Annotated in this window: 59 protein-coding genes (1 of these 59 running past the window's edge); 28 read left to right on the top strand and 31 right to left on the bottom strand. The window is 37.8% G+C overall.

All coding sequences use genetic code 11. The annotated features are described in order from the left end of the window. From panB to VKY50_RS01150, 3 genes are all read left to right on the top strand, one after another. A protein-coding gene (gene panB, locus VKY50_RS01160) for a 3-methyl-2-oxobutanoate hydroxymethyltransferase (protein ID WP_324297997.1) crosses the window boundary here: on the top strand, nt 1-277 show its end. It extends 542 nt beyond the left edge of the window; the window shows 277 of its 819 coding nt (coding positions 543-819); the start codon falls outside the window, past its left edge; its stop codon occupies nt 275-277. A 6-nt stretch (nt 278-283) separates the two neighbouring features. Continuing rightward, on the top strand, nt 284-979 hold the full coding sequence (locus VKY50_RS01155) for an RluA family pseudouridine synthase (protein WP_324297995.1): 696 nt from the start codon (nt 284-286) through the stop codon (nt 977-979). An 89-nt stretch (nt 980-1,068) separates the two neighbouring features. Next, nucleotides 1,069-1,491 carry a thiol-disulfide oxidoreductase DCC family protein gene (locus VKY50_RS01150; RefSeq protein WP_324297993.1) on the top strand — a complete coding sequence of 141 codons (423 nt, stop codon included), beginning with the start codon at nt 1,069-1,071 and terminating at the stop codon, nt 1,489-1,491. On the opposite strand, the gene VKY50_RS01145 is transcribed toward VKY50_RS01150, so the two are convergent. After that, on the bottom strand, nt 1,488-2,675 hold the full coding sequence (locus tag VKY50_RS01145; protein ID WP_324297992.1) for an acetate/propionate family kinase: 1,188 nt from the start codon (nt 2,673-2,675) through the stop codon (nt 1,488-1,490). The genes VKY50_RS01150 and VKY50_RS01145 overlap by 4 nt on opposite strands. Nucleotides 2,676-2,720: 45 nt before the next feature. Beyond that, nucleotides 2,721-4,811: a phosphate acetyltransferase gene (pta, locus tag VKY50_RS01140; RefSeq protein ID WP_324297991.1), complete on the bottom strand. Its 2,091-nt coding sequence runs from the start codon at nt 4,809-4,811 to the stop codon at nt 2,721-2,723. Nucleotides 4,812-5,178: 367 nt separating this feature from the next. On the opposite strand from pta, the gene hutI reads away from it, so the two are divergent. Then, nucleotides 5,179-6,417 (top strand): imidazolonepropionase, encoded by a 1,239-nt coding sequence (hutI, locus tag VKY50_RS01135; protein ID WP_324297989.1) that lies wholly within the window; start codon nt 5,179-5,181, stop codon nt 6,415-6,417. Here the strand turns inward: hutI and VKY50_RS01130 are convergent. Together VKY50_RS01130 and VKY50_RS01125 are read right to left on the bottom strand one after the other, a co-directional pair. Next, nucleotides 6,414-7,214 carry a TIGR00266 family protein gene (locus VKY50_RS01130; protein ID WP_324297987.1) on the bottom strand — a complete coding sequence of 267 codons (801 nt, stop codon included), beginning with the start codon at nt 7,212-7,214 and terminating at the stop codon, nt 6,414-6,416. The genes hutI and VKY50_RS01130 overlap by 4 nt on opposite strands. 67 nt (nt 7,215-7,281) lie before the next feature. After that, nucleotides 7,282-7,743 (bottom strand): DUF4442 domain-containing protein, encoded by a 462-nt coding sequence (locus VKY50_RS01125; protein WP_324297985.1) that lies wholly within the window; start codon nt 7,741-7,743, stop codon nt 7,282-7,284. A 183-nt stretch (nt 7,744-7,926) separates the two neighbouring features. Here VKY50_RS01125 and VKY50_RS01120 point away from each other — a divergent pair, with 183 nt between their 5' ends. The 6 genes from VKY50_RS01120 (at nt 7,927) to VKY50_RS01095 (ending at nt 13,351) form a co-directional block, all read left to right on the top strand. Then, a complete protein-coding gene (locus VKY50_RS01120; RefSeq protein WP_324297982.1) occupies nt 7,927-8,397 on the top strand; it encodes a DUF4870 domain-containing protein in 471 nt (156 codons plus the stop codon). Nucleotides 8,398-8,475: 78 nt separating this feature from the next. Beyond that, entirely contained in the window at nt 8,476-8,799 is a 324-nt protein-coding gene (locus tag VKY50_RS01115) for a PadR family transcriptional regulator (protein ID WP_324297980.1), read from the top strand. A gap of 10 nt (nt 8,800-8,809) precedes the next feature. After that, nucleotides 8,810-10,465, top strand: coding sequence for a PspC domain-containing protein (locus tag VKY50_RS01110; RefSeq protein ID WP_324297978.1), 1,656 nt, complete (start codon nt 8,810-8,812; stop codon nt 10,463-10,465). A 29-nt stretch (nt 10,466-10,494) separates the two neighbouring features. Continuing rightward, nucleotides 10,495-11,160, top strand: coding sequence for a head GIN domain-containing protein (locus VKY50_RS01105; protein ID WP_324297976.1), 666 nt, complete (start codon nt 10,495-10,497; stop codon nt 11,158-11,160). Nucleotides 11,161-11,273: 113 nt separating this feature from the next. Further along, nucleotides 11,274-12,287: a dipeptide epimerase gene (locus tag VKY50_RS01100; RefSeq protein ID WP_324297974.1), complete on the top strand. Its 1,014-nt coding sequence runs from the start codon at nt 11,274-11,276 to the stop codon at nt 12,285-12,287. Between the two features lie 5 nt (nt 12,288-12,292). Then, nucleotides 12,293-13,351 (top strand): aminotransferase class I/II-fold pyridoxal phosphate-dependent enzyme, encoded by a 1,059-nt coding sequence (locus VKY50_RS01095; protein WP_324297973.1) that lies wholly within the window; start codon nt 12,293-12,295, stop codon nt 13,349-13,351. Nucleotides 13,352-13,429: 78 nt separating this feature from the next. Here the strand turns inward: VKY50_RS01095 and VKY50_RS01090 are convergent, their stop codons facing one another. From VKY50_RS01090 to VKY50_RS01040, 11 genes are all read right to left on the bottom strand, one after another. Beyond that, a complete protein-coding gene (locus tag VKY50_RS01090) occupies nt 13,430-14,146 on the bottom strand; it encodes a response regulator transcription factor (RefSeq protein WP_008990789.1) in 717 nt (238 codons plus the stop codon). Between the two features lie 4 nt (nt 14,147-14,150). After that, nucleotides 14,151-15,722: a sensor histidine kinase gene (locus tag VKY50_RS01085; RefSeq protein WP_324297968.1), complete on the bottom strand. Its 1,572-nt coding sequence runs from the start codon at nt 15,720-15,722 to the stop codon at nt 14,151-14,153. Between the two features lie 78 nt (nt 15,723-15,800). Continuing rightward, nucleotides 15,801-16,385, bottom strand: a complete 585-nt coding sequence (gene coaE / locus VKY50_RS01080) for a dephospho-CoA kinase (protein WP_324297965.1) — start codon at nt 16,383-16,385, stop codon at nt 15,801-15,803. After that, nucleotides 16,382-17,350 carry a YbbR-like domain-containing protein gene (locus tag VKY50_RS01075; protein ID WP_324297963.1) on the bottom strand — a complete coding sequence of 323 codons (969 nt, stop codon included), beginning with the start codon at nt 17,348-17,350 and terminating at the stop codon, nt 16,382-16,384. Before VKY50_RS01075 ends, coaE begins: the two co-directional genes overlap by 4 nt. After that, entirely contained in the window at nt 17,350-18,351 is a 1,002-nt protein-coding gene (locus tag VKY50_RS01070) for a glycosyltransferase family 2 protein (protein ID WP_324297961.1), read from the bottom strand. Before VKY50_RS01070 ends, VKY50_RS01075 begins: the two co-directional genes overlap by 1 nt. An 89-nt stretch (nt 18,352-18,440) precedes the next feature. Further along, nucleotides 18,441-19,259: an enoyl-ACP reductase FabI gene (locus VKY50_RS01065; RefSeq protein WP_324297959.1), complete on the bottom strand. Its 819-nt coding sequence runs from the start codon at nt 19,257-19,259 to the stop codon at nt 18,441-18,443. A gap of 224 nt (nt 19,260-19,483) precedes the next feature. Further along, nucleotides 19,484-20,329: a 5-oxoprolinase subunit C family protein gene (locus VKY50_RS01060; RefSeq protein ID WP_324297958.1), complete on the bottom strand. Its 846-nt coding sequence runs from the start codon at nt 20,327-20,329 to the stop codon at nt 19,484-19,486. After that, complete coding sequence (gene pxpB / locus VKY50_RS01055; protein WP_324297956.1) at nt 20,322-21,047, bottom strand: 5-oxoprolinase subunit PxpB; 726 nt, start codon at nt 21,045-21,047, stop codon at nt 20,322-20,324. The genes VKY50_RS01060 and pxpB overlap by 8 nt, the downstream gene beginning before the upstream one ends. After that, nucleotides 21,040-21,768, bottom strand: a complete 729-nt coding sequence (locus VKY50_RS01050; RefSeq protein ID WP_324297954.1) for a LamB/YcsF family protein — start codon at nt 21,766-21,768, stop codon at nt 21,040-21,042. Before VKY50_RS01050 ends, pxpB begins: the two co-directional genes overlap by 8 nt. 135 nt (nt 21,769-21,903) lie before the next feature. Beyond that, complete coding sequence (locus tag VKY50_RS01045; RefSeq protein WP_324297952.1) at nt 21,904-23,553, bottom strand: solute:sodium symporter family transporter; 1,650 nt, start codon at nt 23,551-23,553, stop codon at nt 21,904-21,906. A gap of 215 nt (nt 23,554-23,768) precedes the next feature. After that, nucleotides 23,769-24,647 carry a PPK2 family polyphosphate kinase gene (locus VKY50_RS01040; protein WP_324297950.1) on the bottom strand — a complete coding sequence of 293 codons (879 nt, stop codon included), beginning with the start codon at nt 24,645-24,647 and terminating at the stop codon, nt 23,769-23,771. Between the two features lie 181 nt (nt 24,648-24,828). Here VKY50_RS01040 and VKY50_RS01035 point away from each other — a divergent pair, with 181 nt between their 5' ends. After that, nucleotides 24,829-25,647, top strand: a complete 819-nt coding sequence (locus tag VKY50_RS01035; protein WP_324297948.1) for a hypothetical protein — start codon at nt 24,829-24,831, stop codon at nt 25,645-25,647. Between the two features lie 675 nt (nt 25,648-26,322). Here VKY50_RS01035 and VKY50_RS01030 read toward each other — a convergent pair. The 5 genes from VKY50_RS01030 to VKY50_RS01010 all read right to left on the bottom strand — a co-directional run bounded on the left by VKY50_RS01030 (nt 26,323) and on the right by VKY50_RS01010 (nt 31,774). Beyond that, the gene (locus VKY50_RS01030; RefSeq protein ID WP_324297946.1) at nt 26,323-27,486 is read right to left on the bottom strand and encodes a sigma-54-dependent transcriptional regulator; all 1,164 of its coding nucleotides are present in this window, start codon (nt 27,484-27,486) and stop codon (nt 26,323-26,325) included. Between the two features lie 95 nt (nt 27,487-27,581). Then, nucleotides 27,582-28,916: an ABC transporter permease gene (locus VKY50_RS01025; protein ID WP_324297943.1), complete on the bottom strand. Its 1,335-nt coding sequence runs from the start codon at nt 28,914-28,916 to the stop codon at nt 27,582-27,584. Beyond that, on the bottom strand, nt 28,909-29,844 hold the full coding sequence (locus VKY50_RS01020; RefSeq protein WP_324297941.1) for an ABC transporter ATP-binding protein: 936 nt from the start codon (nt 29,842-29,844) through the stop codon (nt 28,909-28,911). Before VKY50_RS01020 ends, VKY50_RS01025 begins: the two co-directional genes overlap by 8 nt. Before the next feature lie 162 nt (nt 29,845-30,006). Continuing rightward, on the bottom strand, nt 30,007-31,131 hold the full coding sequence (gene dnaJ / locus VKY50_RS01015; RefSeq protein WP_324297939.1) for a molecular chaperone DnaJ: 1,125 nt from the start codon (nt 31,129-31,131) through the stop codon (nt 30,007-30,009). 70 nt (nt 31,132-31,201) lie between these two features. Further along, complete coding sequence (locus VKY50_RS01010; RefSeq protein WP_324297937.1) at nt 31,202-31,774, bottom strand: nucleotide exchange factor GrpE; 573 nt, start codon at nt 31,772-31,774, stop codon at nt 31,202-31,204. A gap of 159 nt (nt 31,775-31,933) precedes the next feature. Between VKY50_RS01010 and VKY50_RS01005 the strand changes: the two genes are divergently transcribed. Beyond that, nucleotides 31,934-32,605 (top strand): YceI family protein, encoded by a 672-nt coding sequence (locus VKY50_RS01005; RefSeq protein WP_324297935.1) that lies wholly within the window; start codon nt 31,934-31,936, stop codon nt 32,603-32,605. A 24-nt stretch (nt 32,606-32,629) separates the two neighbouring features. Here the strand turns inward: VKY50_RS01005 and VKY50_RS01000 are convergent, their stop codons facing one another. The 3 genes from VKY50_RS01000 to VKY50_RS00990 form a co-directional block, all read right to left on the bottom strand. Continuing rightward, a complete protein-coding gene (locus VKY50_RS01000; protein ID WP_324297933.1) occupies nt 32,630-33,568 on the bottom strand; it encodes a TIGR01777 family oxidoreductase in 939 nt (312 codons plus the stop codon). A 121-nt stretch (nt 33,569-33,689) separates the two neighbouring features. Beyond that, nucleotides 33,690-34,364, bottom strand: coding sequence for a tRNA (5-methylaminomethyl-2-thiouridine)(34)-methyltransferase MnmC2 (gene mnmC2 / locus VKY50_RS00995; protein WP_324297931.1), 675 nt, complete (start codon nt 34,362-34,364; stop codon nt 33,690-33,692). Nucleotides 34,365-34,380: 16 nt separating this feature from the next. After that, nucleotides 34,381-34,872 carry a DUF4920 domain-containing protein gene (locus VKY50_RS00990; protein ID WP_324297929.1) on the bottom strand — a complete coding sequence of 164 codons (492 nt, stop codon included), beginning with the start codon at nt 34,870-34,872 and terminating at the stop codon, nt 34,381-34,383. Between the two features lie 115 nt (nt 34,873-34,987). Between VKY50_RS00990 and VKY50_RS00985 the strand changes: the two genes are divergently transcribed. Next, nucleotides 34,988-36,058: a branched-chain amino acid aminotransferase gene (locus tag VKY50_RS00985; RefSeq protein WP_324297927.1), complete on the top strand. Its 1,071-nt coding sequence runs from the start codon at nt 34,988-34,990 to the stop codon at nt 36,056-36,058. A gap of 97 nt (nt 36,059-36,155) precedes the next feature. Here the strand turns inward: VKY50_RS00985 and VKY50_RS00980 are convergent, their stop codons facing one another. Continuing rightward, complete coding sequence (locus tag VKY50_RS00980; RefSeq protein ID WP_324297925.1) at nt 36,156-36,548, bottom strand: nucleoside triphosphate pyrophosphohydrolase family protein; 393 nt, start codon at nt 36,546-36,548, stop codon at nt 36,156-36,158. A gap of 665 nt (nt 36,549-37,213) precedes the next feature. On the opposite strand from VKY50_RS00980, the gene VKY50_RS00975 reads away from it, so the two are divergent. The 6 genes from VKY50_RS00975 (at nt 37,214) to VKY50_RS00950 (ending at nt 42,485) form a co-directional block, all read left to right on the top strand. Then, nucleotides 37,214-38,251 (top strand): GyrI-like domain-containing protein, encoded by a 1,038-nt coding sequence (locus VKY50_RS00975; RefSeq protein ID WP_324297924.1) that lies wholly within the window; start codon nt 37,214-37,216, stop codon nt 38,249-38,251. Between the two features lie 26 nt (nt 38,252-38,277). Further along, complete coding sequence (crcB, locus tag VKY50_RS00970; protein ID WP_324297922.1) at nt 38,278-38,649, top strand: fluoride efflux transporter CrcB; 372 nt, start codon at nt 38,278-38,280, stop codon at nt 38,647-38,649. Between the two features lie 306 nt (nt 38,650-38,955). After that, nucleotides 38,956-39,294: a P-II family nitrogen regulator gene (locus VKY50_RS00965; RefSeq protein WP_324297920.1), complete on the top strand. Its 339-nt coding sequence runs from the start codon at nt 38,956-38,958 to the stop codon at nt 39,292-39,294. 27 nt (nt 39,295-39,321) lie between these two features. Continuing rightward, nucleotides 39,322-40,551 carry an ammonium transporter gene (locus VKY50_RS00960; RefSeq protein WP_324297918.1) on the top strand — a complete coding sequence of 410 codons (1,230 nt, stop codon included), beginning with the start codon at nt 39,322-39,324 and terminating at the stop codon, nt 40,549-40,551. A 130-nt stretch (nt 40,552-40,681) separates the two neighbouring features. Then, nucleotides 40,682-41,752, top strand: a complete 1,071-nt coding sequence (locus tag VKY50_RS00955; protein WP_324297916.1) for an outer membrane beta-barrel protein — start codon at nt 40,682-40,684, stop codon at nt 41,750-41,752. A 151-nt stretch (nt 41,753-41,903) separates the two neighbouring features. Continuing rightward, on the top strand, nt 41,904-42,485 hold the full coding sequence (locus VKY50_RS00950) for a YdeI/OmpD-associated family protein (RefSeq protein ID WP_324297914.1): 582 nt from the start codon (nt 41,904-41,906) through the stop codon (nt 42,483-42,485). An 84-nt stretch (nt 42,486-42,569) separates the two neighbouring features. On the opposite strand, the gene VKY50_RS00945 is transcribed toward VKY50_RS00950, so the two are convergent. Genes VKY50_RS00945 through VKY50_RS00935 form a run of 3 tightly spaced genes read right to left on the bottom strand, consistent with a single transcriptional unit; the run spans nt 42,570 to nt 46,113 of the window. Then, the gene (locus VKY50_RS00945) at nt 42,570-42,899 is read right to left on the bottom strand and encodes a hypothetical protein (protein WP_324297912.1); all 330 of its coding nucleotides are present in this window, start codon (nt 42,897-42,899) and stop codon (nt 42,570-42,572) included. A gap of 2 nt (nt 42,900-42,901) precedes the next feature. Next, on the bottom strand, nt 42,902-44,287 hold the full coding sequence (locus tag VKY50_RS00940) for a tyrosinase family protein (protein WP_324297911.1): 1,386 nt from the start codon (nt 44,285-44,287) through the stop codon (nt 42,902-42,904). Further along, on the bottom strand, nt 44,284-46,113 hold the full coding sequence (locus VKY50_RS00935; RefSeq protein ID WP_324297909.1) for a fibronectin type III domain-containing protein: 1,830 nt from the start codon (nt 46,111-46,113) through the stop codon (nt 44,284-44,286). Before VKY50_RS00935 ends, VKY50_RS00940 begins: the two co-directional genes overlap by 4 nt. A 369-nt stretch (nt 46,114-46,482) precedes the next feature. On the opposite strand from VKY50_RS00935, the gene VKY50_RS00930 reads away from it, so the two are divergent. The 7 genes from VKY50_RS00930 (at nt 46,483) to VKY50_RS00900 (ending at nt 52,418) form a co-directional block, all read left to right on the top strand. Then, nucleotides 46,483-47,091 carry a sugar transferase gene (locus VKY50_RS00930; RefSeq protein ID WP_324297908.1) on the top strand — a complete coding sequence of 203 codons (609 nt, stop codon included), beginning with the start codon at nt 46,483-46,485 and terminating at the stop codon, nt 47,089-47,091. Continuing rightward, nucleotides 47,088-47,759 carry a NeuD/PglB/VioB family sugar acetyltransferase gene (locus VKY50_RS00925; RefSeq protein ID WP_324297906.1) on the top strand — a complete coding sequence of 224 codons (672 nt, stop codon included), beginning with the start codon at nt 47,088-47,090 and terminating at the stop codon, nt 47,757-47,759. Before VKY50_RS00930 ends, VKY50_RS00925 begins: the two co-directional genes overlap by 4 nt. Then, nucleotides 47,740-49,323, top strand: coding sequence for an FAD/NAD(P)-binding protein (locus VKY50_RS00920; RefSeq protein WP_324297904.1), 1,584 nt, complete (start codon nt 47,740-47,742; stop codon nt 49,321-49,323). Before VKY50_RS00925 ends, VKY50_RS00920 begins: the two co-directional genes overlap by 20 nt. 148 nt (nt 49,324-49,471) lie before the next feature. Continuing rightward, nucleotides 49,472-50,041 (top strand): RNA polymerase sigma factor, encoded by a 570-nt coding sequence (locus VKY50_RS00915; protein ID WP_324297902.1) that lies wholly within the window; start codon nt 49,472-49,474, stop codon nt 50,039-50,041. Next, nucleotides 50,025-50,606, top strand: coding sequence for a hypothetical protein (locus VKY50_RS00910; RefSeq protein ID WP_324297900.1), 582 nt, complete (start codon nt 50,025-50,027; stop codon nt 50,604-50,606). Before VKY50_RS00915 ends, VKY50_RS00910 begins: the two co-directional genes overlap by 17 nt. Beyond that, a complete protein-coding gene (locus VKY50_RS00905; protein WP_324297898.1) occupies nt 50,587-51,660 on the top strand; it encodes a hypothetical protein in 1,074 nt (357 codons plus the stop codon). The genes VKY50_RS00910 and VKY50_RS00905 overlap by 20 nt, the downstream gene beginning before the upstream one ends. Before the next feature lie 29 nt (nt 51,661-51,689). Continuing rightward, complete coding sequence (locus VKY50_RS00900) at nt 51,690-52,418, top strand: head GIN domain-containing protein (protein WP_324297896.1); 729 nt, start codon at nt 51,690-51,692, stop codon at nt 52,416-52,418. An 85-nt stretch (nt 52,419-52,503) separates the two neighbouring features. Here VKY50_RS00900 and trxB read toward each other — a convergent pair whose 3' ends face one another. Beyond that, nucleotides 52,504-53,472: a thioredoxin-disulfide reductase gene (trxB, locus tag VKY50_RS00895; protein ID WP_324297895.1), complete on the bottom strand. Its 969-nt coding sequence runs from the start codon at nt 53,470-53,472 to the stop codon at nt 52,504-52,506. A gap of 209 nt (nt 53,473-53,681) precedes the next feature. Between trxB and VKY50_RS00890 the strand changes: the two genes are divergently transcribed. Continuing rightward, the gene (locus VKY50_RS00890; protein ID WP_324297893.1) at nt 53,682-54,125 is read left to right on the top strand and encodes a hypothetical protein; all 444 of its coding nucleotides are present in this window, start codon (nt 53,682-53,684) and stop codon (nt 54,123-54,125) included. A gap of 3 nt (nt 54,126-54,128) precedes the next feature. On the opposite strand, the gene VKY50_RS00885 is transcribed toward VKY50_RS00890, so the two are convergent. Further along, nucleotides 54,129-55,160 (bottom strand): UDP-glucose--hexose-1-phosphate uridylyltransferase, encoded by a 1,032-nt coding sequence (locus VKY50_RS00885; RefSeq protein ID WP_324297891.1) that lies wholly within the window; start codon nt 55,158-55,160, stop codon nt 54,129-54,131. A gap of 24 nt (nt 55,161-55,184) precedes the next feature. Continuing rightward, nucleotides 55,185-56,354: a galactokinase gene (gene galK / locus VKY50_RS00880; RefSeq protein WP_324297890.1), complete on the bottom strand. Its 1,170-nt coding sequence runs from the start codon at nt 56,352-56,354 to the stop codon at nt 55,185-55,187. 71 nt (nt 56,355-56,425) lie between these two features. On the opposite strand from galK, the gene VKY50_RS00875 reads away from it, so the two are divergent. Next, nucleotides 56,426-57,130 carry an NUDIX hydrolase gene (locus VKY50_RS00875; protein ID WP_324297888.1) on the top strand — a complete coding sequence of 235 codons (705 nt, stop codon included), beginning with the start codon at nt 56,426-56,428 and terminating at the stop codon, nt 57,128-57,130. Nucleotides 57,131-57,167: 37 nt separating this feature from the next. Here the strand turns inward: VKY50_RS00875 and VKY50_RS00870 are convergent. Then, nucleotides 57,168-57,671 (bottom strand): glycosyltransferase (locus tag VKY50_RS00870; RefSeq protein ID WP_324297886.1); only part of this gene is annotated, 504 nt, incomplete at its 5' end.

Below are 57,671 nucleotides of genomic sequence, written 5' to 3'. Positions count from 1 at the left end.
GGCTGGTTGCTTTGCAATTGTACTGGAAAAAATTCCCGCTAAATTAGCAAAGGAAGTGGCCGAGACTGTTTCAATCCCCGTCATAGGAATTGGAGCTGGGAATGGTGTTGATGGTCAGGTGCTGGTGCTACATGATCTTTTAGGGATGACCCATGAATTTAATCCTCGCTTTTTGCGTCGTTATATGAACTTATATCAAGAGATGACAGCGGCTATATCTAGCTATGTATCTGATGTTAAGTCTAGAGATTTCCCTAGTGATCAAGAGCAGTATTAGTGATTTATGATAAAGCGTTTATCAACTAAGGATAATCTCCAAGTAATATACGAGGACAATCATATTATTGTCATCAATAAACGTGCAGGAGATCTGGTTCAAGGAGATAAAACAGGTGATGCACCCTTAGCGGATATTGTTAAATCGTATATCAAAGAAAAGTATCAGAAGCCTGGAAATGTATTTCTCGGGGTGGTACATCGTCTTGATAGGCCTACCACTGGTGTTGTGTTGTTCGCAAAAACTTCGAAAGCCTTGCCAAGATTAAACAAGCTTTTTAAAGAAAAAAAAGCTCATAAAACCTATTTAGCTATCACAAAAGCCAAACCTCCTTTGCCTACGGACACCTTGGTGCATTGGATGAAAAGAAATCCGAAACAAAATAAGTCGTATGCTTATGAAAAGCAGGTAAATGATAGCAAAAAAGCCATTTTACACTATGAGCTACAAAAGGAGTTGAATAATTATTACCTATTAAAGGTTGATCTAGAAACAGGTAGACACCACCAAATACGATCACAACTATCGGCTATTGGCTGTCCAATTAAAGGTGACCTAAAATACGGATTTGATCGTAGTAATAAAGACGGTAGCATCCATTTACATGCACATAAGTTAACATTAATCCATCCCGTAAAAAAGGAAGAATTCACCTTTACTGCACCATTACCAGAGGATCCCTTATGGAATGCCTGCCGTTAAGCACGGTAGAGTTCATGTCCTTGTATTAGATTTAAATGGTGCCACAAACTCGTTCAATTACAAACTGACCATGGCTTAAAAAACTGAAAATGGAAGATTTAGCGAATAAAAAAATAGTACTTTTTGACGGGATCTGCAACCTTTGCACAGGAACCGTTACTTTTATAATCAAACGCGATGGTAAAGATAAATTTCGTTTTGCATCACTGCAAAGTGAGGTCGGAAAACAATTAATGGAAGAACGTCATATTGACCCATCTAGTAACAACTCCATAATAGTCATTGAACCACAAGTGGCTTACTATGTAAAATCTACCGCTGCTATTGAAATTGCAAAAGAACTTGGCGGATTATGGCCTGTATTACAGGTGTTTTCTTATTTATTACCCGAAGGTATAAGAGACTCTATATACGAATTTATCGCAAAAAACCGATATAAATGGTTTGGAAAAAAGGACAGTTGCATGATTCCCACCCCTGCCCTTAAATCAAAATTCCTTGACACCGTTTAGCTGATCATCTCAAAACAATCCTTGGCAATTTCTAGTTCTTCGTTGGTCGGAACCACTAGAACTAATACTTTGGAAGACTCCTTACTTATAATTCTATTTTCGGTGGATCGTACGTTGTTTTTGTAATCTTCTAGCTCAATTCCTAAATAATCCATATCATCACAAATCATACGTCGAAGCACACTACTATTCTCCCCTATTCCAGCGGTAAATACAATAACATCAACACCATTCATTGCTGCAGCATAAGAGCCGATATACTTTTTAATTCGGTAAGCATTCATCTCTAATGCGAGCTGACATCTTCGATCGCCTTTCTCCGCTTTATCTTCAATTTCTCGTAAATCACTAAATCCGGTCATTCCGATCATTCCACTCTTTTTGTGGAGTATTTCTGAAACCTCCTCTAAAGTATATCCTAGGGTTTTTACCATATAGAATATCACAGATTGATCAATATCCCCACTTCTGGTCCCCATAATAAGGCCATTCACTGGACCAAATCCCATGGAATGGTCAACACTTTTTCCATTTTGAACCGCTGTAATACTACAACCATTTCCTAAGTGAATGGAAATAAGCTTAGATTTCTTCTTACTAATAAAATCTTTCGCCTTATTACTTACATACTTATGACTAGTCCCATGAAAACCGTATAATCGTATGTGATTTTCCTTTAGAAAGGAATCAGGGATGGCATATTTATAGGCACGCTCTGGAATGGTTTGATGAAAAGCCGTATCAAAAACTGCTACCTTCTTCGCATTGGGAAAGACCTTTTCCGCTACCTCGATTCCAGTATAATTATGTGGATTATGAAGTGGCGCGAGACTAAATAATTGTTTTATGGTTGCCTTCACATTATCGTCAATAAATACAGTACTCGAAAAGTCCTTACCGCCATGAACGACCCTATGCCCAACCACATCGATCTCATCGACACTCTTAATCGCTCCTCTATCAGGATCCATCAACAAGGATGCAATGCGCTCTAAACCAATTTGATGATTTTCAATCGCCACAGTTTCAGAAATATTCATCTTCTTAGATTTATAGTGAATGGCGGCATTTGGAAGACCAATACTTTCAACCAGTCCAGAGGCTATCACAATTTCCCCTGGCATACGAATTAATTGAAATTTGATGGAAGAACTACCTGCATTGATGACTAATATTTTTTTCATAACTAACTAAAACTTTTAACTTCTAATTTTTGTCTTTACACTCTTTTATAATCCTTGTGCTTGAATTGCGGTAATGATAACCGTATTAAAAATATCATCTACCGTACATCCTCTACTGAGATCATTAACAGGTTTGTTTAACCCTTGTAGCATAGGTCCAATGGCAAGGGCTCCTGTTTCTCTTTGTACGGCTTTATAGGTGTTATTACCGGTATTTAAATCGGGGAATATTAATACACTAGCCTGCCCAGCCACTTCAGAATCTGGAAGTTTACTCTGTGCTACTGTGATATCCACGGCGGCATCATACTGAATCGGGCCTTCTACTTTTAAATCAGGCCTTTTGGACTTGACAATTGCTGTAGCCTCTCGTACCACATCCACATCCTCTCCTTTACCCGAACTTCCTGATGAATAGGAAAGCATGGCCACTCTCGGCTCAATACCAAAAGATTGGCTACTATCTGCAGAAGATATTGCAATTTCTGCTAGCTCTTGCGCATTTGGATTTGGGTTAATGGCACAGTCTCCAAAGACCGAAACCCGATCCTCCAAACACATAAAGAATACTGAAGAAACCACTGAAACACCAGGCTTAGTTTTGATAAATTGCAATGCTGGTCGAATAGTATGTTGTGTAGTATGTGCTGCTCCAGATACCATACCATCAGCATCACCTTTGTAAATCATCATGGTGCCATAATAGGACACATCACTCATCCAGTCTTTTGCAATATCCATATTGACATTCTTGTGTTTACGTAATTCATAAAATGTTTCTACGTAATCAAGAAACTTTTCTGAAGTAGTTGGATCGATGATCTCAATATCATTCAAGTCTATTTGTAGACCTAAATTATTGATCTTTTCAATGATCTTTGCCCGATCACCTAAAAGGGTTATATCCACAATGTCAATCGCCCTAAGATGAGCTGTGGCCTGAAGAATTCTCTCATCAGTACCTTCTGGTAATACGATTCGCTTTTTATGCTCTTTGGCACGAGTAATTAAATCGTATTGAAACATTCTAGGGGTAATTCCTTTTGGTTTGAAACTAATAAGACGCTCGGCAAGGGAATCAAACTTAACATGATTCTGGAAGGTACTTATGGAGGTTTCAATTTTTGAGATACTCTCCTTATATATATTAGCTTTAATACTCCCTACTTTATTAGCCACATTAAAAGTACCTTGCTTTACAGAGACAATTGGCACTACTTGACTCAGACCTTCGATGAGTTTCAATATAGAAACCTCTGGGATTAATCCACCAGTGAGTATAATTCCAGAGATACGAGGATAGTTACTAGAGGTATTGGCCACAAGTGCCCCTAATATAATATCGCCTCGATCCCCAGGAGTAATAACCAAACTATTCTCTTTTAGATTGGTGATGTAATTTCTAAGTTGCATGGCTCCTACGCCAAAGCTAGCCGTTTGATTGTCCAAGAAATCCTCGCCAAATAATACCTTGCCATCTAAATTGGCAACAATTTCTTTCATGGTTGGATGGGCCAAAGACTCTATTCTTGGAATAGTAAAAACATCTACTTCCTCAGGCAAAAAATCCCGTAAGACACTCTCTGCAATTTCTAAGTTTTGTACATTGATCTTATTGGCCACAATAGCCATCACATTGACATCCTTATGGCGATATGTGTTGTAAGCCATGCGAAGGCTTAATGCCAAATCTTCCTTGGTCTTACCAACACCCGTGGAAACTAATATTGTCGGGAGTCCAAGATTTTTAGCAATCATCACATTGAGATCAAACTCAAACACACTACTCTCTCCTGCAAAATCCGAACCTTCGACTAATACAAAATCAAAGCGTTGTTCTAAGGCCTTGTATTTTTGAATAATTAAATCGAAGACCTGACCAACCTTATTGTTGTTTTGCATTTCAATCACCTGATGGGAGGTAAAAGCATAAGCATCCTCATAGTTCATCTCCACATTAAAATAAGAAAGCACAGTTTCTATATGATTATCTTTCTTCCTCTTTGTAGCATTGATAATAGGTCTAAAATAACCCACCTTAGCAGTTTTCCCTAAAAAGGTTCGCATTAAACCTAAGGTTATTAATGATTTTCCGCTATCTGATTCTAGTGTAGCAATATATATTCCTTTATTCATCCTAATTAAAGTCAAATTTTTAGAGCCATTACTCTTATGGCGCTAATTGCTATCAAAAATACTAGATATTACCCTGCTATCCTAAATGTTTAAGGTCTTTATCTAGGAATTATTTTTCAAATTTAAACGCCGTATTCCTTTACTGAATTATAAAAGTCATTCCTTTAAAAACAGTGGTAAAAAATCATCAATCCATCCATTGAGAGCTATTTCATTAACGCGCTATTTTTTGTATAATAATTTGTTAATTTGCCATTATATAATAATATAATCCGAAGTTACGTTCGAAAAGTTATAGAAATAAAGTATAATTTTGTTTTAAATTTCACCCGTATTTCAATTAAGAACCGTTAAACCAGATGTCAAAATGAAAGTACTATTTACCAACATAAAAGAACTTCTACAAACAAGAGACTCCCCTACAGCTGTTCTTAAAGCAGGAGCTATGAAAGAGCTTCCAACTATTAAAAACGCCTATCTACTTATAGAAGATCAGAAGATATCTCAATACGGCCCCATGGAGGAGCTCCCTACACTGCAAGTTGATAATACGGTTGATCTAAGCGGCAAGATGGTTCTTCCCTCTTGGTGTGATAGTCATACACATTTGGTATATGCCGGCAACCGTGAACAGGAATTCATAGATCGCATTAATGGATTGAGTTATGAAGAAATTGCTGCTAAAGGCGGTGGAATCCTCAATTCGGCAAAAACATTAGAGAACACCTCCGAGGATGACTTATATCAACAATCTTTAAAACGATTGGAGGCCATAGCCCGTTTAGGCACAGGAGCAGTAGAAATTAAAAGTGGTTATGGACTTTCCCTGGAAGGTGAGCTAAAAATGCTTCGCGTGATAAAACGACTGAAAGAATCTAGTAGTCTCACCATAAAAAGTACATTTTTAGGCGCTCATGCAGTTCCTTTAGCATACAAGAGTAACCAACAAGCCTATATAGATTACATCATCCAAACCGTATTACCTCAAGTGGTTTCACAAGGACTTGCTCAGTACATCGATGTGTTCTGTGAAAAAGGATATTTTTCCACATCTGATATGGAAAGAATCCTAGATGCTGCTACAGCTTACGGACTCATTCCAAAGGTGCATGTCAATCAATTTAATTCCATTGGGGGCATTAAGGCCGCATTAAAATACAATGCCTTAACTGTAGACCACTTAGAGGTCATAAAAGAAGAAGATATTACCGCGCTGCAAAATTCAAATACCATTGCAGTAGCACTACCGCTTTGTTCCTTTTTCCTCGGCATTCCTTATAGCCCTGCAAAGCAGCTCATCAGAGCTGGCATACCCTTTGCAATAGCAAGTGATTATAATCCAGGTTCCTCCCCAAGTGGAAACATGAATCAGGTTGTATCAACCGCATGCATCAAAATGAAATTAAATCCAGAGGAGGCCATAAACGCCGCTACTATAAATGCAGCTCATGCCATGGGAATTGGCGCAACCCATGGAAGTATCACTCCCGGAAAGATGGCTAATTTCATCATAACCAAGGCTTTGCCCTCTTATGGTTATTTAATGTATGACTTTGGTAACAATAACATTGATACTGTGTATGTCAATGGAAAGTCTTTAGATTAGAACCGATTATCACCATCGAGAAGATTTCCTAATCCGCCTAGAACACTTCCTTCTCCTTTACTTTTTCCTCCTTGTTGTGGAATGGCGGCAAATACGCGACTTGCAAGACGGCTAAAAGGCAGCGACTGAATGTATACCACACCAGGCCCTCTTAAGGTAGCATAGAATAATCCTTCGCCACCAAAGACGGTATTTTTAATTCCTCCAACAAATTCAATATTGTAATCTACATCCTTTGTAAAGCCTACTATACAACCTGTATCTACCTTTAAGACCTCCCCTTGAGCCAGTTCTTTTCTAGCCAAGGTCCCTCCAGCGTGAACAAAAGCCATTCCGTCGCCTTGTAGTTTTTGCATTATAAAACCCTCTCCTCCGAAAAAACCTCTACCTAAACGTTTGGAAAATTCAATCCCAACTGAGACCCCTTTAGCCGCACAAAGAAAAGCATCTTTTTGACAGATGAATTTCCCTTGGTATTGCGTAAGATCAATAGGAACTATTTTACCAGGATAGGGCGCTGCAAAACTCACTTTTTTCTTTACCACGGTGGTATTTAAATAAGCAGTCATAAATAGACTCTCCCCAGTTAGCATACGTTTACCAGCGGAGAACAACTTCCCTAATACCCCACGATCCTGGTTAGAACCATCTCCAAAAATCGTATCCATGTTCAATCCGTCCTCCATCATCATAAAACTCCCCGCCTCTGCGATTACTGCTTCCTGTGGATCTAATTCTATTTCCACATATTGCATTTCTTCACCGTAAATCTGGTAATCAATTTCGTGTGCTGTCATAATTTATTGTTATTTGATTGTTTCATTTTCATTAGTAGCTCCATTAAATTAATTGTTACACTACTTATTACACTGGACGCTTTAATTTTATGGTCCACATAAAATCAAAGACACTTACCACATCTCCATGACTATCCCTTCCAGTGGATTGCATCCAAAAAGTTTGGCCTTCCCCTGTGCTAATGGCTTTGGTTATAGCATGATCAACCGCAGCACCTTGCTCACATTCAAAGGTAATTCTCCCTTTTGCTTTTTTTGTAAAGGTCGCTTTGTTTTGTGCCACCAACATGGAAATACGCTGGTTACTATCCTTTATTTTACCAATAACTAAGGCGCCTGTTGACAACTCTGCAGCCATCCCTTGTACAGCCCAAAATATAGAGTTAAATGGGTTCTGATTCACCCATCGGTGACGAACCGAAGTCACACATTTAGTATCATTTATCTGTTGAACTCGTACTCCACAAATCCATGCGGAAGGCAACTTGATCATTGCAAATCTATTAAGTTTTGAAGCCGTTAACATCATGTGAATTGTTGATTATAGGCTGTAAGATATTGAATATTCGACAATTTAAGCTCTTTTAAATAGTATTAATTTTTTGTTAAATACAGTACTATGTTTTGCAAACTACCTTCCTAAGTATATATATTTGCATTAGACATTAGTATGTATTGGATATCAATATTTAAAATCATCAATCAAAACAAAATGGAAAACACCATTACTAAACATCAACGAAACTTGGCAGCTTTCATCCATCTGTCTACATTTACCAAATACATCTTTCCTTTTGGAAATTTTATTTTCCCTTTAATGCTTTGGGTTCTAAATAAGGACAAAGATGCCTATGTAGATCAAAATGGAAAACAGGCCATTAATTTTCAGATTAGCCTGCTACTCTATGGAATTATTTTAGGTACCATCACCATCCCAATCCTTTTGATGACCGGTTGGGAATTCGCTGAGCTTATTAATTTTTGGCAATACAATGGACAACATGTGGACTTTAACTTAGTTCGTTTACCAACTATAGGAACTAATGTAGTTATATTAGGGATTATTGGAGTATTAGCAATTGTGCTAGCCCTTATGGATATCGTATGCACGATCCTTGCTACCTTAAGATCCAATGAGGGTGTTTTGTACACCTACCCATTGAGTATCAAGTTTTTAAAATAATCATTTAAAGTATATTATAAAATTCATCATACATCAACAATCAAAAAACGAACAGTTAAATAAAAGAATTATGTAACCATGAAGATAGAAAACACAAAAGCACAAATGCGTAAAGGGGTTCTAGAGTTTTGTATCTTATCTATCATACAAGACCAAGATAAGTATGCATCCGAGATTCTAGAAACTTTAAAAGATGCAAAAATGCTTGTAGTAGAAGGAACGATTTACCCTTTACTTACAAGATTAAAAAATGCAGGATTATTGAATTATCGATGGGAGGAATCCACCTCTGGCCCGCCACGAAAATACTATACGCTTACTGAAAATGGAAAGCTGTTTCTAAAGGAGCTAAATAGTACTTGGGAAGAATTAAGAAATGCAGTTAACCTTGTAACAAAATAAAACACGAACGATGAATAAGACAATCAATATAAATTTAGCAAATACATTTTTTCACATTGATGAGGATGCTTATTTGAAATTACATCGCTATTTAGAGGCGGTCAAACGATCCTTTACAAAATCCCAAGGCAAAGATGAGATCATCGCAGATGTTGAAGCCCGGATTGCCGAACTTTTCACAGAGCGATTAGAGCACGATCGACAGGTGATTACCACAAAAGAAGTGGAAGAGATCATCAGCATTATGGGACAGCCTGAAGATTATCTAGTAGATGAGGAGCTATTTGAAGATGAACCTCGTGGCAGCCACAGCACAAAAACACACAAAACTCTATATCGTGATATCGATCGAAAGTACGTCGGTGGAGTCTGTGCTGGGTTAAGTCATTACCTGGGTATAGATGTATTATGGGTCCGTTTATTATTTATTATCATAAGTATCCTAAGTCTTGGTACAGGTAGTATTATTTATCTAAGCCTTTGGATTCTAGTTCCAGAGGCCGTCACTACAGCTCAAAAAATTTCTATGGCCGGAGACCCTATCAATATCAGCAATATTGAGAAGAAAATTCGAGAAGGATTTGAAGATGTGACCGAAAAGGTAAAAAACGTGGATTATGATAAGATGGGGGCTTCTGTAAAAAAAAATTCAAAAAATATTTTTGATTCGATCCTGGCAGTAATTTTAAGCCTCTTTAGAATAGGTGCCAAACTAATAGGAATGATTATTTTGATTACCGCTGCCATCACTTTAATTTCCATTTTCTATGGACTCTTTACAGCTGGAACAATGGAAATTTGGGGTGCACCGTGGAATGATTATTTTCATGCGACCGTTGATGCTCCTATTTGGATGATCTCGCTATTGAGCTTTTTAGTCATTGGAATTCCTTTGTTTTTTCTATTTTACTTAGGTTTAAAGATCATTTTCAGCAATTTAAAATCGATCGGAAACGTCGCTAAATTTAGTCTAATAGGACTTTGGATATTATCGGTGATAGGTATCAGCATCCTGGGCATTAAAACGGCCAGTAGTTATGCCTTTCATGGATCGTCTACCAAAATTGATCATCCGCTTGTAAATGGGACGGACACCTTGATTATTAAAATGGCTTCAACAGAAGTATTACATCAAACTGTATTTGACTCCAATGGTTTTATAATTAGCGATCTTTCCAAGGATAAAGCAGGCAAATCGATCTATAGTGATGAAGTGGATTTTCGGATTAGACCCTCTGATAATGATCAGTTAAAAATTGAGATCAGGAAAGAATCTAAAGGCGCGAGTCAATCCGAGGCACGGCAAAGAGCAGAAGCCATTATATATGACTATACGCTAAATTCAGGTGTGCTGACACTGGATGATTACTTAAGAACTGCAGTGGACCATGGTTACAGAGATCAAGAAGTGGATGTGACTATAATGATACCTTCAGGCTTGATCCTTAAATTTGATCCTTCTGTAAAACATCATTTTAGAACGCAAAACAATATGGACTATGGCTTTAATAAAGTATCCAAACAATTCTGGAGACTTGATACTGATGGAACCTTAATTTGTGTGGATTGCCCAAGCAGTACAACTCCAAAAGAAACAAAATCACCTCAGTTAGACACTATATCGGTAAGAAAAACCCAAGATGAATTTCAAAAAGATAGTATTTAATTTTAATATCAATCAAAAACCAACCAAAAATGAACACCTTAATTAAAGTAATCGTAACTATTGTCATTTCCTTATTTCTTTGTTCATGTGAATTTAATTTCGCAGTTATTGATGGAAACGGAAATGTTGTCAATGACCAGAGAACCCTCGATCAACCTTTTAATGCCATTGAAGCTTCCACTGGGATCGAAGTGGAACTTATGATGGATCAAAACGAAAAAGTAGTGGTTATTGCCGATGAAAATTTATTGGATATCATTACTACAGAAATAAAAGATAATACCTTGCACATAAATGCCACGCAAAACATTGGCCACGCAACATCCAAAAAAATTCTAGTTGGGGTCAAAGATATATCCAGCATACAAACCAGAGCTGGGGCATACCTATGGAGCAAAGACACCATCGAGGCTAAGGACTTGGATATTACCGTCAGTAGTGGTAGCCATACATCACTTAAATTAGCTGCCAATTCAATACAATTAAGTGCCAGCAGTGGAGGTAATTTAGAAGTGGAAGGCAATGCAAACTTTTTAAATGCCAAGGCATCTTCCGGTGGGCATATTAATGCAGATGATCTCTTGGTGGAAAACATTCGTGCAAAAGCCTCATCTGGCGCAGTTATTAAAGTGATAAAAACAGAGCAGATCTCCATAGAGGAAAGCTCTGGAGGTCACGTAAGAACCAATCAATAACAATTCCATTGTAAGTTTGCCTAGTCCGAATTAGCTAGTACATTAACTTTTCATGCAAGTCTCGCTTTTTTTCTTGGCTAATATGTAAATTCGCTCCAAAGCAAAAATTACAGATGGAACTCGAATTAAAGAAATACGTACTTGAACTCGGATACACCTTTAGAATATCTAGGGAATCTCGTGATACACAGGATTCTCTAGTGGTGTGTTTGAGTTTAAACGGTGAAACTGGTTATGGGGAAGCCACTACCAATTCATACTATAATGTCACTGTTGAGTCTATGATGGCTGAGATTTCAGAAGTCGAGCCCTACATAAACACCATCACTTGTATTGATCCATCAGAATTCCACCACTATTTAACCAGTAAAAATCTTAGTCAGTTTGCTATTTGTGCATTAGATGTTGCAGCGCATGATCTTTATGGAAAATTAAAAGGGATGCCGCTCTACCAGTTATGGAACACCTCCAACGAGCACTATCCGATTACCAATTACACCATAGGCATAGATACCATTGAGAAGATGGTAGAAAAGATGGTAAAGAAACCCTGGCCACTTTACAAAATTAAATTAGGAACAGCCTACGATCTTCAGATCATAGAAGCCCTAAGGAACCATACAGACGCCACCTTCAGAATCGATGCCAACAACGCTTGGTCGGTTGAACAAACGCTTCAATTAGCTCCCCGTCTTAAGGATTTGCAAGTAGAATTTCTCGAACAACCACTGCATGCGGAGAATATCGAAGGCTACAGAGCTCTTAGAGGAAAATGTGAACTACCAATTATCGCCGACGAAAGTTGTATTGTGGAACAAGACGTAGCGCGATGTGCTGGGTTATTTGATGGTGTCAACATCAAACTTACCAAATGTGGGGGTCTCACCCCTGCCCTACGCATGATTCAAAAGGCAAAATCACTAAAGATGAAGGTTATGGTGGGTTGCATGACAGAATCCACTGTGGGCATATCAGCAATTGCACAATTAACCCCCCAACTCGATTATGTCGATATGGATGGGGCGATGTTATTAAAAAATGATATCGCAACAGGGATACAGATCCAAGAAGGTGGTAAATTGAATTTTCCTTCCATCGGCGGTACAGGAGTACGATTACTAAGTTAAGCGATATGGTTGAATATATTGACAAATTTCCAGATCGCATCATAACCACAGACAAGGGTGACTACCTATATTTTGGTGGTACAGCCTATTTAGGTTTACAAACGCACAAAGAATTCCTTAAATACTTCACAAACAACATAGTTCTCTACGGAACACATTACGGCGCCTCTAGAACCTCTAATGTCCGATTTTCGATATATGATAAAGCCGAGCATTACCTAGCAGATTATATCGGTAGTGAGGCATCTGTTACCTTATCCTCTGGTTTTATGGCCTCTCAACTGGTAAGTCAATATTTTTCAAATTCCCAAGTCACAAGTTATCGAACTCCAAATACTCATGAAGCTCTAGGGGCTGCAGGTCAAATTAAAGTAAAAAGTTACCAACAGCTAAAAGGCCTTATGGATCAAACCCCTCAGGATCAACCGGTGGTGATTTACCTTGACTCCATAGATTTTATAGGATTAAACTATCCTGACTTTAAGGGACTTAAATTGCTAAATCTTAAAAATGCTATTGTAGTAGTAGATGATTCCCATGGTCTAGGAGTTATTGGACCTAATGGAGCAGGTGTCTTTCAAGAACTAAAGTCCCTTGGAATGATGGAACTTATCGTATGTGGTTCTCTAGGTAAAGGATTCGGATTACAATTTGGAGGTATCTTCGGCACGAAGAAAAGAATTGAAACCCTTTGCCAATCCCCAATCTTTGGAGGAAGCTCACCCGCTAGCCCAGCAACCATGGCGACATTGATCCAAACCCAACATATAATAACCAAGCAAAGAGAAAAGCTTCATAAAAACGCTACCTTGCTTAGCGGCTTGTTAGATACTCCAGAAATTTTTAGATACCATGGCACTCACCCGACCTTCGCTTTTACCAATGAGGAATTAACCAATTACTTGTATAATCACAACATTATTGTCACTAGCTTTAATTATCCTACTAAGACATCCCCTATAATGAGTAGAATTGTAGTGAGTGCTTTTCACACCGTAGAGGATATAAAAACCTTGGCTAAGGTGCTAAACAGCTATAAAAAAACCTCCCAAACAAATCGTTAAGGAGGTTATATTTGAATTTTATCTTAACATAATAAAAAGTGCGTCACAAGAACATCACCTTATATTACAGTATATGTTCTATTTATCAGCTTGGCTTTTAACAACTAATCTAAATCCTTCTCCGTGAATGTTAAGTATTTCTACATCCTCATCTCTTTTAAGGTATTTACGAAGCTTGGCAATATACACATCCATACTTCTAGAGGTAAAATAATTATCGTCTCTCCAAATTTTGGTCAGCGCTAATTCTCTAGGCATCAAATCATTCTCGTGCAAGGCCAGTAATCTAAGAAGTTCATTTTCTTTAGGAGATAGCTTAATAGGTTCTTCATCTTTAAATGTTAAGAAACGTAGTTTTGAATTCAAATGGAAATTTCCAATCTCAAATTCAAATTGTTTGCTATCGGCCAATGACTCGGTAGATTTACGCTGAATAATTGCTTTGATTTTAAACAACAACACCTCGGAATCAAAAGGCTTATTTAAATAATCATCTGCACCCACTTTATAGCCTTTGAGTACATCCTCTTTCATTGTCTTTGCAGTAAGAAATATAATCGGAACGTTATCATCCTTCTCTCTTATTTCCTTTGCTAATGTAAACCCGTCTTTATAAGGCATCATCACATCCAGAATACATAAATCAAAATTATCTTTTCTGAATTTCTCAAAACCTTCCATCCCGTTTTTGGCCAATGTCACATCAAAGTCATTCATTGACAAATAATCTTTTAGGACAATTCCAAAATTAGGATCATCTTCTACCAATAGAATTTTTTTATTTACTGTTTCCATGCTTTTATATTAAAGGTAACTTTACAAAAAAGGTACTTCCTTTATCTTTTTCACTCTCGGCATATACTTCTCCTTGGTGGTCCTCAACAATACTTTTAACGTAGGCCAAACCAAGACCATGCCCTTTTATATTATGTATGTTTCCGGTAGTTTCACGATAAAATTTTTCAAATATTCGTTTCAATACCGCTTTGCTCATCCCAGCTCCTTTATCAGTTATTTTAATAACAATGCTATTTTTCACTATCTCGGTAAACACCTCAATTTTTGGTTCATCTGGGGAATACTTATTCGCATTATCCAAGATGTTGACAAAAATATTAGTCAAATGAAATTCATTACCCAATATCTCTGATCTTTTGGCGTCCAAATGTGATTTAATATACCCCCCTCTATTTTCAACCATCAATTCAACATGCGCCAAAGCTTCTTCCAAAACTTCGTGAATATCCACCCGATCCTTCTTTATATCCAATTGATTTTTCTCCAATTTGGATATTCGCAGTACATTCTCCACCTGTGCGTGCATCCGTTTATTCTCATCTCGGATCATTTGCATATAACGATTGACCATATCAGAATCTTGCGAGGCTTTCGGATTTTTTAAAGCATCCAAAGCCAAGTTTATTGTGGCAATTGGAGTTTTAAACTCATGGGTCATATTATTGATGAAATCGGTCTTTATCTCTGAAATCTGCTTTTGCTTAATCAATTGATAAATCGCACTTGCATAAGCAATTAGAATCACAAGGGTGAACACCATGGATAAAATGGCCATTTCAATAACCGAAGAAATTAAAAACTTCTTCTTATCCGGGAAGCTTACCACAAGGTTGTAGTTACTCTTACCTTCACTATCCGAGAAAATCTGAGCTCTATAGCGCGATTGTATTAGATCCATAGAGTTACTCGAGCGTACCCTTGTGGCTAAACCTTTGCTGTAAATACCGTAATCAAATTTCAAATCAATTCCCCTATCTCTAAGCTCCTTTTGCATCAAAAGCTCGATCTCTTGAGGGCTGACCCTTTTATGAATTGGCACTCTGTTGGCTGCCTCTTTAAACACATCTTCAAAAGCGGCCTTTTCAATAGCAGAAAACCCACCAATTTTTTCAATACGCTCAACGGGTGAATATATCTTCCCATCAATACCGTACTCCTCTTTAAAAATCTGCGTAGTCCTCCTACTGGTATAATTCTTTATGGTAGAAGAATCAGCTGCATTGTTATCAAAGAACGTTGAAGATATACCGTAATCTTCCTCTAAGATTCCATGTGAATAGATGAAAGTTTCATTGTTATTTCCATCGCGTTCAACATAGAAAATCTCTTTTAAATTCGATTCCTTTAATTCTCCAATACTGTCCTTTAATCGCAAAGATTTGTTGAAGTAATCCTTCATCTCCCTCTTCTCGATTTTATTAGTCACAGTATGCAATACCAAAAAAATGGTATTCGAAAATTGCTCCTCTTTATCCTCCACTGCCGTTTTTATCCAATATCCCTGAACAAAAATAATTCCAATTAAGGACAAGCTCATAAGGATAACAAGAAGTACTAATAAGCGTCTACTCATTTGCTCAAAATTAAGGCTTTGTAATAAGGTAGGTTAAGGTTTTAACCTAACCTTAACAAAAATGTTAAATTTTTTGTTTCAAATCGTTTTTTTAAGTATATGATCGTGGATTTTATATACTTTTTCTTTTGTGGAGTCTAGATCAATGTTCTCAATGACATAGGTGGATTTTTCGATCCGCTGCTGATCGGTCCACTGATTTTTGATGCGATCCTTTACGGCCTCTCTAGTAGTTTGATCTCTGTTAACGACACGGTCAATACGAATTTCCTCTGGCGCCGTTACACTAATGATAGCATCACACAACTGATCTCCACCAGATTCAAAAAGTATGGCTACTTCTTTTATCACATAGGGAGCATCCTGCCTTTTGTACCAAGAATCAAAATCAGCTCTTACCGCAGGATGAATGATTCCGTTTAAAACAGCAAGTTTACTAGGGTTGTTAAACACGATTTGAGCAATGTAGTATCGGTTCGGTTTAGATTCATCATATGCTTTTTCCCCAAATTCCTCTATGATGCGTTTTTTAATACTTTCATCATCTTCCATAAGCTGCTTTGCTCTGTCATCCGCAATATAGACAGGCACTCCCAATTCCTTAAAAAAAGAGGCGATTGTAGATTTGCCACTACCAATACCTCCAGTTAGTCCTATGATCATTGTGCTGTAGTTTTGGTTAAAAATTCAATCTTTTGATCTATAAGTTTGACGGAACTAACAAATGATGGCTTTTTGGTGATCCTTGGAATAAGATAAGGGATCTGATCATTGGTATCATTAAAATCACATTCCACTTCAAAATCGGTCATCTGAATATTTTTAAGTTGAGAAATAGGGGCTTTACATAACACCTCAACCATAGGAGGATAAAGCTTTATGCTGATGTTTGACGGTAGGTTTTTTACCTGCACATTTAACTTTAATACTTTTTCAGAATAACGCTCCACAGGCACCACAATATTCACTTGTTTGGTCTGATATTCCAGGTTATTAAGAGAATCTGGTAAGGAAAGTCTTACGGTAGTATTAATGGAATTATGAACATTTTTATAATTTTTAATTTCGGTATGAACTCGATCCATTTTAGAAACAACATCCTCTGGCCCACGAACCCAGATACTATCAGGTTCGATAGAAATGGAATCGCTTAAATTAAAATCCTCTTCAAAGGAGAATAACAACCGAGAAATCACAGGTACGATTCTTTTGATATTTTCACCTAAGGTTAATTTTAAAGAATCCAAATCCAGACGTTTAACCACTAGAGAACTGTATTGTCTATTTATCGCGGATTCTAAATCGATAGCAAGCATGTAATTGATGTCTTTTTGCTTTCTAAAGTCTGCATAGGGAAGATCAACACTTTGCCTAAATAGTCTGTATGTCAATAATTTAAAGCCAGTAGCCTGAACGGTAGCTTCAATAGAATTGGTAGGTTTGCCTAACACTAATTTTTCCTTTGGGATACCGGAATAGGTGACTTTGAAATTCAGCTGAGATACATATGTATCGGATAGTGTAATTAAAAACCATATAAAAAATGAAATGACCAAAAACATTAAAAACATGGATGCCTTTGGTCTGCTTAAGAGCTTTTTGATTTTTTTACCGACTTTTCTTAACATTATTTAAAAAAGAGATTTGGAAAAAGCACTTCAGGTTTTTTCTTTGAAAAGGTAATTAAAATTGTGGATTTAGCAAAGCCTAAACCGTAGCCTAGAAATTGGATAGCACTAGCGTATACAGACATCACAGCTATATAAAGGCTTTTGGTACTTCTTAGCGCGTCTATAAAAATCAGGAGTGCAAATAGACCATAAACCCCTAAAAACCAGTTAAAACCTGCACACCAAAATAATAGAGCGATCAAAAATCCAAAAATAAACAAACTGGGAAACCAATAGGTGATTTTACGTGACTCAGGGTGCCATTGATTTAAAATAGGTCGGGTCATCCCAAACTTATTTACCTGTATATAAAACTTCTCCCAGGAAATCCTTCTTTTGTGATAAACAAAAGCATTCGGAATAAGTTTCGTTTCAAATCCAGCCTTCCATAAGCGCAGTGTTAAATCAGGATCCTCCCCTGGGTGGATTTTACCAAATCCCCCAGTGGTTAAAAAAGCCTTTTTTGAAAGCCCCATATTGAAACTCCTGGGCTGAAATTTGTTAACACTTCCACTTTTTCCACGGATCCCTCCAGTGGTTAGCCAAGAGGTCATACTGTAGTTAATGGCCTTTTGAATTGCAGAGAAAGATTCATGAGCTGTATCCGGCCCGCCGAAACAATCGGTATACTTCTTTGAAAGGCCTTTTTTCACACTCTCCAGATACGTACTGGGTAAAATACAATCAGAATCCAGTATAATAAAGTAATTTCCTTTAGCTTTCCCCATGCCGTAATTACGAGAATCTCCAGGGCCAGAATTAGCCTTGAAGTAATAGGCGATATTCAACTGATTGCTATAGCGATCAGTAACATCCTTACAGGGTCTGGTAGAGCCATCCTCTACCAGCACTACCTCAAAGTCCCCACCCTCTTTTAAATGTACCATGCTTGCAAGAAGTTCTTCAACTTCTTCAGGTCTGTTATATACCGGGATTATAAATGAAAACTGAAGTTTCATACCGAAGTTATAAAATTAAAAAAGCTGTTTAAAGTAATCATCCATTGATATAACCTTTAAACAGCTCAAATCGTATTGCTATTTATGAATTAATCTTCCTTCATAAATTTTTCCATCACATCATTGCTCACCCCAGTACTTGTAAAGCCACCATCGTGATATAGATTCTGCATGGTTACTTTTCGCGTGAAATCCGAGAACAAACTCACGGTATAGTTAGCACAATCCTCCGCAGTTGCATTTCCAAGTGGAGACATCATTTCTGCGTAAGCAATAAACCCATCAAAACCTTTTACGCCTTTACCAGCTGTAGTTGGCGTTGGTGATTGTGAAATGGTATTTACCCTAACATTCTTTTCTTTTCCAAAGTAATATCCAAAACTTCTTGCGATAGATTCCAAATAAGCCTTGTTGTCTGCCATATCATTGTAATCTGGAAAAACACGTTGAGCTGCCATATAGGTAAGTGCTACAATACTACCCCACTGGTTCATTGCATCTTTTTTATACAATGTTTGACAAACCTTATGGAAAGATAACGCCGACACATCCCAACCTTTTTGGGTGAAATCGTAGTTCTGGTCGGTATAATGTCTTCCTTTTCTAACGTTTATAGACATTCCGATGGAATGTAATACAAAGTCGATTTTACCACCAAGAATCTCAACGGCCTGATCCACTAAGTTCTCAAGATCTTCGATGTTAGTGGCATCAGCTGGAATAATTTGTGAACTAGTTTGCTCTGCAAGCTCGTTAATTTGCCCCATTCTCATTGCGATCGGCGCGTTGGACAATACAAAAACAGCACCTTCTTCATGAGCTTTTACTGCAGTTTTCCAAGCAATGGAATTCTCATCCAAAGCTCCAAAAATGATTCCTCTTTTTCCTTTTAATAAATTATGTGACATATACTTCAAGATTAATTCTTTCGTTTTAAAAACACTTCAAAAATATTCAATTTATTTGTAAAGCAGGATCTTTTTAATACAGAAGTTAAACATTTGCTCAATGAATTAAGTAAAAGCCCTTAAAATCAAGTAAAAACATTCCTATGTCTGCTAAGTGACTTTACCATCATGCCATCCTTTAAAAGAATAGTTCTTTCGAAAATCCTACCAAAGATGCTTTCAAATTATTGTTTTAAGACAAAATCTATTTCTTCTGAGGTGCTTTTTTGTGAAAGAAGTGCTATAGCAGCATCTGTTAACTGTAGGATCCTTGGATACCCCCCAGTGGTCTGAGCATCCTTCATCAAGATAATTAACCTACCAGAAGGTGTCAATTGCACTGTACCTGGTAAAGTTGACGAAGTTAAAATAGAATATGAATGTTTTAGGATCTGTTGCTTAAGTTGGTAGGCCATCCGGTTATTTTGTTTGGCAATATTGAAAATGCCGTTGAGAAGTTGTGCCTTTTGATGCTTGGATAAAAGATCAAACTCTGGCCCCTTCTCCACTTCTATAATATTTGAATTATAATTATGAGCAGAATTAACTGGTAATTTAGGTTTTTTCTTTAACACAGGCTTGTCAGCCAGTGGTAAATGCATCCCTACCGATAGACGATCCACTGGAGTTACCGAACTATACCACGAACGACTCCCTAGAACACGTACTGTTTTAAATCCACCTAAAACCGCTAGATAACACCGGATCCCGCGTCTAGGCCTTCCAAATTTTAATATCGAACCCGCCGTCACATGATAAACTTCATCATTGAGTAATTCTTGCTCATTAATTGTTGGTGACATAAAAGCTCCGCTAATAGCGATGCTAGCATCGGATTCAAACAATAATTCAGGTCCACTAAGAGTAATTTCCATTACTGCGTCCTCTTTATTATTTCCAAGTAATGCATTGGCCATATTAGCGGATACCTCATCCATAGCACCACTTATTGGTACACCATGATGTCTGTGCCCATAACGCCCACTATCCTGTATGCTGGTTAAAAAACCTGTCTTAAGTACCTCAATCATTGCTCTGGTAAGATTTAAATTCAAAAATCTTTGTTTCTACTTGGATTGTCATTAACTGGTGTTCTGATTTATCAATTGGATAAAACTTAATCCCATCCCCAACGGAAATCATGCAAGGTTTCTTACTAGATGGGTTAAATAACGGCACTGGAGAATTCCCAATAATATTCCATCCTCCAGGAGATTCTTGTGGATATACTCCAGTTTGTGTTCCTCCAATACCAACAGATCCCTTGGGTATGCTAAGGCGCGGTTCAGATCTTCGTGGTTGAATTAAGGCGCTGTTTAACCCTCCTAAATACATGAAACCCGGTAAGAACCCTATACAATATACCGTATAAACAGGCTCGGTATGTAGATCAATAATGTGACGTATTGGCATTTTCTTTTCCAGAGAAAATTCTTCCATATCGATTCCAAAATCCAAGTCATAACACACTGGAATCCTCCATACTTTTTTATTGCGCTTGGGAAGGATAAAACCTTTGGCATATATAGCTTTAATACCAGCGGTAAGTTTTTCAAAATCTATCGGTCTACGCGCCACAAGGCAAAGGGAATTATACGCAGGAATCTGTTCTAATTCAGGATAATCAACTGCGATGAGCTGTTTGAACCTCAATATATCCTGCAAAACCGACTCATTTATCATCCTTGGCCATTCAATCAACAGTGCATTTTGGCCATAAGGCTTATATGAAAGTTTAAATTTATCCAAATTCAGATTTTTGAAATTGTTCTTGTAAAAATTTAAGTATCATAAAGGCATCGGCGGTATCTGAGTGAATACAAAAGGTATCAGCCCTTAATTCCACCTTGTTTCCCGTATTAGTTATCACCCTACCTTTTGTATAAATGTTAAAAATCTGATCGTATACCTGCTGTTTGTCCTGAATTACTGCACCAGGACGGTTTCGCGGCATAAGACTAAGATCGTCCATGTAACAACGATCACCAAAGGCTTCATATTTTATAGAGAAACCTTGTTTTATTGCAACTTCTGCGATTATGGATCCAAATGGCACATACAAAAAACAAATGGATTTATAGTTTTCAATAGCCTCTAAAAATCTGTAGGAGGCCTGGAGATCTATCGCAATTTGATTGTATAATGCGCCATGAGGCTTAATGTGATGTAGCGGTACTTGATGCTTTTCGAGCATAAGATTAAAATCTTCAAGTTGACCTCTAATACTGAAAATAAATTCGTGATCCGCCATTTTCATTGGGACTCTGCCGAAATTTTCTCGATCTGGATAAGAAGGATGCGCACCGGCAAAAATATTATTTTCTTTGGCAAGCATGATTGCCCTTTCCATACTCTTAAGATTACCAGCATGTCCTCCACATGCAATGCTACATGAATTTATCCAAGGCATGATGTGTGCTTCATTATTAGTTCCCTCACCTAAGTCGCAATTCAGGGCTGGTCTGAACATAAATATTTCGTGTTTCTAGCATTTTGAATAAAAATACTAAAAATCCACGTACTTAGTTAAACCGCCTATGGGTTTATAACCAAAAAGATACGCCAATCGGGCGTATCTTTCTATCTGTAAATAGTTTTATGGCTTTTATGAGAAGTAGTAATATATACCCACTACGATCGCACAGATGAACAATCCAACTGGCACCAAATACTTATAGGGCTCAATATTTACTTTCTCAGTATATTCAAGAACAAATTCAGTTTTCCTTGGATATAATTTCCCGATCACTAACATGATGATAATGTTTGTAACAAACAGAATTGCCATCACATGCAGATAGTGTGGGTATGCCTGCGATTCCACAAGGGCCAATTCGGTGGCATCCGTAACACCTGAGGCCATAGCTGCTTCAACAGCGTTATTGGACACAATTGGTTTTATGATGAATTGGCTAATGATATAAAGTAAACTTCCTGAAAGAATTCCAACTTTGGCAGCCAATGCGGGAACCCTTTTTGTCAAATACCCCACAACGATGATGGTAAGAATTGGTATACTATAACAACCGTTTACCTCTTGAAGATAACCAAACAATCCTTGAGGAGCCTTTGCAATCAGAGGCGCAATTAGCATCGAGAGAATAGCAAGGACAATTCCGAAGTATTTTCCTTTGCGGATCACATCAAGTTCGGAGGCATCCTTTTTAATATACTCTGTGTAGAAATCGATGGAAAATAGTGTTACCGAACTATTTAAAGCACTATTGAAAGAACTTAAAATGGCACCAAACAAAACGGCTGCAAAAAAACCTAAAAATACTTTTGGTAAAACAGCACTGACAAGTAAAGCATACGCTCTATCAGGAGTATCAATTTCATTTCCTAAAAGGTAATATGCAATAATACCTGGAAGCACAACAATGAGCGGCCCTAATATCTTAAAAAATGCTGCTAACAAAAGTCCTTTCTGTCCTTCTTTCAGATTTTTGGCTGCCAACGCACGTTGGATAATCGCTTGATTGGTTCCCCAGTAAAATAACTGAACAAGCATCATCCCAGTGAATATTGTACTAAAAGGAACGGAATTAGTAGGTGTCCCCATGGATTTGAACTTCTCAGGTGCCTCCGCCATCAATGTTGTGATTCCCTCGGTCACAGAACCATCACCTATAGCCATTAACCCAAACACAGGGATCATTAACCCTCCAATTAAAAGTCCAATAGCATTGACAGTATCGGAGACTGCAACGGCCTTTAACCCACCAAAAATGGCATATATGGATCCAATAACCCCAATTCCCCATACACAAATCCAAATAGAAACCTCATGAGAAACACCCAGAAGAGCTGGAACATTAAACATATCAGAAATGGCGATGGATCCAGAATACAATACAATTGGTAAAAGAATAACTACATAGCCTAATAAAAACAATCCAGAAGCAATAGATTTGGTGGTCTTATCATACCGTATTTCTAAGAATTGTGGAACTGTAGTGAGTCCTCCTTTTAAATATTTAGGTAATAAAAAAATCGCGGTAACTACGATCGATATAGCTGCCAATGTTTCCCAAGCCATTACAGAGAGCCCCTCAGAGAAGGCTTGTCCGTTAAGTCCGACGATTTGTTCGGTGGATAGATTGGTCAGCAATAGTGAACCAGCAACCACACCAGCGGTAAGGCTCCTTCCGCCTAGAAAATAGCCATCTGAAGTCTTTTCATTTGTTTTACGTGTAGCAAAATAAGCTATTACCGCTACTAGAAGGGTAAAGCCTACAAAAGTAATTATTGCCATGCCAAATAAATTTAGTTTAAGTTTAAGTTATCTTGCGAAGATAAACTTATTTGTAGTTTGTGAACTTAAGAAACCTAGAATTTTCTCAATACCAGACAAAAATGTTGAGATTTTAACATCTAAGATATTATAACATACATGCCGTAGTTTATGGTCCTATTAGAACTTCTAAATCCCAACCTCCTTAGATCATCCTACAAAGCGGTCTAAAAATGCTATGACTCATTTAATAGTTGTTTGTAATGTTCAATTTGCGATTTGATGTTCGGGTCCAGAGTTGGATAACGTACTTCCTCAATAACTTTTAATTCGTCATAAAGAATGTCCGCTACTATTGTTCGTGCTGCTTTTTTATTATCAGAAGGGATGATATACCAAGGTGCCACTTTTGTAGAGGTGTTATTGATGGCTTTCTCATAACAGTCCTGATACTGATCCCACAATTCTCTTTCCTCCAAATCGCCAGGGGAAAACTTCCAGTTTTTATCCACTCGAATCAATCTTCTTAGCAGTCTGTTTTTTTGCTCCTCTTTGGAAATATGAAGAAAAAATTTAAAAATTATTGTACCATTGGCCACTAGGTGTTTTTCAAAGTTATTGATTTGCTCAAATCGAGCTTCCCAGAAGTTTTCATCAATATCATCCACACTATTGATCCCTGGGATATTCTCCCCAAGGATATATTCTGGATGTACCCTGGTTACGAGGACATTCTCATAATGAGTTCGGTTAAAAACACCAAACTTCCCTCGATCAGGAAGGGCTCTATAGTGACGCCATAAATAGTCGTGTTGCTTTTCTTTAAAGGTCGGTGTTTTAAAACTGTGAACCACAACACCTCGTGAGTTAAAATCCTGAAACACCTCCCGAATAAGACTATCCTTTCCTGCAGTATCCATACCTTGAAAACATACCAGGACACTGTACTTGTTATGAGCATAAAAGACATCTTGTAATTTACTTAGTTTATCACGGGTATCACGCAGACGCTTTTTTAACTTTTTTTCCGTAGTGTTTAACATGTTAAGCGTAGGTAGATCTTTAAGATGAATTGTATTATCTACGCGATAATCTGAAGTTTTAATTTTATCCATATACTAAAATTTAATATCGTAAAGGCTTTCGTTATACCATTAACAATCCAAAAGGACTAAACCTTTTAAAAGCTAACTTTAGCCACTATTTAAAGGATGTTCACCACAAAGGTTTTTCGAATTACAATTTAAGTTGTATTATTGTTTCACCCAAAATAATTGAACTTAATTACATATTGTCATGAAGAAAACAACATTGTTTTTTCTCCTTATTTTTATTACCCAGTACAGTATTGCCCAATGCAATTCTGCTTACTCACAAGCCACCTATGCCCTTTCTCATACCAAAAAATCCTTAAGCTCAGATAACTTTGATCACCAAAAGTATTATGCAGATAGAGCTTTAGAAGCCTTGGAAAAAACTAAATCACTCGTTGAAACCTGTGGTTGCTCAGAGGCTGTCCCTCCTATCTTAGATGGTTTAGACAATTTAAAACAAGCTACGGATCCTGTGGATTGGGAAGCAGGAAGATTCTACTCCCAACATGCTTATGAGCACTTGCAGTTCTTAATGTCAAAATTAGATATTTGCACCAGTGGTGGCGTCTCCGCCTCTATTAATTACACCCCAGAAACAACGAACACTCAAGCCGACAATTCTACAGAAACAATTAATTACTTGCAAGAGCAAAAAAAGCTTGAACAGGAAAAACAACGCCTTTTGGAACAACAAAGGGAGTTAGAAGAAAAGATAGCGAAACAACGTCAATTAGCAGAACAAGCAAGAGTAAATAGACAATTAGAACTCGAGCAGCAGATAAAATTAAAGCATCTAGCAGAGCAAAAGTTGTTTGACCTCGAGAAAGATTATATACAACTTTTTAAAAGTTTTGGATGTACTGACATTCAACAAGTACTCCATGGTGGATATGCTCGAGAAGATGAAGTTCTAAACTCAGAAAACCTATCACAGACCAGAAATCATTATCTTCAACTTACCATCGCAACTCAAGAAAAATTACTTGAAGCCCTTAAGAAATGTGCTCAAAAAGAACTTTAAAAATTCACAGCGCTACCTATTTAACTAATTTGAAATAGATAGCGCTGTTACTTTTGTAAAATAAATCAGCTTTGGTCACCATTAGCTAACGATCACTAAATTGCAAAATACATTCCCCTTGACCATATATACCACTTGCTAATTCAACCTTCATCGATCATCTCAACTAGCTTTAAATTCAAAATTCTTCTGAAGAATTCATTAAGGTCTCGGTCAGAATATTCTAATGCTCAACAGGAATGATCACTGCGACATCAAGGGATATAGTTCGCCCTTCAATTTTAGAACTTGTCCCCCTTATCTTCACGGGAGTATTTAAGGGATTAAGGCGAACCATAGAGGGTTAGATAAAATGAGGCAGAATCAATAATCATTGATTCCGTGGTGGCATTTTGAGCTTCCATAATTTTCCGACCACCATAGGTGTGACAGCTAAAAAATGTATTGGAAAGAACTTGTACATTTAGTGAAATAAACTGTTTCTTAGCGGATCATGTTTTCGTCTTTTAAAATTAAATGCAAAGCACTCCTTTTTAAATTTTAGAAGATATTCTTTCCAAGCTTACCAATATAGCCCATATAGCCCATATAGCGGTTAAAAATGGTAAGACTCTTGCGAATTGAGTTGCATTTAATTGTTTTATGTAATAAAGTTGGGTTCTCTTTTGCAACTCGTTATTTTCTAGCAAATAATTTCACTTCTTCTTCGCTTATTTCAGTTCCACCAAGAATGATAAGCCTTTCAACTACGTTTCTGAGTTCCCGAACATTTCCAGTCCAGTTGTATTCCTGGAGTAGTTTTACTGCTTTATCTGTAAAAACTTTAGGTACACTACCCTGTTCTTCTGCAATTTTCTTTGCAAAGTGTTCGATTAAAAGTGGAATGTCATCCCTTCTATCACTTAAAGAAGGAACATCTATTACAATGACGGCCAACCTATGGTAGAGATCTTCACGGAAATTACCTGCCGCAATTTCTTTCTTTAAATCTTTATTCGTGGCTGCAATAACACGTACATTTACGCTGATATCCTTATCGCTACCTACTCTAGATATTTTATTTTCCTGTAGCGCTCTTAAAACCTTTGCTTGGGCAGATAAGCTCATATCTCCAATTTCATCTAAAAATAAGGTTCCTCCATTGGCAGCCTCAAACTTACCAGCTCTGTCCTTTACCGCTGATGTAAAAGCTCCCTTTATGTGCCCAAAAAGTTCACTTTCTATGAGTTCAGAAGGAATCGCCGCACAATTGACCTCAATCATCGGCTTTTTGGAGCGCGCACTTTTTTCGTGAATCCAGTGCGCTACTAATTCCTTACCAGTTCCATTTGGTCCTGTAATCATCACCCTCGCCTCCGTTGGGGCAACCTTTTCAATCATATCAATAATGAAAGAAATCGCTTTACTCTCCCCAATCATCTGATAATTTTTACTGACCTTCTTTTTGAGTCTTTTATTCTCACTCACTAAAGCATTTCTATCCAAAGCATTGCGAACTGTGTTGAGTAGACGGTTCAGATCTGGCGGTTTAGAAATGTAATCAAAGGCACCGTAACGCATGGTGTTCACAGCTGTTTCCAAATCACCATGACCAGAAATCATCACAAAAGGCACCTCAGGTTTAATTTTTTTTGAAGCTTGCAGCACTTCTACACCATCCATTTTTGGCATTTTGATATCACAAATAATCAGGTCAAAATCCTCCTTTTTAAGGAATTCCATGGCCTTTAAACCATCTTCAGCCTCACTGACCTGGTAGGAGTCATTCTCCTCGGTTAATATCTTTATAAGTACTCTACGGATTGCTGCTTCATCTTCTACCACTAAAATCTTTGACATGCGTATAATTTAAATATTTCATCACTTACGAAGGTAGCATTCTTTTACAAATACACCACAACAAAACCTCTGATCTCCATTTAAAACGGAGAGTCTTAATACCTAAGCCATTTATATAGCTCCTTATAAGATGGTTTTCTACCATACATTAAGATTCCTACTCTGTATATTTTAGCTGCCAGCCAAACAATCAGTAAAAAGGTTATTGCTAAAATACCGATAGAGGTGATAAGTTGCCACCAAGGCACTCCTCCTTCCCCTATTCCATTAGGAAGTCGCATCATCATAACAATAGGAGAGGTTAATGGAAACAACGAAAAACCAACCGCTATGGGCCCATGTGGATTGTCGAATACAGAAATAAACCCCACATAAATGGCCAGCATCAAAGGAGTTATTACTGGGAAAACAAATTGCTGTGTATCGGTTTCATTATCCACCGCTGCGCCTATAGCTGCATAAATAGAGCTGTAGATCAGATATCCTAGTGAAAAGTACAAAATAAATGATCCCACAAGGGTAACCCAGGGAATTTGCACAAGTTCATTGATATATAATTGCAAGGTATCTCTAGAAGCAGAGGCCTCTAGCGCTTCTATAGCTCCTTTAGAAATATTGGCCTGGTGATTAATGACATCAAACTCTATACCCATAAAGGATAACATCACATATGACAAAAGTCCAGCGGAGATAATCCAAATCATAAACTGCGTAATTCCCGCTAAAGAGGTGCCGATAATCTTGCCTAACATTAACTGAAAAGGCTTGACAGAGGAAATGATCACTTCAATGATTCGAGAGGTTTTTTCTTCAATTACGCTTCGCATAACAAAGGCACCATAGATTATGATAAACATCATGATCAAATAGCCGAAACCGCCCCCTAGGATCGCTTTGATTTCAGAAATTCCTTTTACGTTTTTTTGACCACTAAAATTAACAATGTTCATTTCGAACCTTTCATTGAGCTCTTTTATTCCTTGTGGAGAAATGTCCAATTCTTTTAATTTCTCATCTCGTATACGATGTTGAATTCGCTGTTCCAGGGAGGACAGAAAATCTAAACTGGGAGACACTTTGGTGTAAAAGGTAATTTGGTCCGCTACATTATCAATGTGTGTTGCTGAAGGAATATAGAGTAAACCGTAGAATCCTGCGTGGTGTACAGAATCTAGAGCAGTTTGAAGTTCTAATCCTTTAAATTCAACATAACTTTCTTGCACACTGTTTTCAAAGTGATAATCGAAGAAAGTGCTTTGGTCTAATACAGCAATAACTCGCTTATCATCGCTATTTACCTTTGCCAGATAAACAATAAGCGCTATCATCCCTACTATCAAAACTGGACTAAGTACAGTGAGCACTATAAATGACTTATTCCTAACCTTCGCCAAATATTCTCGTTTGATAATCAATAGGAGCTTATCCATTGCTGTTGTCTTTTACAAATTCGATAAAAATTTCATTCACTGTTGGCACCACCTCCACAAAATGACTTACCGTTCCAAGACTGGTCAAATAATGTAATAGATCATTAGGAGAGTCCTTCTCATTAAGCCGTACTCGCAAGCTAGAAGCACCGTCAAAGGATTTGAATTCCCCAGGACTTACATTAAACTTCTGTGAGAGTTGTTGCTCTAGGTTTAGTTGATTTTCACAGTGAATCCCAATCTCAAATGTGCCATTCTTAAAACTTCGCTTGATATCGACGAGTTTTCCGTCTAGGATTTTGTTGGATCGGTTAATAAGCGCTATTTGATCGCACATCTCTTCCACGGATTCCATGCGGTGGGTAGAGAATATGATGGTTGTACCCTGTTGGTTAAGTCTTAAAATTTCATCCTTTATTAGATTAGCGTTGATGGGGTCAAAGCCACTAAAAGGCTCATCAAATATGAGCAATTCTGGTTCGTGTAACACGGTGACTACAAATTGAATCTTTTGAGCCATCCCTTTGGATAATTCTTGGATTTTTTTATCCCACCAATGACCTATCTCCAACCGATCAAACCAGTAGTGTAGCTTATCTTTTGCTCGGGATTTGGACATTCCTTTGAGCTGTGCCAAGTAGAGTGCCTGCTCGCCAACCTTCATACTCTTGTACAATCCTCGTTCCTCTGGTAAGTAGCCTATAGATTGGATGTGCTTTGGATTTAAAGGTGTATTGTTAAATAGTACTCGCCCATTATCGGGGTAAGTAATTTGATTTATGATGCGTATCAAGGTCGTTTTACCAGCACCGTTCGGCCCTAAGAGTCCGAAAATTGCTCCTTTAGATATTTCCAAAGAAACATTATTAAGTGCAGTATAGTTACCATAAGACTTCGATACATTCTCGGCAACCACTAAATTAGGCATTTACATCAGGTTTAAGTTGAATACTTTTTTGCTAAAATAAAAACCCACCCTTAAAAAATATCAAGGATGGGAAAAAATTGCTATGAAAAAGAAAAAATTAACACTAGGTTAGAACCAGTGTGATTGCAAAGATATGTTTTTTTATAAAACACGAAAGTTAAATTAAGAAAACATATCTTTTACTTTTTCAAAAAACGATTTATCGCTCTTTTCCGGATGAGGAGTGAAATTCTCATCATCTAACATACTCTCGAAAAATTCGCGCTGTTCTTTATTTAGCGTCTTTGGTGTCCATACATTTATGTGTACTAGAAGATCACCAACGCCATAACCGTTTATACTTGGAATTCCCTTGCCTTTTAATCGTAAGATTTTTCCAGACTGAATTCCTTCTTCTAATTTAATTCTTACTTTACCTGAGACCGTATCAATTTCCTTGGAGGTACCTAGCACGGCCTCTGCTATACTGATGTATAAATCGAAATGTAGATTATCCCCTTCTCGCTTTAGCGTAGGATGATCAAGTTCTTCTATTAGTACCAAGAGATCTCCAGCGATACCATTATTACCTGGGGCTCCGTTTCCTTTTCCAGTAACTTTAAGTTGCATTCCATCAACTACTCCGCTAGGAATCTTTATAGAAACTGTTTCTTCTTGAACCACCATTCCTTGTGCATCGGCATCTGCTGGCTTTTTATCTATAATTTGACCAACACCACCACAACTATTACAGGTTGTAGCGGTTTGCATTCTTCCTAAAATAGTATTGGTAATCCGAGTCACTTGCCCTGTCCCTTGACAGGTAGGACAGGTTTTGAATGTAACTCCATTGGCCTGTACTTTACGTCGAACTTTCACCTTTTTCTCAACGCCGTTAGCTACTTCTTCAAGACTTAGCTTCACGCGTATGCGAAGGTTACTTCCCTTGACATGTCCTCTTGCACCTCCACCAAAACCAGAAAATCCGCCAAAACCGCCTCCTCCGAAGGCACTTCCGAATATATCTCCGAATTGACTAAAGATGTCCTCCATGTTCATTCCGCCACCACCGTAGCCACCGCCACCTTCAAAGGCTGCATGACCATATTGATCATAGCGCTGTTTTTTGGCAGGGTCGCTTAAAACCTCATAGGCCTCTGCGGCTTTTTTAAACATGTCCTCCGCTTCTTTATCGCCTGGATTTTTATCCGGGTGATATTGAATAGCTTTTTTACGGTAGGCTTTTTTAATTTCAGCAGCAGTTGCTCCTTTGTCAACTCCTAATATTTCATAAAAATCTTGCTTCATGTAATTTTTAGTGTAGAAAGTTTAAACTTCCGTTAGTTAAAAATTGTCAGGAATTAAACTGACAAAACGTCTATTGTTGCCCTACGACAACTTTTGGATGACGAATAATTTTATCGCTTAAAGTATACCCCTTTTCAATAACATCAACTATTTTTCCCTTTAACTCTTCACTTGGAGCTGGGATTTGAGTAATGGCATCGTGGATTTCTGCATCAAAATCATCTCCTGTGGCTGTCTCAATTTCTGAAAGTCCCTGACCGCCAAGAACAGTTTTCATCTTTTGACGAATAAGTTCAACACCTTTTAATAATTCCTTCTCTTTTGTTTTTGAGATCTCTAATAGAGCTCTATCAAAATCATCAAGTACAGGCAAAAGAGCGGACATAATATCTTGACCAGCAGTTTTAAACAATTCGATACGCTCCTTGGCGGTGCGTCTTTTATAGTTTTCGAACTCGGCGAAAAGTCTTAAAAATTTATCCTTTTCAGTGGCCAATTCGGATTCTAGCTTTTCCAAATCACTTGGACCTTCAACTACTTCTTCCTTTTGATCAACAGCAGCTTCCGTTTCTGTATTTGGCTGCTCCTTCTCCACTCCGTTCTCTGAAATGGGCTCTTTATTTATATCTTCTTTCTTCGACATTGCTCTTTTGAATATAATTTATCTGTATTTCAATTGGCAAAAGTACTGCCAATTCTATAAAAATGTCAAAATGTCACCAAAAATTATCTCCAAAAAATATTTCTAAGCAATGTGCTTATATTTTATATTTTTGCCTTCAAAATCTTAGATACAACAATCATGAAAAAAGCATTTATCACCCTACCCTTAGTGGCTTGTATGGTAGTTTTCACCGCATGTAAGCGTGACAAAGAAAATCAAACTAACGCCAAAGAAGCAGAGACAGTTTCACAAATGAGCTCAGAGTCAATCAAGTATAAGATCAACGCTGATCAAAGCACCATCAATTGGAAAGGTTCTAAACCTACTGGAGAGCACACCGGTACGATCGCTATTGAATCTGGTGTCGTTACTATTAAAGGCGGGATGATAGAAAGTGGAAATTTTCTAATTGATATGAATTCAATCAACGTAACAGACCTAAAAGCAGGCGAAGGAAAAGAGAATCTAGAGGCCCACTTAAAAGGTACAGCAGAAGGTAAAGAGGATCACTTCTTTAATGTTCAAGAACATCCAACGGCTTACTTTGAAGTGACATCAAGCCAGGAAAAGGAAGGAAAAACCATCTTAAGTGGAAACCTAACTATTAAAGGTATTAAGAAAAATATATCCTTTCCAGTAAGTGTTAAAAACGACGCGGAGTCTATTACCTTAACTTCTGAATCATTTACCATCGACAGAACCCAATGGAATGTCAATTATGGATCAAAAAGCATTTTTGATGACCTAGGAGATAAATTTGTCAATGACGAAATCGAACTTGTAGTAAGTGTAAAGGGAAGCAAATCTTAAAAAGGCAATCTCAAGCAAATTACCCTAAGCCAATTCTTCAAAGAGTTGGCTTTTTTCATGTAATAAAACATCCTTTAAAGCAGGCCTAAGACTTGTAAAGTGAAAAGTGTATCCGCGCTCTTGAATTTTCTTAGAACTTACACGCTGACTACCCCATAATAAGGAGGCGCGTTCTCCAATAAATAATTTAAGAACAGGCACTGGCACAGCGGGCAAAATTATTGGCTTACCCATTATATTACCGAGTTCTCGGGTTAATTTTAAATTACTTATAGGATTAGGCGCTACTGCGTTAAACACCCCATTTAATTGTTGATCAATACAATACAAATAAATCGAAGCGACATCATGAATATGAATCCAGCTGACCCATTGCTCACCAGAACCAATAACTGCCCCAAGATACTTGGCCGTCATGGCTTTCATTTTACTTAGCGCCCCACCTGTTTCTGATAATACCAATCCAGTTCTAATGATCGCTACTGGGAAATGGTGATTTTTATTTAATTTTTGAGCCTCCCGCTCCCAACTTTGCACTACAGCACCTAAAAAGTCGTTGCTGAACTCTTTTTCATCTTCGTCATAATAATTTGTAAAAGAGTGCGGATAAATACCCACAGCTGAAGCCGTCGCAAAGGCTTTTATTTGATGAACTTCAGGAATACTCCTATTGAGCAGTTCAAGGGAAGTTATACGACTGTTAAGAATTTTCTTTTTTCGAAATAGGGTCCAAGGGGCAGCAATATTCTCTCCTGCAAGATTGATAACTGCATCAATCCCAGAGAAACATGCCAAATCAATCTCATTTTTTGGAGGGTTCCAAAAAAAGCCCTTGTAGTTATCATCGTTGCAAAGCTTGGATTTATCAGTGGTCAAAAAGTGAACCACATCCCCCCTTTGGTGACATAGTTTTGTTATTTGACGACCAATTAACCCACTAGCTCCTGCAATTAAAACTCTCATCTCACTGTTGTATTGCTATTTGAACTTCAAAATTAGCCAATATATACAGCATCCGCGCGATGATTAGATAAGCTTTAACAATTAAATTATAGATATTTAACACAAAAAGAAAAGAAGCCTCTTACTTTTTAACAGCTCTTAACATTTCTCGCTTCCCAGGAGGTCCTGGGAGTTTTTCCACTATAAATCCAACTTCCAGCATGGCCCTTCGAACGCTTCCCTTAGCCGCATAAGTAACTAAAATTCCATTGTTATCCATGGCTTTATACATCCTTTCAAACATACCCACATCCCAGAGTTCGGGTTGTACACGCGCTCCAAAGGCATCGAAATATATCAAATCAAAATCCGCACCATCGTCAATGGTTTCGAAAAGCTGTCTACGCTTGCGAAGGGTAAATGAAGAATCAATCTGTAGATCGATGTCCCACTCACTTTGATGCATCAGATTAAAGACCTCACTGAAATCTTGAGCCTGGAGCTGTTGTACGTAATTAAGCCGTATGACCTCTTGTTGGTTTACAGGGTACGCTTCTACTGCGTGATAGGAGATCGTAAGACTATGTTTGCAATGTTCCAAATAAGTAATAAATGCATTAAGGCCAGTACCAAACCCTATCTCTAGAATACGAGGATTCTTTGAATCTATCAGATTGCACCAATGTTCAAGACCGTTCTTAATAAAAACATGATACGCCTCTTGTATAGCACCGTGTTTAGAATGGTAATGCTCATCCCACTTCTCAAGATAAATGGTAGTCGAACCATCATTGGTATTTATGACTTCTCTTTTCATGTACTTATTACTCCTATTATTTTTTTGTCAGTACCCCGATAGCCTGAAAAGTATAGGTGTTCTTAGGCGTAGTGATCTTCGCAATTTCCTCCTTACTCTCTCCAGCATCTGATGCATAATGTTGTTGGTCCTCTACAGATACTTGGTCGACAAATGCCATCCCCTCTAGGATGACCTCTTTACCGAGGATGTCCTCTGGAACAAAAAAACCGTAATCTTTAAATCGTACCATTACATCTTGGTCTTGATTTAAATCTAATTTCATCCAGCAACCTTTCTTTTTACATACCTCTGTCACCTTTGCAGTAATTGTCGTAGTAATGGTATCCCCTAGAGCGAGTTCTTTATACAAATCATTGACCGCTGTCAACTCCTCACCGTTGGTTACGATAATCGTATCGCCATAAATGTGGTAGTTTTCAGCCACTTTTAATTTCTGATACTGTTTGTCTACTTGACATGAAATAGCAAAAATTGCGATTGAAATAACAAAAAATATCACCCTCATGAGTAAGAGAATTTTAATAATTAGTAACGCATCGCAAAATAAGGTATTTTTTACAATCACAAATCTGTAATTACATTTAATATTTTGCTAATTTTGTACAAAATAAAGATCCGCAATGGAAAAGGATACAGTTGTGAATATAAAAATAGAAAAGGCTGCAACTTCTAGGATTAATGAAGTTGATTTCAGTAACTTAAACTTTGGAAGTGTTTTTACAGATCACATGTTTATTTGTGACTATAAAAATGGAAATTGGCAGGAGCCAACTATTGTTCCTTACCAAAAATTATCCATGGACCCATCTGCTAAGGTATTTCACTACGGGCAAGCCGTATTTGAAGGTATGAAAGCTTATAAAGATGAACAGGACGAGGTATGGTTGTTTAGACCTGATGAAAATTTTCATCGCATCAACAAATCTTCTGCAAGATTAGCTATACCAGAATTCCCTGAGGAATATTTCTTTGAAGGCCTCAAACAGCTTCTAAAGCTAGACAAGCAGTGGATAAAAAAAGGATTTGGCAATAGTCTTTATATACGACCTTTTGTGATTGCTACCGAAGCAGGCGTTTCGGCATCCCCTTCCTCTGAGTATAAATTTATAATAATTTGCTCCCCTGCCCAAGCATATTATGCTGGTGAGGTTCGCGTAAAAATAGCCGATCACTACAGCCGATCTGCTAGTGGAGGTTTTGGTTTTGCAAAGGCAGCTGGTAATTATGCTGGACAATTCTACCCTACCTCACTTGCCAATCAAGAAGGATTCCAACAAGTTATATGGACCGATTCAAATACCCACGAATATCTTGAGGAGGCGGGCACTATGAATGTGTTCTTTAGAATTGGAGATAAACTCATCACATGCCCAATTAGTGATAGAATCTTAGACGGTGTTACACGTAAAAGTGTCATCCAAGTAGCTAAGGATCTAGGAATTGAAGTCGAGATACGCCCCATTAAAGTGGCAGAAATAATTGAGGCTGCAAAAAACAATCAACTGAAAGAAATTTTCGGAAGTGGTACAGCGGCTGTAATCAATCCAATTCTAGGATTTGGATATAAGGGAGAAAAATGGGAATTACCAAAACTGGAAAACTCCTATGCCGCTACCATTAAAAACACTATACTAGGTATTCAATACAATACCATAGAAGACAAATACGGTTGGAGAGTTAAAGTGGATTAATCCAATCGGAACTAACTAGAATATTTGAAAAGCAAGCGGTAAGATCTTTAGAATTTTACCGCTTTTCTATTTTAACTCGAAAAAACGTTCTCACATACTATTTCAATTGTCCTAGATGCTTGGCTATATTGGGTTTAAAATAGTTTGGTCCTTTTAGAACCTTTCCATCCTCTCTATAGATTGGTTTTCCATCAGCACCAAGTTTACTCATATTGCTCGATTGGATCTCAGCAAAAACATCTTCGATCACATCCTGCATTCCGTGCTCTAAAATAGTACCACACAAGATATACAACATATCGCCAAGAGCATCGGCAACCTCGACTAAATCTCCACTGTTCGCGGCCTCTAAATATTCATTATTCTCTTCTGCCATAAGATTATGTCTTAAGGCAATTTTAGAGCCTTCTAAACCTGCTCGAGGTGCATCGGCTACGCCTAGTCCAAAAGCCCTGTGGAATTTCTCCACGCTTTTTAATTTATCCTTCATTTTAATTGAGTTGATTTTAATAAAGAGTAAGCAATTTAAGAATTCCTAAATTCAATTTGACTAAATTTGCCAAAAATTAATGCCATATGTTTACACAGGGACAGATGATATTCGCAGGAATATTTGCCATAGTATTTATCATAGTGATGTTTGTGAGCTATAGACGCGATATAAAAATTCATAAAAAACAATACAAAGGTTCCTTATGGATTCTCGTTGGATTCCTAATTTTCATCGCCCTTTTATTAGTGGTTAAAAACTTGGCAAAAGGTTAAAATTGATCATGCAAATCGTATCGAAAATTGACAAAATGTAATTTTTTTACTTCTAACGGAGAATTTATGACTTAAAATGCCTACCTTTGCCTAAAGCAATCAACTTAGGCAATGATGATTTTCTTTTCAATTTTATTTGGTTTGTTGGTAATTAATATGGTTTTACTAGTATTTAGTGTCAACAAGTTACCCAAAACGAAGAAACAACAGGCAGTATACAATAAGCCTAATGCAAAGGACTCACGAAGCAAGGGTAAGGACAAAGATTACGATGTAGCTTATAAAAAAGCCATTTAGTACGACAAATTTTAAAAAAGTCAATTCCTGTTCTTAACAGAGAAGGTAGTATTTTTGTACTTTAGCTGTTAACAATTCTTTTTATTGTCCTCTATGAAAATCTTAAAATATCTGATCTTTCTTCTTCTTATATCAATGATTGGACTTGCCATATACGTTGCGGTACAACCTGATGATTTCAAAATTATTAAGACGCGGGTAATAAAGGCGCCACAACCCTTAATCAGATCGTATATTAGTGATTTTACCAAATGGCAACAATGGGGCGTTTGGAACCTCAGGGATCCTGACTTGAAAATTACATTTGGAGATCGATTCAAAGGCGATAGTGCTACGTGTAGCTGGGACAGTAAACTTTATGGAAGTGGTAGAATTACCACCACATACTTTTCCAATGACTCCATCAGCCAAAAAGTAGAATTTCATAAGCCACAAGATAAAACAGCACGGCGATTTTGGGCTTTTAACCCTACCGCCAATGGGGAAGGGATCATTGTAACCTCGGGCATTGAAGGAACTTTTGGTTTTACAGATAAACTCCTGGCCTTAGTGGATCGAAGTAGAGTACAACATTTTGCAAGGGACTTTGCCAAAGGACTTCACAATTTGGATAGCGTAATTACACAAAACATGAAGCGCTACAAAATTGACATCTTGGGACCAACCCAGTATGGAGGAGGATTTTACCTCTATCAAACCGTTAGTACCAAAATCAATGATATCACCACTAGTACCGACCGGATATTCACTGAAGTTTCCGCCTTTATGGAACACAATGACATCACACCATCGAGTAAGCCATTTGTAAAATTTATACAGTGGGACACGGTAGATCGAACTGCTATTGTCTCTGCAGCCATCCCCGTAAGTGATCGCATTATCACCCCAAAAGGAAGCACTATACTATGCGGTTACATCCCTCCTGGAGGTTACTACAAAGCCACGCTTTTCGGTGATTACTCCAACGCAAAAGAGGCTTGGGCGAAAACAAAAGAACACCTGGTAAAGAACGGGTACACTATCGATGCACAAAGGGACGAACTGGAAATTTATATTAAATGCCCAGAAAACTACCCAAACCCTGCTGATTTAGAAACAGATATTTACATTCCTATTATAGAAACAGAATAATTGCTGATAACTTCAAAGCAACATAAATGAAGCAGCTTTTACTAATATTTATTGGAGGTGGAACTGGAAGTATTCTGCGCTATGCTATAAGCAAGCTACTGAGAAATTCCATTAATATAATTCCATACGGCACCTTGGTGGTTAACTGCTTAGGAAGTTTATTAATCGGTCTATTAATGGGATATTCTTTGAAAACTCAAAACCTATCTTCACATCAATTGGCATTTCTTGTCATTGGGTTTTGTGGTGGATTCACTACATTTTCCACTTTTTCTTATGAAAACACCTTATTTTTAAAATCAGGTGATTTTCTCTCCTTTATCGGCTACACTACTGCCTCATTAGTTTTAGGGATTGGTTTTGTTGCCCTTGGATTTTGGCTGGTCAAATTCCTTTAAAAGCCCCCCCTTTTTTAGCCTCTACTATTACCTTAGCAATCATCATAAGGCCATTTTATTTACATGATCGAACATGGTCAAAACGATATTCCATTTTTAACGGAGAGAAAACATTCGTTCATATTTTTTCACCTTTATTTGCCATTTTCTAAAATTCAAGTTAATAAAATTCATTAAATTTTTATATATACCCCATATTTTGACGGGGGTTAAAATAATAATTCAATAAAAATTTTAAATATACCCCTATTATTTTATCAAGTAATTCATAATTACTATAGTTTTATTCAAACAAAACTCTTAATTATGAAAAAAATTGAAGCTATTATTCGCAAATCAAAATTTGATCAAGTGCGGGACGCTCTTCATCAAGTTGAAGTAAATTTTTTTAGCTATTGGGATGTCACAGGCGTTGGTAATGAAAAAAAAGGCCATGTCTATCGTGGAGTTAGCTATAGCACCACTGACATTCAAAGACGCTACATATCCATTGTTGTTTCAGATGCTTTTTTAGATCGCACCATTGAAGCCATCCTTAAGTCCGCCTATACCGGTAATGTAGGAGATGGTAAAATAGTCGTGTCTGAAGTCCTTGAGGTTTACAGGATTAGAACACGAGAAAAAGGACAAGAATCACTGAACTAATCAACAATAACTTAAAAAAATTATAGAATGGAATCAAATATTATAGAGGTAAATGCAGTACTGGACATACTTTGGATTATTATTGCTGGAATTCTCGTTTTCTTTATGCAAGCAGGGTTCACCCTAATTGAATCAGGTTTTACTAGAAGTAAGAATGTCATTAACATCGTGATGAAAAACTTAGCCGATCTTTCTATTGGAGCCATTGCATTTTGGTTGTTTGGATACACCTTAATGTACGGTGAGTCCATCGGAAGTTTTATAGGTTCCCCTTCCCTGTTCTACAATGTACGGGAAGATATGCATAATTTATTTTTCCAAACGGTATTTTGTGCCACTACAGCAACGATCGTCTCTGGTGCCATTGCTGAACGCACCAAGTTTTCAGCATACATCATCTTTTCCCTTATAATCACCACGTTAATTTATCCTGTTTCTGGACATTGGATATGGCAAGGAGATGGCTGGTTAACGGATTTAGGATTTATAGACTTCGCAGGTTCTACGGTAGTCCATGGTGTAGGAGGTTGTGCCGCACTAGTTATGGCCGCCATGGTTGGTCCAAGAATCGGAAAATATACCGAAGGAAGTTCTAACGCCATTCCAGGACACAACATGATGTATGGAGCATTAGGGGTCTTTATTCTATGGATGGGTTGGTTTGGTTTTAATGGAGGTTCAGAGTTAGCCATAAGCGGTGAGAGCGTCTTTAACGTCCCCGCAATCATTATAAACACCAATCTTTCGGCGGCCGCTGGTTTAATTACCGCAATTACCCTGACTTGGATTCGATATGGAAAACCGGAAATTTCTATGAGTTTAAATGGTGCTTTAGCGGGTCTAGTAGGCGTAACTGCTGGTTGTTCAGTGGTTAGTCCAGGTGGTGCTGCTATAATAGGAATATTGTGTGGGATTGCTGTCATCTTTGCCATTGAGGTATTGGATAAAAAGTTTAAAATCGATGATCCTGTCGGAGCTGTATCAGTTCATGGTATTTGTGGCGCTATAGGTACGATTCTAGTAGGCGTATTCGCAACTGAAGGTGGTCTTTTATTCGGAGGTGGTTTTACGCAACTTGGTATCCAAACAATAGGTGTCTTGAGTGTGTTTACTTGGGCTATAGGAAGTTCCTATCTAGTATTACTTATCCTTAATAAGACCATGGGTCTACGCGTTACAAAAGAAGAAGAAATTGATGGGCTTGACATTCACGAGCACCACGGAGATGCCTATCCTGACTTTACGATAGACCGTTAATGGTCGAATTTCGGGCAAAATGTAACGGAGCAGTGTTTGGCGATATGCTCCGTTACTTAGCTCGCTTTCGAAAGTCGATAACATAGAAATCACATTCATTTAATATCAACTCACCTTAAAAGTATAAATTATGAAAGCATTAGCTGTGTCAAATAACGTAAAAAAAGTTCTCTTTTCCATATGTTCCCTCTCCTGTTTTCTCACCTTTGGACAAATTGGAGAAAAGTTTAACCTGCACGGTTCGGCAGATCTTTATTGGAAAACAAATTTAACAGGCACCAATGAAGCCTTTGAGGATTTACAAGAAAATTCATATTTCAACACCCCTGCCACTGCATTTGCAAACAGGAGTGGATTCTCCTTAGGAATGGCCAACTTAGTGGCCAGCTATCAAGGCGAAAAAGTCGGTTTTGTGGCGGATTTAGCATTTGGCCCTCGAGGAGAAGATGCTGTATTTTTATCCACAGGCTCTTCTAATATTGTAAATCAACTTTACGTCTATTGGAACCTTTCTGAAAAACTTAGATTAACCATGGGAAACTTCAACACCTTTCTAGGTTATGAGGTGATCTCCCCTGTGGGTAATTTTAATTACTCAACCTCCTATATGTTTTCGTATGGCCCTTTCTCCCATACAGGAATTAAAATGGATTTAACCCTCTCGGAAGACTTCACTTTAATGCTTGCCATAATGAACAGCACTGACTTTACCGAAATAAACTTAGACGGTAGTTATACAGCAGGTGTTCAATTCGGATATAAGAGCCAATACCTTAATTTTATATACGGGGAACAAACAGCAGTACCTGGTAGTACTTTTCAGGTAGATTACACTGGTGGATTGAATCTAAGTCCAAGCATCTTTCTTGGGATAAACTCAACCTATAACACAACCGACGGTTCAGGGTTTTATGGATTTGCATTATACCCACAACTCACTACTTCAGAGCGATTTGCCATTGGGCTCAGAGGAGAATATTTTAAGGAGTTTGATGGGGGTGTTGGTGTTTTTGGATTAAATACAGATCAAGACGCAGAGGTTTTTGAATTTACCATCACTGGGAATTACACCATTGAAAACTTAACCCTCAAGCCTGAACTGCGCTTTGATACTGCATCCGAAGAGGTGTTTTACGATATGGACGCCATGCCAAGTGAGCATTTGGCTTCCTTCCTGTTGGCTGCTGTGTACTCTTTTTAAAAAAGTATCTAGCAAAAAAGCATATTCAATCAGCCATTGAATATAGTGAGTAATTACACTTTACTTTCCCTGGTGGCTTGCCACCAGGTTTTTTTATATTTTTATAATAAAAATAAAAATACTAAACTCACTCCCCATTAAAAACCACTAAATGAATCCCAAAGTAGATTTTTTCTTCGAAAAACAAAGTAAATGGCAAGCGTGCTACAGACAACTTCGCCGAATCATTTTAGCATGTGGATTACAAGAAAATCTAAAATGGGGTGTACCTTGTTATTCCTATCAAAATACCAATTTGATACTAATCCATGGATTTAAACACTATTGTGCCATTTTATTCCATAAGGGGGTCCTATTAAAAGATCCATATAATATCTTAATACAGCAAACTAAAAACACCCAATCAGCTAGACATTTGAGATTCACTGATTTAGAGGATATAAGACAACTAGAATCAAAAATCAGAGAATATATCTTTGAGGCCATTGAAGTGGAAAAAGCTGGTCTTAAAGTAACTTTTAAGCAAACGAAAGATTTTGAGATAGTAACGGAATTTAAACAAGCACTGGAAAAGGATCCAGCACTAAAAAAGGCTTTTTATAATTTAACCCCAGGGCGCCAACGAGCCTACCTTCTGCACTTCTCTTCAGCAAAACAATCCAAGACCAAAGTGGCAAGAATTCAGAAATGTAGCCCTAAAATTCTACAGGGAATCGGCTTGAACGACAACTAAAGAGATCCTTTAACTAAGGAGTTACATTGAATTAGTACTAAGCTGTTTATAAATCACCCTTTATAAAAAAGTGTCTAAATAAACTTATTGGGAGATAATTACTGCACGAGTAGCAGTGTTAATGCTATCTATTTTAATTTGAAACTGCTCACTCTCCTTAGGAAATTTTATATAAACACCAAAATTCAAACTATCGGCACTAAACATTAATACCGATCCTTGTTTACTTTCAAAATCGGCATGCCCTTTAATATAACCGTAAGGCGGAATTCTATGGTCTACATTATGATCAAAGAGCTGTATATTGGAAATTGTATAAGGAGTATTATTTTCAATGCGATAACTTTTTTGACAGGTTTTCGCATAAACAATGGTGATCATGCCAAGAACGATAAAATAACAAACTCGATACATGATTACATTTTAATTACTTTTTTCACCACCAAGGTTTTTCCATGCGAATCAACTACCTTTATAACGTAGGTACCAGGAGCCAATCCATAGAGATTCTTAACCTCTAAAGTGTCTGTAAATTCAAAGACTACTTGTTTGATCAATGCTCCTACCATGTTGTATATTTCGATTACGCAATCACGCTTCTTATCCAATTTGATGGTGATATGACTATCAAATGGATTAGGGAAAGTCTTAATAATTACCACCGCATCGTCAGGATCAACATCTCCTTCACTCCAAAGCCATACTTGCTCTAATTCTACGGGATCAAAAGGATTTACTTCTCGCTTATCAGATACACTTGTAGACTTAGCCAGTAGTGTAGAACTACTTTGATCATCAATGGTAACCAATAGCTCTGCCCCACTTTGAGCCAGAAATCCAGGCTGCAATACCACTTCATTTACCGACTCTATAACAGCACTACTTCCAGGAGTAGCAACAAAATTAGCACCTGCTTGGATGGTATACTGATAGTAAAAGTATTCTGGGTCATTATAGGTATTACTGATGATGTAATTATCCAACTCAGCCAATTCATTCTCGGCATAAAACACTCCTAAAGCACGCGAATCTAGAATATCATTTGGGTCTACAACCGGAAGTGTTTCTCCACCGAAAACATACGTACCATCGTAACGGATCATATCATTTCTCAAGTAAAAAGAGGTATGATGAAGCTCTTCCCAATCGTGCCACAATTTATCTATATAGGCATGGTGGAGGTAAAATACGGGATCTCTTGGAGAGGCCGAGGTTATCATTGCACCAGAGACCCATCTATGGGCTCCAGAATGCGGTGTTTGCCGTTCAAAGTCATCCGAAAATTCAAAAAAATCAGTCTCAAGCATCAGGTTGGATACATTACTTGGTGAGGGCAAATCATTATAGAGTCCTAAACGACGCCCCAAGCCCCAATTAGAATTAAAACTCCCCATAAAATCCTCATCCCACAAAGCAGCGCTTGGCGATTGATCCTGAGAAGAATCCCAAAAAGGGATGCTAATTCTTGGATTGATTGCTTGCATCACCTGCTCCATTTCGAAAATAAATCGGCGGTGCCATGCTAAGAAAATTTCTTTTTCAGGTTCATCTGGTAAGTTAAAATGGATATCCAATACATCAGGGTCAATATTGTCATAATTGAAAAAATCCATATGAAAATTAGCCATATCCGTTATCCTATCAGGAGTGGTTGAGCGGATCGTGTAAAATGCATTTACTAATTCTGTTTTTTCATAATCGGTCATCTCCCGGTAATCCTTACGGATACTTTGGGCATTGACTTGAGAAAACATCAGCATCAATAAGCTCAAAACCAGTCTCTTAAATGCTATAAAATTCATCGCTCTACCGGGTAACTGTTTAATTTGCGCTCTAAAATCTCAATCCTGCGTACCAATTCCTTTAACTTCTCGTTCTGGTTTTGGAGCTGTTGTATTTGTTTTTCTTGAGCAATAGCATATAAGGTGAGTTCTTCAATTTTCCGAAGTAATTTGGCGTCCATATCCCCTAGCGCTATTCCCTGCTGTTGAATTTGATAAGCACTCGGGATATTTATAAGATGTTTGTGAACCTTTATGTGCTCTTCTACCTCGTTTAAACTTGGCAGTTCATAGGTATTTTCGAAAACGTAATCTGGCCAATTTCCCTGTAATGCTACTCGAACTTCTTCCGCTACTATATTACCAGCAACTGCGAGTCTATAGGCAGGATTAACTTCCGTGCCGACTCCAACATTTCCGCTAGCAACAAAATTGTTGGACTGCCAATCAATGGTAGGTAGATTGGCATTTTCGGTGGTATAAGCAGTAGCTCCACCTATAGGCTGCTCTAAAGTTGTTACGCTTACTGTGTTGCTAATAGCAGAAGCATTTCCAGAACCATCCATCGCTCTAACAGTAAAATCATAACTGGTTTCAGGAGCTAAATTGGTGACATTAAAACTTGTTGCTCCCCCACTAAGGCCAATGCTACTAGCATCTTGGAAGAGTTCATAATCAACCACACCTACATTATCTGTGGAGGGGCTCCAGGAAAGTAAGGTAGTAGTTGAAGTTGTTGATCCCGCTGTAAGGTCTGTAATAGCTGAGGGTGCCTGTGTGTCTGTATCAGTTGTGGTTGTTACATTTGCGGTATTACTTACCAAGGATATATTCCCTGCTGCATCCATGGCTATAGCGGTAAAAGCATAGCTGGTTGCTGGAGTGAGATTCGTTACATTAAAAGTTGTTGCTCCCCCGCTTAAACCGATACTGATTCCGTCCTGAAAAACCTCATAATCAACCACACCTACATTATCCGTTGAGGGGCTCCAGGAAAGTGTAGTGCTAGTGGTAGCAGTAGCACTCGCTATCAAATCAGTAATAGCAGTCGGCGCCTGGTTGTCAGTGGGCGCAGCTGTCGTGACATTAACTGTATTACTTGCAGAGGAGGTATTCCCTGCGGCATCAATAGCTATAGCAGTAAAATCATAACTGGTTTCAGGAGCTAAATTGGTGACATTAAAACTTGTTGTTCCACCACTTAGTCCGATACTGGAGCCATTTTGAAAAACTTCATAATCTACAACTCCTACATTATCGGTGGAAGCGCTCCAAGAAAGGGATGCACTATTGGAGGTAATGGAACTGGCCGTTAAGTCGGTAATAGCTGAAGGTGCTACTACATCATCCACCAAAGGAGTGATACTTACAGCATCAAGCAAAATCCCATCCCCAGAAACAGCCCCTCTGTTTATCGGAGCTGTATAGGCGCGTATGACAGCCACATTGGAATTAGCTGTTAATTCAAAGCTATATTCTGTCCACTGTGTCGTTAAAATAGATCGTTGGGTGAAATTTGAAAACCCAGACCAATTGGCAAAGGCAGGTAAATAACTTTGTGGCGCCCGCTTTGCCCATATTTTAATGGAGTAAACTTGTCCACTAGTAACATTAAATGTGTAAGAGACATCTCTACCATTTGTTTCTCCAGTAGAGGTGATTAACATGGAGAAGTTTCCATGTTCTACATCAGTGGATTCGGATGAGATCACTGCCCCACCAGTCCATCCAGTTGTAGCGTCTGCTTCATTTTCAATAGAAACAGCGTTAGACTGTGTATGGATTTCTTGGGACCACAAACAGCAAGAGAGTAAAAGGGTACTTAATAATGTAAAGGTTGTTCTCATTTGTAATTGCATTTGGTTGGTAGCATCATAGAGAATAAAACCATGGTTTTGAAAAGGGGACGCTTAATTCGGTGTTAAAATTAAAAACAATCGTTGGTAAATATCTCAAAGCTCTACCAAGTCCCATTTTATTCTACAAAAAGCTTAAAGATCGCCGAAATACAACATAAATCGCTGAAATACAATACAAAGCGAATACATTTATTTTTAAACTTCCAATACATTTTTAGCCTAAAGGCCTTTTATTTAGGACGAAATGCACCGTTAATAATTTAAGCGATTTTAATTGCTTTTGGTAGAACATTTTTTATTCTGCCTAGGTTTTAAAATAATTTTACCGCATCAGCCAACCTAAAAACTTTATAGCTCATGTATAGCAATTACATCAAACGCTTAATGGATATTCTTCTATCTTTGATAGCCTTGATTTTACTTTCTCCAGTGATCATTCTTTTGTGGATCTGTTTGTTTATTGTCAATTCAGGACATCCTTTCTTTTATCAATTAAGACCCGGGAAAGATGAACGCGTATTTAAGCTTATAAAATTTAAATCCATGACGGATCAAAGGGATGAAAAAGGTGTGTTGCTAACCTATGAAAAACGAATCACTAGAATTGGCAGTTTCATACGTAAATACTCTTTGGATGAAATCCCACAGCTTTTCAACGTGCTTTTGGGCGATATGAGTCTGATCGGACCACGACCACTATTGATAAAATACCTACCCCTTTATAACGATTTTCAAAAACAACGTCATCTAGTGAAACCAGGAATCACTGGTTGGGCTCAAGTTCATGGAAGAAATTCGATCTCATGGGAAGAAAAATTCAAATACGATGTGTGGTATATCGAGCACCTGAGTTTTAAAACGGACGTCCTTATTCTGATACTAACCATTAAAAAGGTCATCTTAAAGGATGGGATTAACTCAGGACCAAACCTAAACATGGTTGCATTTAAAGGAAACAAAGCATGAGCGATCGATCAGTGATAATAGGAGCGGGAACGCAAGGTCAGATATACGCATCTTATTTGCTTGAGGCGGGTATTAATATTGTTGGCTTTATTGACGACAACCCCTCCCTTCTTGGGCAAAAAGTAGTTGGTGTCCCCGTAATAGGTTCTTACCATGACCTATATACGTCAAAATTTAAAGAAACCATTCAAGCTGTGTATTGTCCTATAGGAGACAATCATATTCGGGTTGAATACCTTTCAGCACTACACAAAGAAGGATATAAGATTCCAAGTTTTATTCATCCTTCGGTATCCATAGGACCTGATGTAATCCTAGGGGAAGCCATATACATGTTAGTCGGTAATATTGTGATGCCCCATACCTCTTTGGGAAATTATATTATGATCAATCAAGCAAGTACAATTGCCCATCATGTCATCGTTGAAGATGGAACCTTTATATCTTCCGGAGTCAATGTTGGTGCGTGTATACGCGTACAAGAAAAATCATACATCGGAATGGGAGTCACCATTATGACAGGAGTTAAAAGTCTAGGTAAAAATTGCCTTCTTGGTGCAGGAAGCGTTATTATAAAAGATGTTCCAGAAAATGCTGTAATGGTTGGAAATCCTGGAAGAATATTAAGATATCAAAAAAACAACAGCGATGTGCAGTGCAAACCTTAAAAGGCCTTTTGATCTATGCTTTATTGGATCTGGATTATCATCTACCTTTACTCTTATTCACCTATTGGAACATCGTATAGCGGTCCAAACACCAACATTGTTAGAGATCGCAATTATAGAGAAATATGAAGAATTCCATACAGGAATTCCGTATGGGAAAAGATCTGGCGATTCCGTGTTACTGATTACTTCGCTTAAAAATTTTCTTCCCCAGCCTGAGTACACTAAATTCATCCATTGGCTCAATGAAAATCACCATACGCTTTTAAAGAGAATGAAAGCATCTGGTGGGGAGCTGACAAAAAAGTGGCTCGAAAAACATCGAGAACGTATCAGTAAAGGTCAGTGGGGAGGTTTATTTATTCCCCGACGATTTTTTGGAATTTATCTTCAGGATAGATTAAACCAATTAATTGATCAGCAAACTTCAAAGGGCGTGCTAAAGGTTCATTACTATTGTACTCAGGTAACCCAGGTATCAAAAGATAATGCATTATTTACCATTCACGCAAAAGAACTTAAAATTCAGAGTAAAAAAGTAATTCTTGGCATTGGATCGCTACCCACCCATAATATTTATACGGACAGGAACATCCATTCAGATGACCAGCTATTAGTAATTAATCAAATTTACAACCCAAGTTTGGATGAAAATTTAGAACGAATTTCAAATTTCATTTCCAATTTGAATCCATCTAGTCAAGGGTGTAACATCCTGGTTATTGGTGCCAATGCTAGTGCATTAGAACTGTTGTATAAACTCAATGACATAGAAAATCAACAGGAAAATAATACTAATTACTACTTTCTATCAACCCATGGGTTGTTGCCAGATAGTGAAGTCGATTCCATCAAACAAGCTAATTATCAACCAAAACATCTCCATAAACTACAATCCCACAACCTTCTATCAGCGGCTCAAATCGCACAAGCCGCCACCTTAGATCTAGACGCTGCAGAGAAAATCCAGTTGGGTGCTGCCTCCACTGTGAACATAATATCTAATGCTGTTGGCAGGCTATTACCAAGGTTAAATCAGCAAGAGTTAAAAACATTTGCTTGTCTTTACGGTAATGAAATTGGCAGACGTCAACGATGCGCAGGTCAACATTACCTAGATGTCATAGACGATTTAAAATCAAAAGGGCGATTTGAGCACATTAAAGGACGATTCAAAGACTTCATAAAGAAAAAAAAGGGATATTACTTGCGCTACCAAGATTCTCATAGTGATACTATGGTTACTGCTCCCATGCAATTTCATGTGGTGATAAACTGCATTGGTAGCACTAAATTTGGCGGAGCCCATAACCAAGTTCCCACGCTATTAAAAAACCTGATTAAACAAGGTTTAGCATCCCCTAATGCCTCTCAAATTGGTTTGGAAGTGAACGCCAAGTTAGAATGTTCCAAAAATCTACACGTTGTAGGCCCATTACTTGCAGGGAACATAATCGATTCTAAAGCCGTTTGGCACGTTGAACACTGTGGAAGAATCATTTGGTTATCAGGTATTCTAGCTAAAATTATTGAGCAATCTCAAAGGACTACTATTTTTAGTTAATCAAAACAAGATACTGTGGGCGAGACTCGAATAACCCTAGGGGCTACCCCCTACTCCTTTTTTAAAATGTGACTCATTTTTCATTTTTTTCTTTTGTAACTGTAACAAACTTCAATGAGTGTTATCTTTATTGTAAAGAATATACTTTTTGAGCCAACAAGAGTTACATATTAATCCGCTAATAAAAGATTGTATTGATGGGAAACAATCAGCTCAATTAGCAATTTATAACCGTTATTATAAGGCGATGTACAATACTGCTTTGCGAATTGTAAAAGACCCTTATGAGGCTGAAGATGTTATGCAGGAATCGTTTTTAAACGCTTTCTCGAAATTATACAGCTATCGTGCGGAGGTGACCTTTGGTGCTTGGCTCAAACGAATAGTGATCAATAATAGCATTCAACAATACAGAAAATCAACTAAGGTGCAACACATTGCTTTGGATAATGTGTTATATAGGGTTCAAGACAATGACATACCAGACTCAGAGGCAAGTTTTACAAACTTGAAGGCTCAAGAGGTATTACAAACAATGAAGTTACTCAAGGATAATTACAGAATTGCTTTGACCCTTAAATTAGTTGAAGGCTATGACAATCAAGAAATTTGTCAAATAATGAGTATCAGTGATTCAAGCTGTAGAACGCTAATCTCTAGAGCTAAAGAATCTTTAAGGAAAAAATTAAATGGGAAAGTATATGAGACCAAAGGATGAAATAGAAGAATTATTTGAGCGCTTGGGATCCGACTGGGACATGGAAGAACCAGGTAATGGTCATCAAGAACGGTTTGTAAACAAACTTCACAGAGACAAAGCCACCAAAAACAGTCACCAGGGCGCAAAGATGTGGAAGTATATCTCTATTGCTGCTTCTGTTGCACTACTGTTTACAATCGGTATTCAGTACTTTAATCAACCGCAAGAGAAACCTACACAAACTAAGGTGGCTAATTACATCCCTGAGGGTAAACCAGAGGAAGTACAACGAACCGAATATTATTTTTATGCGTTAATTGCACAAGAGATTGAAAAAATTGATCAAGCCTCTGGTGAGAAAACTAAAAGACTTGTCGATGATCTAAAATCGCAGTTACTACGACTAGAAAACGATTACAAGTTACTGGAAGCTGATCTTAGCAACAAAGGTGATGTAAAGCAAATTTTGAATGCAATGATGATCAATTTTCAAACCCGAATTAAGCTTGCGCAAGAGGTCCTTAATAAGATTCAAGAAATAGAAAATTTAAAAAACACAAAACATGAAGAACAAACTGTTTAAATTCGTCTTAGTGCTCTTATGCATTCCACTTGTTACCACAGCAAGTATCGATCCTAAATTGCACGGTAAATTCACCAAAGAAAAGACTATTAAAAAACAATTTGATATAAGTTCAGATGCCTTACTGAAATTAAAAAATAGCTATGGCAATTTGCATATTACCTCCTGGGATAAAAATAGCACCATCATTGAGGTACACATTCAAACCAGCAGTGACAATGAAAAGAAAGCACAACAAAGGCTCGATCAAATTAGCGTCGATTTCCAAGCTACAAATACTTTGGTCTCTGCGCAGACAATATTTAGCAATAACAGATGGAGATGGGGCGGTGACAATGTAAGCATACAAGTAAATTACACCGTAAAAGTCCCTGTTGGCAACAAGCTGGATCTAAGCAATGACTACGGTACCATCTACCTAAACCAAATCAATGGAAGTACAAAGATTAAGTGCGATTATGGCAGCATGAAATTAGGCAAACTCAATTCTACTCTCAATGAAATTTCCTTCGACTACACCTCAAATGTCAGTGTCGATTACATCAATGGTGCGACCATAAATGCAGACTATTCCAACTTTACCATCCACGATGCAAAAAAAATCGAATTGGAAGCCGATTATAGTAATTCAATTTTCAACAACGTAGAACTCATTGACTTCTCATGCGATTATGGTGATGTCATTATTGAAAACGTTGGCAAGGTCATCGGATCCGGTGATTATCTAACCACGAGAATTGAACGGGTTGAAGGATCTGTAGACATCGAAGGGGATTATGGTGGAATCAAAATAAAAGAAATTACTCCAAAGGCTGGGAATATAACTATCGATGGTGATTACACCAATGTTGAAATAGGATACAGTGAGGGATATCATTTTGATATTACCGCTACACTAGAGTACACGGATTTCAAATATGATAACAACATCGAATTTGGTATAAAAAGAGAAAAATCTTCCGAAAGCTACTACCAAGGTTATCATGGTAGTAAAGGGAAAAATTCTATTGAAATAGATATCGAATACGGCGGATTAAAAATGCTTCGTCGCTAAAATAAGTAATCCATTAAATACGAACTAAAATGAAAAGATTCATCTTACTGAGCTATGTACTGCTTGCATCTCAATTGGCCACTGCACAATGGTTTGGGCAAAACACCATTAAGGGTAACGGGAATGTCATTCAAGACAATCGAACCACCGCAAAATATGACCAAATTGAAATGTCAGGATTCTTCGATGTCGAACTCATCAGCGGCACTGAAGGTTCCCTTACCATCACTGGGGAAGAAAATTTAATTCCACATAGTGTTACCAAAGTGAAAGGGAAAACACTCACTATAGAAACGGAGAAAGGGTATAACTTACAACCTAGCAAAAGAACTGGCATTTTAGTGAGGGTTCCTTTTGAACGTCTCACAGCGGTTACCCTGACAGGATCAGGGAATATCTATTCAAAAGACGTTATCGCTAGTGACGACCTTCATACTGAGCTTACGGGATCCGGAGACATCGCTCTAAATCTCAATGTTCAAAATTTAGAAACCTCCCTGGTCGGATCAGGAGATGTGGAACTTCAAGGAAATGCTCAAAAGGTAGCCTACAAACTATCGGGATCGGGGGATATCGAAGCACTTACCTTAAAGGCGGTTGACGTCCAAGTAAATCTTATAGGCTCTGGTGATATCAGTCTGCATTGCGACGGTACCTTGCAAGTCAAAATAGCAGGTTCAGGGGATGTTACTTATAGTGGCACGCCTACACAAGAACATAGCAAAATTTCAGGATCTGGAGAAGTTTCTCCAGAGTAGGATCATCAAAAAACGAACAAAAAAGCCCCTAGAAAATCATATACTCCTAGGGGTCTTTTTTATTTATTCAATACGTTAAAAGTTCTTAGGCCTCCACCTCTTCTTTACTTTCTACCGCAGCCAAATAACGTTCAGCATCTAATGCCGCCATACACCCTGTTCCTGCCGCGGTAATAGCTTGTCTGTATTCTTTATCTTGGACATCTCCACTGGCAAATACACCAGGTATATTAGTTTTGGTAGATTTACCCTTGGTAATAATATACCCAGTCTCATCCATCTCTAATTGCCCCTTAAATATTTCTGTATTCGGCTTATGACCAATAGCAATAAATAGCCCAGTTACCTTAATGTCCTCTTTTTCTCCAGTTTGATTGTTTACCAAACGAAGTCCTTCAACAACTTGATCCCCTAGTACCTCTTCGATTTCAGTGAAATATTTCACCTCTAAATTAGGCGTGTTATTAACACGGTGCTGCATCGCCTTAGAGGCACGCATTTCGCCTTTACGAACCAACAGGGTCACTTTACTACAAATATTCGCCAAGTAAGTGCTCTCCTCTGCTGCGGTATCTCCTCCACCTACAATAGCGACTTCTTGCCCTTTAAAGAAAAAGCCATCACATACAGCACAGGCAGATACTCCACCGCCTCTTAGGCGTTGTTCACTTGGCAGACCAAGGTATTTAGCGGTAGCACCAGTGGCTATGATTATTGACTCAGCTTCCAAAGTTGATCCATTGTCAATTTCTACCTTATGAATTCCTCCATGTGTCTTATTAAGTTCCACAGAGGTTACCATTCCCATACGGACCTCAGTTCCAAAGCGTTCCGCTTGCTGTTGAAGTTGAATCATCATGGTAGGCCCGTCAATTCCCTCTGGGTACCCTGGAAAATTATCGACCTCGGTAGTGGTGGTCAATTGTCCCCCTGGTTCCATACCTGTATACATTATTGGTTTCATATCAGCCCTTGCCGCATAAATAGCCGCAGTATACCCTGCAGGACCAGAGCCAATAATTAAACATTTAATTCTTTCCACTGTATCAGTCATAATTTTAATTTCTATTAATTCTCTATAACAAAAGTAGCCATTTTGCCAAAAAGCTAACATTTAATTAATGAAAACATTTTATCCGTCGATAGAAAGTATTGATACCGTAAAATTTACTTTTAAAATATTCGCATAATACTGCAAAAATCAAACAATTATTCGTAAATTAACATAGGTTTATTTATTAATGATTCAAAATATGTGCTGTTATGAGAAAAATAATTTATCCAGTCGTTATTGTATTCGGATTGATTTTACTTTCAGCAATCCCGAATAACAAGAAAAGTGAAAGTTCCATTCAAGGTGTTTGGGAACTTGTCGACCGTTATTCCTATGATGGTCATCAAGTCACAGATACCATTGAAAACACCAATGGCTATCGCCAGATAAAAATGTATAGCCAAGACAAAGTCATGTGGACAAGGTTCGTCCCCTTAGATTCCGTAGAATGGTTTGGGTATGGATCCTATTATACCAAGGATAGTTTCCTTGTAGAAACGTTGGAATACGGGTCCAGCTCCATGATGAAAATTATAGACACCATGAGAAAGTTCAAATTTAAGTTAGTGATAGATCAAAACTCCTATAGTCAAATCACATTGGACAATGAAGGCAATCCTATGTTTTCAGAAAACTACAGAAGACTGGAGTGACTACTATCTCAAGCTATAGTGTACTTTTGATAAATTTCTTAGATTTTCTGCGGCAACCTCCGCTGTAATATCCCGTTGTGGATTTGCGAACATTTCATATCCGACCATAAACTTTTTAACCTCTGCAGACCGAAGTAGCGGTGGATAAAAAGACATATGAAAATGCCATTCCTCATAAGCAGCACCATCGGTGGGCCGTTGATGAATACCAGAGGAATATGGAAATGAGGTCTCAAAGAGATTGTCATAAAGTGTAGTAAGCTCTTTGATAATAGTGGCAAAGGCTATTTCTTCAGCTGCATTTAACTGAGTGATATCCTGATAGTGTTTTCTAGGAACAATCATAGCCTCATAAGGCCATACTGCCCAATAAGGTATCAAAGCTACAAAGTGATCGTTGGTGATCAATATACGCTCGTCCAATTCCAATTCTTGTTCTAGGTAGTCTTTAAGTAGACTCTTGCCGTGTGTATGCCAGTAATTTCGTTGATTCTCTTGCTTTTTTAATACTTCCCCGGGAATGGAAGATTGTGACCAAATTTGACCATGAGGGTGTGGATTACTGCATCCCATAATCGCCCCTTTGTTCTCAAAAATCTGTACATAATTAATGCCTTCTTTAGCCCCTAATTCTGCATACTCCTTCTTCCAAAGACCTACAACTTCAGTTATTTGTTCAACACTCATAAGAGGTAATGTAAGTGCGTGGTTTGGTGAGAAACAAATCACCTTACAAATTCCACTTTCCGTTTGGCCCTGAAGAAGGCCATTTTGATATTTTTCTACTGGCACCTCAGGCACTAAGGCCGCAAAATCATTAATAAAACTATAAGTTCCTTTGTAGTCCGGATTGGTATCTCCACTAGCTCTAGTATTGGTGGGACATAAATAACAAGTCTCATTATATGACTTGTTTTCAAAGGCGCTTTTAGTATCCTTTTTCCCTTGCCAGGGACGCTTTGTTCGATGTGGTGAAACAAGCACCCATTCCCCAGTTAATATATTAAAACGTCTATGTGGTTTATCGTTTAACATGATAATAATTTTTGAAAATTTCTACTACTTTTTTACTTCAACTCCGTCGCTAATACTAACTTCAATTGGTGATAAATCAATACCAAATTGCTTTTTATAAGCCTTGGAAATCGCATCAGTATAGGAAGGTACTACATCTTTGTGTACCATATTAATGGTACAGCCACCAAATCCTCCTCCCATCATTCGAGCCCCTAAGACACCTTTTTGTGTTTTGGCAAAATCAACCATAAAATCCAATTCTTCACAACTTACTTGATAGTTATAACGTAATCCGTGATGGGATTCCCATAATAAATTCCCGAACTCTTCAAATTTTCCCTTTTCTAAAGCTTCTGCAGCCATAAGGGTCCGTTTATTTTCTTGAATCACGTACGATGCTCGATCAAACATGGTAGGGGTTAATTCTTCCTCAAATGACATCAACACCTCTTTAGGTACATCGACCAAATACTTATATTCAGGATGTTTTTCTTGAATGATCGCGAGAGCCGCCTCACAATCAGCTCTTCTATTGTTGTATTCACTACTAGCTAAATTATGAGACACATTAGAATTTAAAAGAACCAATTGGTAAGGAGCTATATCTGCATGAATCATCCGGTAGTCCAAATTCTGACAATCCAATAAAATGAGGTGATCCTTTTGCCCGCGTACCACGGTAAATTGATCCATGATTCCACATTTCGTACCCACATAATTGTGCTCAGCATCTCTAGAGAGGTGAATAATTTGATCTTTGGTAAGTCCTATGGAAAACAAGGTATTTAAGCCAGTAGCTATTCCACATTCTAAGGCAGCTGAAGAGCTTAACCCAGAGCCCATCGGGAGTGCACTCTCTACAATACAATCAAAACCTTGGATAGCTCCAGGGTAAATTTGATCAATGTAATGAACGACACCTAAAATGTAATTTTCCCATTCTACATCACTGATGCCAATCGCATCGATAGAAAATGAATAACCATTATCAAAATTCTTAGACCACACATTACACCGCCTAGTGTTATTTCGCCTAAAATAAATTTTAATCTGTTTATTGATAGCTGCCGGTAACACATGCCCTCCGTTATAATCGATGTGTTCTCCTATTAAATTGATTCTTCCAGGTGATACAACAAGCACTTCATGCACAAAATTCTCTAAATTAAGGGCTATTGTTTGTCTATTTTCGGATTGAGTCGTATTTTTCAAATCAAATATATATTTAATCAAACAAATATAATAAAAGTACAATTCACTTTTATTGTTTTTTTTACTTATTTATGAAAAATAACCAAGAATCCTACTACACAGAGGTCGATAAGATGCATGTGGCCACCGATTGCATCGTTTTTGGCTTTCATCAAGATGAGCTAAAATTACTAATCTTTAACAGAAGAGTTGAACCCCATAAAGGCGCCTGGTCGCTTATCGGGAGTTTTGTAAAATTAGACGAAGACGTAGATCACGCTGCAAAAAGGGTGCTACATGATATCACAGGCCTGGATAACGTATTTTTCGAGCAATCAAGAACCTATGGAAAAGCGGACCGCGATATGGGTGCACGTTGTGTTTCAGTAGCGCAGTTTGCCCTTATTAGAATTGACGAGTACGATAAGGAGCTTACAGAAAAGCACGGCGCCTTTTGGTATCGATTAGAAGAACTTCCCCAGCTGGTGTTGGATCACCATCAGATGGTCATTGACGCATTAGATATCCTTAGAAGAAAGGCCAAACATCAACCTATTGGATTTGAGCTTTTACCAGAGAAATTTACCATCCCACAATTACAGAGTTTATATGAAGCTATTTTTCAGAGAAAGTTGGATCCTGGAAATTTCAGAAAGAAAATATTGTCTTTTAAAATCTTAAACAGGCTAAATGAAAAGGATAGAAGTTCATCCAAAAGAGGTGCTTTCTACTATACATTTGACCATAACACCTATGAGAAATTACTTAAATCGGGTTACAACTTTGATTTTTTATAAGTACCATATTATCCAAGTACAAGCACTTAAATAGTCCTTATAACTGTCCTTTAATTAATTTATTATAGGCAATTTCATAGATTTCCTCATAAAGTGGAACCACGTAATTGATATCAAATATACTGGCTTGGTTACGGGCCTGTTGTTTAAACATCTCAAGTCGCTGATCATCACTTAAAATGTGAAGTGCGTTTGATATCATTTCATCAACAGCACCAATGGGGCTCAAAAATCCGCTAATGCCATGTTTATTCACCTCTGGAATACCACCGGCATTACTAGAGATTACAGGCACTTCATTGACCATGGCTTCTAAAGCAGCCAATCCAAAACTTTCGGTCTCCGAAGGCAGTAGAAACAGATCAGAATAACATAATATTTTATCCACCTCATTACTGTTCCCTAAAAAGGCTACTTTATCTGCTATACCTAATTCTTGACATAAATCCTCTGCAGGCTCTTTTTCAGGCCCTTCCCCTACCATGATCAATCGCGCTGGCATGACCTTTTGAATGCCGTGAAATATCCTTATAACATCCTC

The sequence above is a fragment of the Galbibacter sp. genome (genome assembly GCF_035306585.1).
Taxonomy (GTDB): domain Bacteria; phylum Bacteroidota; class Bacteroidia; order Flavobacteriales; family Flavobacteriaceae; genus Galbibacter.
Note: the sequence above shows the minus strand (reverse complement) of the source record. Positions and strands in the feature narration are given on the sequence as shown.

Coding starts and splice junctions, on each gene's coding strand:
- pta (WP_324297991.1), bottom strand. CDS start 4,811: ATGAATAAAGGAATATATATTGCTACACTAGAATCAGATAGCGGAAAA.
- VKY50_RS01005 (WP_324297935.1), top strand. CDS start 31,934: ATGAAAAAAGCATTTATCACCCTACCCTTAGTGGCTTGTATGGTAGTT.
- VKY50_RS01050 (WP_324297954.1), bottom strand. CDS start 21,768: ATGTTCAGACCAGCCCTGAATTGCGACTTAGGTGAGGGAACTAATAAT.
- VKY50_RS00980 (WP_324297925.1), bottom strand. CDS start 36,548: ATGAAGGATAAATTAAAAAGCGTGGAGAAATTCCACAGGGCTTTTGGA.
- VKY50_RS01110 (WP_324297978.1), top strand. CDS start 8,810: ATGAATAAGACAATCAATATAAATTTAGCAAATACATTTTTTCACATT.
- VKY50_RS01070 (WP_324297961.1), bottom strand. CDS start 18,351: ATGAAACTTCAGTTTTCATTTATAATCCCGGTATATAACAGACCTGAA.
- VKY50_RS00905 (WP_324297898.1), top strand. CDS start 50,587: ATGAAGAACAAACTGTTTAAATTCGTCTTAGTGCTCTTATGCATTCCA.
- dnaJ (WP_324297939.1), bottom strand. CDS start 31,131: ATGAAGCAAGATTTTTATGAAATATTAGGAGTTGACAAAGGAGCAACT.
- trxB (WP_324297895.1), bottom strand. CDS start 53,472: ATGACTGATACAGTGGAAAGAATTAAATGTTTAATTATTGGCTCTGGT.
- VKY50_RS01095 (WP_324297973.1), top strand. CDS start 12,293: ATGGTTGAATATATTGACAAATTTCCAGATCGCATCATAACCACAGAC.
- VKY50_RS00910 (WP_324297900.1), top strand. CDS start 50,025: ATGAGACCAAAGGATGAAATAGAAGAATTATTTGAGCGCTTGGGATCC.
- VKY50_RS01100 (WP_324297974.1), top strand. CDS start 11,274: ATGGAACTCGAATTAAAGAAATACGTACTTGAACTCGGATACACCTTT.
- VKY50_RS01130 (WP_324297987.1), bottom strand. CDS start 7,214: ATGACAGCACACGAAATTGATTACCAGATTTACGGTGAAGAAATGCAA.
- VKY50_RS01045 (WP_324297952.1), bottom strand. CDS start 23,553: ATGGCAATAATTACTTTTGTAGGCTTTACCCTTCTAGTAGCGGTAATA.
- VKY50_RS00890 (WP_324297893.1), top strand. CDS start 53,682: ATGAGAAAAATAATTTATCCAGTCGTTATTGTATTCGGATTGATTTTA.
- VKY50_RS01085 (WP_324297968.1), bottom strand. CDS start 15,722: ATGAGTAGACGCTTATTAGTACTTCTTGTTATCCTTATGAGCTTGTCC.
- VKY50_RS01000 (WP_324297933.1), bottom strand. CDS start 33,568: ATGAGAGTTTTAATTGCAGGAGCTAGTGGGTTAATTGGTCGTCAAATA.
- VKY50_RS01115 (WP_324297980.1), top strand. CDS start 8,476: ATGAAGATAGAAAACACAAAAGCACAAATGCGTAAAGGGGTTCTAGAG.
- VKY50_RS01105 (WP_324297976.1), top strand. CDS start 10,495: ATGAACACCTTAATTAAAGTAATCGTAACTATTGTCATTTCCTTATTT.
- VKY50_RS00900 (WP_324297896.1), top strand. CDS start 51,690: ATGAAAAGATTCATCTTACTGAGCTATGTACTGCTTGCATCTCAATTG.
- VKY50_RS01020 (WP_324297941.1), bottom strand. CDS start 29,844: ATGCCTAATTTAGTGGTTGCCGAGAATGTATCGAAGTCTTATGGTAAC.
- VKY50_RS01010 (WP_324297937.1), bottom strand. CDS start 31,774: ATGTCGAAGAAAGAAGATATAAATAAAGAGCCCATTTCAGAGAACGGA.
- VKY50_RS01060 (WP_324297958.1), bottom strand. CDS start 20,329: ATGATTGAGGTACTTAAGACAGGTTTTTTAACCAGCATACAGGATAGT.
- mnmC2 (WP_324297931.1), bottom strand. CDS start 34,364: ATGAAAAGAGAAGTCATAAATACCAATGATGGTTCGACTACCATTTAT.
- VKY50_RS01030 (WP_324297946.1), bottom strand. CDS start 27,486: ATGTCAAAGATTTTAGTGGTAGAAGATGAAGCAGCAATCCGTAGAGTA.
- VKY50_RS00930 (WP_324297908.1), top strand. CDS start 46,483: ATGTATAGCAATTACATCAAACGCTTAATGGATATTCTTCTATCTTTG.
- hutI (WP_324297989.1), top strand. CDS start 5,179: ATGAAAGTACTATTTACCAACATAAAAGAACTTCTACAAACAAGAGAC.
- VKY50_RS00990 (WP_324297929.1), bottom strand. CDS start 34,872: ATGAGGGTGATATTTTTTGTTATTTCAATCGCAATTTTTGCTATTTCA.
- VKY50_RS00935 (WP_324297909.1), bottom strand. CDS start 46,113: ATGAGAACAACCTTTACATTATTAAGTACCCTTTTACTCTCTTGCTGT.
- VKY50_RS01150 (WP_324297993.1), top strand. CDS start 1,069: ATGGAAGATTTAGCGAATAAAAAAATAGTACTTTTTGACGGGATCTGC.
- coaE (WP_324297965.1), bottom strand. CDS start 16,385: ATGATCATAGGACTAACTGGAGGTATTGGTAGTGGCAAATCTACAATC.
- VKY50_RS00885 (WP_324297891.1), bottom strand. CDS start 55,160: ATGTTAAACGATAAACCACATAGACGTTTTAATATATTAACTGGGGAA.
- VKY50_RS01155 (WP_324297995.1), top strand. CDS start 284: ATGATAAAGCGTTTATCAACTAAGGATAATCTCCAAGTAATATACGAG.
- VKY50_RS01040 (WP_324297950.1), bottom strand. CDS start 24,647: ATGGATAAAATTAAAACTTCAGATTATCGCGTAGATAATACAATTCAT.
- VKY50_RS00875 (WP_324297888.1), top strand. CDS start 56,426: ATGAAAAATAACCAAGAATCCTACTACACAGAGGTCGATAAGATGCAT.
- VKY50_RS01025 (WP_324297943.1), bottom strand. CDS start 28,916: ATGGATAAGCTCCTATTGATTATCAAACGAGAATATTTGGCGAAGGTT.
- crcB (WP_324297922.1), top strand. CDS start 38,278: ATGAAGCAGCTTTTACTAATATTTATTGGAGGTGGAACTGGAAGTATT.
- VKY50_RS01125 (WP_324297985.1), bottom strand. CDS start 7,743: ATGATGTTAACGGCTTCAAAACTTAATAGATTTGCAATGATCAAGTTG.
- VKY50_RS01090 (WP_008990789.1), bottom strand. CDS start 14,146: ATGGAAACAGTAAATAAAAAAATTCTATTGGTAGAAGATGATCCTAAT.
- VKY50_RS00945 (WP_324297912.1), bottom strand. CDS start 42,899: ATGTATCGAGTTTGTTATTTTATCGTTCTTGGCATGATCACCATTGTT.
- VKY50_RS00985 (WP_324297927.1), top strand. CDS start 34,988: ATGGAAAAGGATACAGTTGTGAATATAAAAATAGAAAAGGCTGCAACT.
- VKY50_RS01075 (WP_324297963.1), bottom strand. CDS start 17,350: ATGTTAAGAAAAGTCGGTAAAAAAATCAAAAAGCTCTTAAGCAGACCA.
- VKY50_RS01120 (WP_324297982.1), top strand. CDS start 7,927: ATGGAAAACACCATTACTAAACATCAACGAAACTTGGCAGCTTTCATC.
- VKY50_RS00920 (WP_324297904.1), top strand. CDS start 47,740: ATGTGCAGTGCAAACCTTAAAAGGCCTTTTGATCTATGCTTTATTGGA.
- VKY50_RS00965 (WP_324297920.1), top strand. CDS start 38,956: ATGAAAAAAATTGAAGCTATTATTCGCAAATCAAAATTTGATCAAGTG.
- VKY50_RS00960 (WP_324297918.1), top strand. CDS start 39,322: ATGGAATCAAATATTATAGAGGTAAATGCAGTACTGGACATACTTTGG.
- VKY50_RS00925 (WP_324297906.1), top strand. CDS start 47,088: ATGAGCGATCGATCAGTGATAATAGGAGCGGGAACGCAAGGTCAGATA.
- VKY50_RS00975 (WP_324297924.1), top strand. CDS start 37,214: ATGAAAATCTTAAAATATCTGATCTTTCTTCTTCTTATATCAATGATT.
- VKY50_RS00940 (WP_324297911.1), bottom strand. CDS start 44,287: ATGAATTTTATAGCATTTAAGAGACTGGTTTTGAGCTTATTGATGCTG.
- VKY50_RS01145 (WP_324297992.1), bottom strand. CDS start 2,675: ATGAAAAAAATATTAGTCATCAATGCAGGTAGTTCTTCCATCAAATTT.
- VKY50_RS00955 (WP_324297916.1), top strand. CDS start 40,682: ATGAAAGCATTAGCTGTGTCAAATAACGTAAAAAAAGTTCTCTTTTCC.
- VKY50_RS01035 (WP_324297948.1), top strand. CDS start 24,829: ATGAAGAAAACAACATTGTTTTTTCTCCTTATTTTTATTACCCAGTAC.
- VKY50_RS01065 (WP_324297959.1), bottom strand. CDS start 19,259: ATGTCACATAATTTATTAAAAGGAAAAAGAGGAATCATTTTTGGAGCT.
- VKY50_RS00950 (WP_324297914.1), top strand. CDS start 41,904: ATGAATCCCAAAGTAGATTTTTTCTTCGAAAAACAAAGTAAATGGCAA.